This is a genomic window from Mucilaginibacter sp. P4_E8 (genome assembly GCF_056401495.1).
In genome coordinates this window covers 1-56,360 of record NZ_JBFUJG010000020.1, presented here as the reverse complement: position 1 = coordinate 56,360, position 56,360 = coordinate 1, and the positions used below count along the sequence as shown (strand labels likewise).

Here is a 56,360-nt window from a genome sequence, read left to right as displayed (position 1 = left end):
AACTATTACAGAGTCTTTAGCGGTGGCAAAATCCAGCTGATCGGGTACGGTAAATTTACTTTTTACCATTTTACAGCTTAAGCCGGGTTTGTTTGCGTTATAATTTACCGCGGGCATTAACGCTCTGTTACACATCAGTGTGCGGGTGGCAATACTCCTGCGGCCCGATGGGGTGATCACCCTGGTTTTAAACTCTCTTTTTTCGTTAGCCGGAACATAGATGGTAATAGGCGACACATATTCCAGGTCGGTATCCAGCGGATCGCGGCCATTAAGCGTGTAGTAAATTTTAGCGCCCGGCACAACAGATTTTGGCGCGAAGGTAAACTTGTCGCCAAAAAACACGGTATCAATAATAGGTAAGGCAGTTGGTACGCGGTAGTTATAGTGTATAGCATCAAGTCTGGCAAAATGTTTAGCCAGCCGCACTTCCGAAAAGTTAGTATAGTCCTTGTTTTCTGGCTTGCTCCAGGCTACTTCTGATAGCGCGAACAGGCGAGGCAGTATCTGGTACTGTAGTTTGGCTACAGTTGGTACATATTCCGTCCACAGGTTGCCCTGGGTGCCTATTACGTATTGCTGCTCTTCGGGTGTCAGCTCTTTCGAAACCGGGTCATAGTTATAGGTTTCATCCAAAGCCGCGTACCTGCCAAATGATACCGGCTCCTGTGGCGAACCGCTTTGATAATGGTCAAAATAGTTACCGGTGGTTTGCGGGGTCATGATCACGTTATGCTTTTGACGTGCAGCGGCAATTCCGCCTTCTTCGCCCGTCCAGCTCATTACGGTGGCATTTGGTGCCAGACCGCCTTCCAGTATCTCGTCCCAGCCAATAATACTGCGACCTTTGGAGTTCAGGAATTTTTCTATCCGTTGTATAAAATAGCTTTGCAGTTCGTGCTCGTCTTTTAAACCTTTTTCCTTGATCAAAGCCTGGCAAAATGCCGATGCTTTCCAGGGTTCTTTATTGGCCTCATCGCCGCCTATGTGAATGAATTTGCTCGGGAAAAGCTCCATTACCTCGGTGAGTACATTCTCCAGAAAAGTAAATGTTTCTTCGGTAGGGCAGTATATGTTGTTTACCTCCCTTGCAGGTACTTTACTATCAGCAGGCAGTTCGCATTTTAATTCGGGATAAGCCCTTAACGCGGCCTCAGAGTGGGCCGGCATTTCAATTTCAGGGATAACATTAATATAACGGGCAGCAGCGAATTTCACCACATCCCTGATCTCATCCTGGGTATAATAACCGTCGTACGACAGGGAGTCGGGCCAGTCGCGGTTATTGCCAAACATGGTTTGCATGCGGTAAGCCCCAACCTGTGTTAGCTTAGGGTATTTTTTGATCTCGATGCGCCATCCCTGGCCATCCACCAAATGCCAGTGAAAGTTGTTTAGCTTATAAGCCGCCATGAGCTCAATAACTTTTTTAACCTGCGGCACGGTGAAAAAATGACGTGAAACGTCCAGCATCATGCCACGGTATCCAAATCTGGGTGAATCCTCAATAGTTATGCAGGATAGTTTTTCGGTGCCTGATGTTTCAACCGGGAACAGTTGCATAAAGGATTGAATACCGTAAAACAAGCCGGCACCCTTTCCAATAATGGTTATCCTGCGCGGGGTTATAGTTAATTTATAGCCTTCTTTTGGCAGTGTGGCTGCTCCTTTTGATGTAATTACAAGCCATGTGCCTTTATTTGATCTGATCCTGGAATTGTATTTTGATAGCTTGTTATTAAAGTGCCTGTTGTTTAACAGGAAATCTTTTAAAAAAGCAATGTTCCTGTCTTTAATATTATCTGCCTTGATCAGCGTTAACTGACTGAATACAAAGGTACCCGTAGCTTTGGTTATGGAAGCAGGGGCGGGGATAATACCCATATGCGGATCATCGACGGGTGTTTGTGCTTTAACCTGGAATGCAAATGCGAGGAAACAAGTGATAATTAACAGGGACTTTAATCGGGAGCTATAGTTTTGATTCATGATTAAGGAAAAGAAGATGAATAAACCGGATTGTTCCCTGCTAAAATACTTTATAATAATTTAACGTTCACAATAATGGTTTATGTAACAAATAATTGACAATAGAGGTTTGGTGAGTCGCCCCGATACGCCAATCAAAAAAATCTTGATTAACGCCTTCGGAATATGTAACTAAAGATTAACAAATGTTAATCTAAATTTAAAATACCTCGCTTGTGATATTGATTTATTTATCAATAACTTTATCATAACGAACCACCAATTAAAAACTATAAATTATGAACACACAAGAGGTAGCCGACAAATTGATACAGCTTTGTCGTGAAGGTAAAAATGTAGAAGCTATCAACGAGCTTTATGCAGATCATATAGTAAGTCATGAGCCTAAAGGCTCACCTATGGAATTTACAGAAGGTAAGGATGCTGTATTAGATAAAACAAACCAGTGGTATGCTATGGTTGAAGAGGTGCACAGCGGCTCTGTTTCAGATCCTATTGTAACCGGCGAATTTTTTACCTGTGCCATGGATATGGATGTGACCTATAAAGGAATGGGCAGAAGCATGATGAACGAGATATGCGTTTACCAGGTTAAAGACGGAAAAATTGTTTCTGAGCGGTTCCATTATGACATACCCCAGGCAAACTGATAAGTTGCACAAAATCTCCCCATTATAAACTTAAAAATCCCCGCGACGCCTGTCAGGGGATTTTTTTATTTGAATCTGGTATTCCGCTATTTTATTAGGTTTGGGCCAAGCCATTGCCCTGTAAGTTAAACAAGCCGATTGATATGCTGTTAAGGCATATTTATAAAACTAAAGCCGTTTTGTTATTGGCTAAAATGGAGAGGCGTAAGATAATATATACTTTTTTTATTTTTATAATATTTAATTAATTGATAATTAAATAAATATAGTCTATTTTTATAAGAATTTTAGTCGATCCCTTTCATTTTTATTAGCCGATAGCCCCTTATGATTTATGTTCCCATAGATATAAAATTCCGTGATGGATACGGAATTTTTAGTATACCTTTTCCTCCTTCAAAACAAAAATCCAACAAATTAATATTAGAATTTATAAATGCCCAGGCTTGTCTTAATTATCAACTTGAACTGCTTGATTTAATGGCTGAAATGAAAGCTGATGAATCACTTTCCAGTAATATTGGGTTGCAAAATAGGGTTAGATTTTGCGAAAATTTAATGTTGGAGTTAATCAGTTGTAAACTATCTGATTTTATAAATCATCAATAACCGAACGTTCCAGTTAAGAATTACACAATATTTAATCAATAGTTATTTTTTAGTTTTCTAATAAATAATATTAATTACCTTAGAAATATATACCTCACATATCACATATTAAATAATACAATACACATTTTTGGTTATGCTAACCTGGCATAAGTGATTTGCTTTTTTTTAATAATATTTAACTCAAATAACATTTGAGTTTTTCTAAAACTATTCCTGATCTGTTAAAGACTATTCTTGCTATTCCTGATCTATCTTTTTAGCCGATACTTAATTTTTAGCCTATATGATTAATGTCCCAATTGATTTTAAATTCCTCAGTGGGTTTAAATTTTTTAATGTGATCATGCCATTATCCAAGAAAAATGATGATAAATTATTTTTGAAGTTTACAGGTAAAGCAACCCTATTTGCTTACGAAAAGTTGTTAATCAACTTATTAAACGATATGCGGGTTGATAAAAAGCTCTCTGCGAGTATTTTAATGCAAAATAAAATCAAATTTTTAGAAGATTTAGTTATTGAACTTATCCGGTATAATGTTCGGGCGCGGAATGGTTAAATGATCTATAGCTTCAAAATTGACCGATTGACATATGATAGCTGTTAAGGATAAAAATGTGCTTTTAAAAGCCTTCGGGGTTAAACCTTTGAAGGCTTTTTTTATCATAGCTTTAGCTAAAAAAATACTTATGAAAAAACTGATTCTTTCGCTCATTTTAATAGCTGGTATGATTACACTGGTGTCTGCCCAAACCAGTTCACCAGTGCTTAACCGGTACAAGGATACCGTAACTTACCTTGGCCATAAAATTTATGTTAATATGGAAGTAAAATTGTTATATGGTTCAAAGCCGGATAAGGGTTTCGTATTTACTTATTCTAACCTGGTAATCAACCAACTATCTGCAGGTTATTCCAACGAGGTGGTGATCATTAAAGAGTTGAAAGAAATGAATGGTAAATGTTACGCCAGCGGAACATTCAAAACAGTTACCGGACTTTTAAACAGTAAAAATTGTTTGATCGATGTTCAGGGAGCTATTGATTGGAAAGAAATACAGGTTGAGTTATAGAACTTATCAATCGCCGGTGGTAACTGATTCATATTTACCGTCTTTCCAATAATAGGTTTGGGCTAAGCAGCAAGTTAACCCCGTTTTTACAAACTCCTGTTCTGTTTTATCAGTGCTTTTTAACATCTTTACACCTATAAAGTTTATATAATTCAGATTAACTTATGCAGCATTGGCTTGTAAAATCAGAACCCGTAAAGTATAGTTGGGAAAAGTTTAATAAAGATGGGCGTACCTTTTGGGATGGTGTGCGCAATTACCAGGCCCGCAATAATTTAAGGCTGATGAAAGAGGGCGACCTGGTACTGTTTTATCACAGTAATGATGGTAAAGCCGTGGTGGGTATTGCCAAAGTGGTAAAAGAGGCCTATCAGGATCCTACCACCAGCGATCCGAACTGGGTAGTGGTCGACCTGTCGCCGGTTGAAACCCTTAAAAACCCGGTAACATTAGAAGTAATCAAGGCTGATGAACAATTAAAAGATGTAGGCCTGGTTAGGCAGGGACGCTTATCAGTAATGGGTTTAAAACGCGAAGAATTTGACCGTATATTAGAATTAGGCAGTTAATGAGCACATTATCCTTTCCGCAAAATTTTAAATTAAAAAGCCTGTCTTTAATCAAGACAGGCTTAATTGTATCCGTGTTTTTTACTTCAGGTGCGGCAAAAGCACAGGATGCCTTTAAAGGATTAGAAAACTTATTTACCGTTCCTGAAAACTACGTGGTAAAGCATATAGCCACTGCGCCGGTAATTGATGGTGATATTGATGAGGCTATATGGCAACAGGCTAAATGGACAAGCGACTTTGTGGATATTGAGGGTGACCTGAAGCCTAAACCATCTATGCAAACCAACATCAAAATGCTTTGGGACGATAGCTGTTTGTATGTGGCCGCCCGGATATATGATCCGCAGGTGTGGGCCACGCTAAAAAAACATGATGATATAGTTTTCAGGGATAATGATTTTGAATTGTTTATTGATCCGGTAAATACTACCCATGGTTATTATGAAATTGAGGTTAATGCTATAAATACCATTTTTGATCTGTATTTAAATAAGCCTTACCGTAACCAGGGTGGTGCGGTACCAGGCTGGGATGCACATGGTTTGCGTACCGCGGTTAAAATACAGGGCACACTGAATAATCCTGCTGATACCGACAAAGGGTGGACGGTTGAAATGGCTATTCCGTTCAAATCTGTTAATCCCGGTTTTAAAGCTGCCATTCCGCAGCATGGTACTTTGTGGCGTATCAATTTTTCGAGGGTAGAGTATGATACACAGGTACAAAACGGACAAAATATAAAATTAAAGGATGCTGCTTCGGGGCGCGATCTGCCTGAGCATAACTGGGTATGGTCATCGCAGGGGGTAATTAATATGCACTACCCAGAGCGTTGGGGTTATCTGCTGTTCAGTAACCATACAGCCGATGATGTAGTGTTTGAGATGCCTTATGCCGAGCAGCAAAAAAAATATTTATGGCTTATTTATTACCGGCAAAAAGAGTGGTACAGGAAAAACCAGCAGTACGCGTCATCATTAAAAGAATTAGGTATTGAAAGTGGTTATAACATTTTAAAAAAATTTAATAACTTACGGCTTGAAGCCACTAAACATCAGTTTATGGTTTTAATTAACGATGAGGAAAATAAAATAACCTATACCATAAATCAGGATGGGCTTGTTGAGCCTTTAACTACTAATCATTAAAAAAGCCATGAATAAGCGCGAATTTTTAAAAGCGGGTCTGTTAGCCACTGTTGCATCGCAATTACCAATAAAAGGCCAGGCTTCGCCAGTTGTTGTAAGCAATAAAAAGAAGGTTATAAAAAACTGGATCTGGATAAATCCTAATTTAAAGGATACTGACGATGATCTTAAAACCAATTACACGGCTTATAAAGCAGCTGGCATTACCGGAATATTTTTTGAGAACGATAGTGAAAGGCATTTCCGCGCTGCAAAGGCTCATGGAATTGAAGCACATCGCTGGATATGGACCTTTAACCGGGCCGAAATGGTTACCGAGCACCCGGAATGGTACAGCAAAAATCGTAACGGCGATTCATGCGCCGATAAGCCGCCTTATGTAAAGTATTACCGCTGGCTTTGTCCGTCTCGTCCTGAAGTGGAGCAATACTTGACGGATACGGTTGATAAAATTTTGGCTAAAGATTATGTGGATGGTATTCACCTGGATTACGTACGTTATTGCGACGTGGTGCTGCCTGTAAACCTTTGGGATAAATACAAAATTGAACAAACCAAAGAACTGCCCGAGTATGATTATTGCTATTGCGAAGTTTGCCAGGCCAAGTTTAAGGAGCAGTATAACCAGGACGTTAAAGCAATTCAATACCCGGATGCAAGCCTTTCATGGCGCTTGTTCAGGTATGGTAATATTATCCGCGTGGTAAACAGCATATCGGCTGTAGCGCATCAGCATAAAAAACCAATTACGGCGGCAGTATTCCCAACTCCAGAAGTTGCGCGCCGCAATGTGCGCCAGGACTGGACAAACTTTAAGCTGGATGGCGTATGCCCCATGATATACCACGGTTTTTATAAAGAAGGTGTAAGCTGGATAGGCGATGCTGTTGCAGAAGGAATTCATTTTTTGGCTGGCAAATTCCCACTGTATGCAGGCCTTTATCTTTCCGATTTTAACAATGACGAAGAAGTACGTTCAGGTATACAGTATGCTTTAAAGAACGGCGCCTCGGGTATATCTTTCTTTGGCAGGGTTACACCATCTGTTCTGGATATTTTAAAACAGGAAACGAGTGGATTTAAAGCCTGAGTGGGTATAAGGTGCTTACTTTCAACAAAGCCATTTTGATTATCAAAACGGCTTTGTACTTTTACCACAGCAACAACCGCTACAAAAACTATGAACTACAGGGATTTTAAAGGCACCGCAATAGCCGAAGTTGGATTGGGTACCTGGCAATTGGGCAGCGCCGATTGGGGCAATGTGAATGAGGGTGATGCCATAAACATTTTAAGAGCCTATACAGACGCCGGTGGTAATTTTTTAGATACCGCCGATGTATACGGCATGGGTGTGAGTGAAACGGTTATAGGCAAATTTTTAAAAACGGTTGATCACACTATTTATGTAGCTACAAAGCTCGGCAGGCGTGGCGATGCCCCAAACGGATGGCCGCAGAATTTTACCTATGATGCCATGAAGCGCCAAACCGAAGACTCTTTGAAACACCTGGGTATCCCGCGTTTGTTTTTAGAACAGCTGCACTGTATCCCTACGGATGAAATGCGCTCGGGCAAAGTATTTGATCATTTACGCAGCTTACAGCAGCAAAAGCTCATTACGCATTTTGGGGCCAGTGTTGAAACTTCTGAAGAAGCATTGATTTGCCTGGAGCAGGAAGGTTTGGCTTCGTTACAGATCATATTTAACCTGTTCAGGCAGCACGTAGCCGATGAAGTGTTTACCAAAGCCGCGGATAGGGGAGTGGCTATTATTGTACGCGTACCTTTAGCCAGCGGGTTGCTATCCGGCAAGTTTAATTCACAAACCCAATTTGCTCAAAACGACCATCGTAACTATAATGCAAATGGCGATGCATTCAACGCCGGCGAAACATTTTCGGGCATGGAGTTTAATGAGGGGGTAAAACTATCAGATAAAATAAAGGGACTATTGCCTGATAACCGTATGCCGCAATGGGCTATCAGATGGATACTTGATCATCCCGAAGTTACCACTGTAATACCAGGTGCATCAAAAGTGGCACAGGTTAACAGTAATGTAGAGGCTTCAAAATTGCCGCATTTATCACCAGCTGTTCATCAGCAGTTAAAGGATTTGTATGATGCGGAGATTTACGATAAAATAAGGGGGCATTTTTAGAATGTTGATCAAAAAATAAAGGCTGTCATCCTGAGCCTGCCGAAGCATGGCGGGAGGCATCTCCGCTCGATCCTTCGACAGGCTCAGGATGACAGTCCCGTTTTTATATAGATTAGTCCCTTGTCCTAAAGAGATTGCTTCCTCAATGACGTGTTTTTTTATTATTACAAGAAACCTTTGGCCTTTAACCTTTGCCCTTTTACCTCAAAACTCCTCAAAAAACTATCCCCTCAACTTATCAAGCAGGTCACTTAGTGCGGCGGCTTCTTCTTCACTCATGTTGTTTTTCAGAAAGTCTTTGGTCCTAAATTCTTCATCCATTTTTGAGAGGATCTGCAGGCCCTGCTCGCTGATGCGTATATCAACCGCTCGCCTGTCTTTATTATTGGTGCAGCGCGAAACCAGTTCTTTTTGGATAAGGCGGTCAACAATACGCGACGCGTCAGACATTTTATCAACCATACGTTCTTTTAATAGATTGATGGTGGCTGGGTTGGGGTATTGTCCCCTTAATATCCGCAGAATATTAAATTGCTGTTGAGTAAGATTAAATTTATCAAAGTGACATTTAAAGAAATTACTTAACCAGCCGGCGGTATATGCAATGTTAATTGCCGCTTTATGGTAGTTATCTTCAAAATTTGTGCTTTGTATTTCGTCGTCAATCCGCATAGTATGTAACAATCAATAAGATGCAAATATGTTCAATTATTTTTAATTTGCACTAACCGTAATGTGCACACTTTGAACGATTAATTATACAATATTGTTTTTATCAGGAGAGTCCTGATCTGCTGATTGGTCAGTTTTTCCATAATCCCAGGGGCAATGCAGGCATTTGTTTTTACAACAATAACCACGTTTTAAATGGTACTCCTTTGTAAATACAAAGTTGCCATCCTCATTTATATAATAGTCAACACCTTCCTGTAGCATTTAATTAAGCAGTTTTACAAAAATATCATTATTAAAATGACTTTTTAAATGCCTGCCATCGCCATGTAATGTCCACACTTGTTTGGGTTGGGTGCGGGTTATGGTTTGTAAAATATCATTCCAATCGGCATGGTCTGATATAAACAGGGTATCCTTTTGGTTAACCTGCAGGTTTTTCCAGCCCGAAGCAAACAAGCGTGTAACACCGGTAGCCCTTATATAACTATCAAATGTAAACGGCGGAACGATGTACACAAATTCATCCTGCACTTTCATGAGCTTACGGCCATAAATTTGGTGGGTACCCAATGCAAAACCCATCTTTTCATAAATGGCATTAATAGGCATAATGCGATGGTGTACCAGGATCTTTTTTTGCGGGGCATAAGTACTTATCAGGTTTATGAGGCGCTGGCTTTTGCCCAGGCCATAAGCCCCTAACAGGATATTGGTTTTGATAGCATTGATCTTTTGTATTTCGGCAACCGGATCAGGATGTATAACGGCCGGATCGGCAAAGGTGCTTTCGGTGATCAATACATCCGTGGTAACCCATTCAATAGGTTCGCAGGTGGCATCGGGCTGTAGTTTATAATCGCCGGTATAAAGGTACCGGATGCCCTCATACTCCATTAATACCTGGGCCGAGCCCAGCATGTGGCCGGCAGGGATCAGGGTTATAGTTACCTGGCCAATATTAAACGGCTGGTTATAACCAACTATATTAAAAACCTTAGCCGCTGTTCGGTCATAACGTAGCTGCATAATGGTGGCTGTTGCCCTTGTACAGTACACTTCGTTATTGCCGCTTACGGCATGATCTGCATGCGCGTGTGTAATAACTGCAATTTTTGCAGGCAGCTTAGGATCCAGATGAAAATCGCCGTATTTGCAATACAGGCCCTTATCATCTATCAGAACAAAATCGTCAAGTATCATTAATTTTTTGCAAGTGATAAGTAAAGGTTGTGCAAAGCCAGCACCTGCGGAATTACCAGCTGCCGGTCGTCGTTGATGATGATGTCATCAGCCAGTTGTTTTTTTCTGTCTTCGGAAAATTGGCGTGCTTCACGGCTTTCTACTTCGGCTTGTGAAATTCCGTCGCGCTGCATTACACGAGCAATCCGGTTCTCCAATGGTGCCGAAACCAGTAAACTGCGGTCGCACATTTTGTATGAGCTGCTTTCAAATAACAGGGCAGCCTCTTTAATAACATAAGGAGCCGTTTTTATAGTTAATATCCAGCTGTCAAAGGCCCTAAAAACAGCTGGGTGTACCAGGGCATTCAGTTTTTTAAGTTCAGCTTCGTTGTTAAAAACAATGCCTGCAATATGTTTACGGTTAAGCGTACCATGCTCAAAGTAAGATTGCGCCCCAAAGGCTTGCTTTATGGAATCGATCAATAGCTCATCAGTTACCATTACTTTTTTGGCCTCATCATCGGCATAAAAAACGGGTATGCCCAAAAGCTCAAACACTTTTGCCACTGTAGTTTTGCCGCTGCCTATATTACCTGTTAAACCTATTTTAAGCATTATTTTTTTATGGGTTGAAATTTAGAGCAATGACTCTTAGAGCAAAGATAAAAGATGAGGTATCCTTACTCTTTTATCCAAAAATCCTTATTCCTGCCATGTATTATTTTTTTATGATGAAATCAATATTTGCCGGACTTACCTTTACAATTTTACAAAATGGAGGGACGCGTGTAAGCTTCACCGGGAGTGATTTGTAGTCGTGGTCGCGCCAAAGGTCAAGGTCGGCAGTAGCTTCAAACAGGTCTTCGTTCATATCAGGGTACCTGCTCAGCGCTGTAGTAAATGTCACTTTAACCCGCTGTGGAAATACCTTTACATTATCATAATTATGATTGTTAATTAGCTTAACAGGCAGATCCAAAGTTTTTTCGGTAAACTCATCAACCGGCACAATTACCTGTACAGTTTTAGGATATACATTTAAATTACCTTCCTTTACCGATTGTAAGTTTATCCGGGTATTTATAGTTTCATCAACCTCCTGCATTTGCAGCGAATCTGTTTTCCATAAACTTATTTCCTTTAACCTGCCAGTAGGGCCGCTCACCGTTATATAAGCTGGTTTAATAACTATATTGCCCGATACAGCAAATTGTTTCCGGTATTTAAGACCCAGCATAAGCTGTACCGGAACCTTTTTTACCAGCCTGTTTGTAAAATCAAAATACAGGGTATCAGGATCAATAGATATAATGGGTTGGGTAAGTTCTTTGTTGATGTTAATTTGCTTTAGCTGGGAGCTGAGGACTACATAATTTCGGTTTTCAAGCGTAGCCAGGTCAATAGTAATAGGCTTGCTTTCTTTATTCATACCCGAAAACAGCATTTGCCAGCCTGTGCCCTGTACGGTAGCCTTAACCGTATCGGGCTGTAAAGAATGAAAAGCACGTTTTTGCGGAGCGTTTTTGTAAGTAAGCACCTCCTGCACAGAGTAGCTATATACGTTGGATAGCGTAGTAAACACCCAGGCTAAAACAGCCAGCACCAGGCAGGTGAAAAATGCCGATAAGCGCCTTCGTTCTGTTGCTGATAATTTTACTATTGCCATATTTATTAAGCTTAAGGCTTAAAGCCAAAAGCTGAAAGCAAAAAAAGCGGTTAACTGTTTTCAACTTCCAGCTTTTGGCTGTTATACATGAGCTATTCTTAGCTTTGGGCTTTTAGCCTTATGCTTTTAGCTTTAATTAGCTTTTTACAGGGGCGGCCGGAGCATTTAACGCTTTTGAAGCATCTAAAGCTATAGCCGACTTATCAAAACGGATCTTACCGTTATCAACTTCAACTAAAAAAGTGGTATCGTTAATGTCGATGATTTTACCGTGTATACCAGCGGTTGTAACAACCCTGTCACCTTTTTTTAGTTCCTCTACGTATTTCTTTTGGTCTTTTTGCTTTTTAACCTGCGGGCGGATCATGAAAAAGTAAAACACTACGATAATTAATACCATAGGAATTAACATGCCGTAACCTCCAGATGCTGGTGCTGCTTGTAATAAAATAGTTGCTATCATTTTTTAAATTAATTGTTATTTCGTTAAAACTTCGCCAATTAAATGCACCATGTTTTGGGCGGGTACCGTATTGGCGGTAATGGTTATTTGTTTATCCTGCAAACCTGTTTTGCCCGCACTGTTAAATACAACTTTGATCAAACCGCTTTCACCTGGTTTAACCGGGGTTTTAGGCCATTCAGGTGTGGTACAGCCGCAGCTTGCAACCGCGTCAGTAATGATCAACGGCGATTTGCCATTGTTTATGAATTTAAAATCGTAGCTAACTTTATCGCCTTGTTTAATTTTACCAAAGTCATGACTTTCTTTTTCAAACTTCATTACGGGCGCAATTGCTGCATTAGCGGTAGTTGCAGCAGTTTTATTCGCTGTGCTGTCGCCTGTGGTTGCAGCTGTTGAGGCATTGCCCGGAGTTTGATTACAGGCCGATAATAGTACGCCTGCGGTTACTAAGCTTAAAAACAATTTCTTCATTAGTTCAATTATTATTCTATTAATCCTCTGCCTATTTTTTTGATCTTATTCTCTGCTTTAAGGTCAATTAAAATCTTGTCTAAGATACCGTTTATAAATGAATTACTTTTAGGCGTGCTAAACTCTTTGGAGATCTCCAGGTATTCATTAATGGTTACTTTAACCGGGATGGATGTGAAATTAACAAACTCTGTAATAGCCATTTTCATTAATAAGGTATCCATCATGGCAATACGCTCAGGCTCCCAGTTTTGGGTTTTGGCAGCAATCAATTCCTGGTAAGGTGCATCAAATCTTACGGTTTTCTGAAACAGGTCTACCACAAACTCGCGATCCTCGGCCCAGTTGCCTGTAATTTCGGCCAGGTGATTCAGTTTGGCATCCTCGTAAGCAAAGTTTTTAAATGTTTTTGCTATTAATGCCTGCAGCACATCGCGGTCAACGGGCCAAAAAATAAATTTATCTTCAAAAACCTGCTCGGCCAGTGATGATTTTAGAATTACTTTTTTGAAAATAAATTTAATAATGTCTTTATCCGTTTGTATGGTATCACCGGTTTTTGCAAGATATTCGGCATACTCGGGCGCATTTTTAAGGATAGTGAATAGTGACTTGGCCAATTCGGGCTCAAAATGCCACTCCACTTTATATTTTTTTAAAGCGATCAGGTAGTCGCGGTTATCATTCAGGGTAAGAATAAACCTGTTACTTAGTATTTTGCGGTCGGCATTCAGGTCTTCGGCGGTAGGCAGGTGTTTGTTGGCTCTTTCTTCGGCGTCATTTGCCGCATAATTAGCCACTTCCGAAATTAATGACAGCATCCAGATGTACATTTCAAATACCTCGTCAATGCCGCTCAGCATATTTTTTTCGTGTTGCCTAACGTCTTTAGTGTCCGATTGATGGTATGCGTATAGCGCTTGTAATACCTTTACCCTTAGGTGCCTTCTGTTTAACATGTGTAAGAACGATTTGATTCGCCAGGGGGCGAATGGTTAAAATTATGATATTGTTAATAGGATGATTTCACTTTTTTAATGTCTGCTATTCTTTTCTCCGCAATTTTATTTGCAGCTGTAATAGTAGAAATGTTTTCTGTTTTAGAAAGTTTTAAAATATTACGCGTTACTTCATAAATATTTTCGGTAAGCTGCATGGTGCGTTTTTTGCTAAAGCTCATCAGTTCCGAATAGCAGTTGATGATACCGCCTGCATTGATCACATAATCGGGTGCAAACAATATCCCCTTATCTAAAAGCAGGGCGCCATGCTCAGCCTCATCAAGTAGCTGGTTATTGGCCGAACCTGCTATAATACCGCATTTAAGCTTATTAATGGTTTGTGTATTAATGGTGCCGCCTAAAGCACATGGCGCATAAATATCGGCATCAATATCAAAAATATTGTTGTTTGATACCGCTTCGGCACCATATTTTTTAGCTATCTGGCCAATACGATCTTCCTGGATATCGCTGATGTAAACCTTCACATTCTCATCTCGCAGCAAACGTACCAGATGTTCGCCAACATGACCCACACCTTGTACTATGACTGATTTACCGGTAAGACTATCACTGCCAAATTGTTCTTTTACGCAAGCCTTTATTCCCATAAAAACACCCTGTGCAGCTACGGGCGATGGGTCGCCGCTGCCACCAATGCTTTCTGGTACGCCGGTAACATGCTGGGTTTCCATACGGATGTATTCCATATCGCGCGGATTGGTGCCTACATCTTCGGAAGTAATAAATTCTCCGTTAAGGTTTTTAATAAAGCGGCCAAACTTGCGCATTTTCGCTTCGGTTTTATCCCGGTGCGAATCGCCAATAATTACCGAGTAACCACCACCCATGTTAAGGCCGGCAACGGCACATTTATAGGTCATGCTTTTTGAAAGGCGCAATACATCATTCAACGCATCGGCTTCTGATTTGTAGTTCCACATACGTGTGCTGCCAAAAGCGGGGCCCAGTGTAGTATCATGAATGGCTATAATGGCTTTTAAACCTGTATCAGGATCGCTGCAAAATACAACTTTTTTGTGTCCGAAGGCATCGAGCTGACTGAATATGGATTCTGGTTGTTGAACAGGCATTAGTATACGGTAGTAAAATGTTTTAAGGCTCGACAAAAGTATAGGTTTTTTTTATTCTCACCAAGTTTATTAGTATACAGTCTCGGGCGATTTATGTAAAGGCGAAAAGCTTTAGGCAGAAAACCCGGAATTTGTTATTACTGACCACATGCTAAGGACTTTAGACTTTTCCCTGACTTTTAACTTATCTTACTCTCCCAACTTTTTAATACTTTTGATCATTCGGACATCCCAACCTTCGGACATCCCGACTTAAGACTTCGGACTCCTTACTTTTGGTTTGCCGGACTTTCTGACTTATGAAAGACCTCGCTTATCTTAATAAATTCTTTTACAAATACCGCTGGCGCTTAATTCCGGGTGTGCTGTTTGTAATTATATCCAATATTTTTGGTGTGTTGCCCGCGCAGGTAATACGTGTAGCCTTTGACCTGGTTACCGAAAATATTGGTGCTTACCAGCTTTTTGCCGGCTTTAACAGGCAAAGTATGATATATGATATTTTTGGCAGCAGTCTGATGCTTTTTGGCGCACTGGTATTGGTACTGGCCTTATTGCGCGGGTTGTTCCTGTTTTTTATGCGGCAAACCATTATCCTCATGTCGCGGCATATTGAGTACGACCTGAAGAATGAAATATATCACCATTACCAGAAACTATCATTAGCATTTTACCGCCGCCACAATACCGGCGATCTGATGAACCGTGTTACCGAGGATGTGAGCCGTGTGCGCATGTACCTGGGGCCTGGCATTATGTACACCATTAATACGGTAGTGTTGTTTATGTTGGTGATATATGCCATGCTTACTGTAAATGTAAGGCTGGCTATCCTTTCTGTACTGCCACTACCCATACTGGCGGGCATCATTTACTATGTAAATAACGTGATCAATTTCCGCAGCGAGCAGATCCAGGAGCGTTTATCTACCTTGTCGAGCTTTGTGCAGGAGAACTTTTCAGGTATCAGGGTCATCAAATCATACGTGAGGGAGGGTTTTGTACGAAAGAGTTTTGCTGCCGAAAGCGAGAATTATAAATCACATTCCATGGCCCTGGTTAAAGTGCAGGCCCTGTTTTATCCTATTATGCTGTTACTGGTAGGCCTGAGCAATGTGATCACGATGTACGTGGGTGGGGTAGAGGTAATGAAGGGCAACATCACATCGGGCAATATTGCTGAGTTTATTGTATACCTAAACATGCTTAGCTTCCCGGTTATATCATTAGGTTGGGTAACCTCGCTCATTCAGCGGGCGGCGGCTTCGCAAAAACGTATTAATGAGTTTTTGCATGAAAAACCCGAGATCATATCGCCCGAAGGGGAAATACATACAGTTAAAGGGGCTATTGAATTTAATAAGGTTTCGTTCACTTATCCGGATACAGGCATTCATGCCCTTAAAAATGTATCATTTACTGTGGAACCCGGGCAAATGGTAGCTATTATTGGTCGTACAGGTTCGGGAAAATCCACTATAGCCAATTTGGTAATGCGTATGTATGATACTACGGGCGGCCAAATATTCATTGACCATATACCTGTACAACAGCTTAATCTGGAAAGCTACCGTTCGCAAGTTGGCTTTGTACCACAGGAAGTTTTCCTTTTTTCTGATACCATTGCCAATAATATTGCCTTTAGTGCCGATGTACTTGATATGCCAGTTGTAGAGCAAGCAGCCAGAGATGCCGCGGTGTATAGTAATATTATGGAGTTGGAAAAAGGTTTTGAAACGCTGATAGGAGAGCGGGGCGTAACATTATCAGGTGGACAAAAGCAGCGGGTATCAATCGCGCGTGCTATTTTTAAACATCCGCAGATATTGATCTTTGATGATTGCCTTTCGGCAGTTGATACCCGTACCGAGGAGGAAATACTGAACAACCTGGGACGGGTGATGCAAAATAAGACCAGCATTATTATATCCCACCGCATATCGACCATAAAAAATGCCGACAAAATATTGGTAATGGATAATGGCGAAATTGTTGAACATGGCACCCATGATTACCTGATGCAATTGAAGGGTACTTACTTTGAGTTATACGAAAAACAATTGCTTGAAGAGGAGCAAGACGCCTGATTTTTTCTTTTTAACACAAAAAAATGGCATAAATGTTTCAAAAAGCTCAATAAAATCGAATAAAATACTTGCGCTTTCATTTTTTGATTTATATTTATGCCAACCAAAACTAATTACAGGTATATTCATTATGGGAGATTTTGACAATAGAGAGCGTGAAGAGGTTTTTTCAAAGAAGGTGAGAGCCGGGAAGAGGACTTATTTTTTTGATGTGAAAGCAACCCGTTCAAACGATTACTATGTTACAATAACAGAAAGTAAAAAACGGTTGGAGGATGGTGTTTTTATTAAGCACAAAATATTTTTGTATAAAGAAGACTTCGAAAAGTTTGCTGAAGGTTTAAAAGAAACCGTAGAGTACATTAAGGCAAATCAGGACGTAGTTGAAAAACGCTACGAGTACAACGAAAACCCTGAAGTAGCAAAAGCATCTGCCGATGAAGATTTCTCATTCGAGATTTAAAAAAGAACAAAACTAAACTAATACCATAAGGAAAAACCTGCTCTTGAGCAGGTTTTTCTGTTTGACAAGAATTTAATACAATTTGTCATTCTGAGCGTAGCGAAGAATCTAATCGCCGATATGCACAGTTCACGAATAGATCCTTCGCTACGCTCAGGATGACAAAGAGTGAGAATGTTTATCCTAAAGCAGTGTGCCCCGCATTAATATTACGGCGATGGTAAAGTAAATGATAAGTCCGGTTACATCAACCAGGGTGGCCACAAACGGGGCTGAGGATGTAGCAGGGTCGGCGCCAAGCTTTTTCAGGATCAGGGGTAACATGGAGCCGGCTAATGATCCCCATAATACTACACCTACAAGGGCACAGCCTACGGTTAAGCCTACCAATATCCAGTGCGGCCCGTAAATGGGCGAAAACATAGTCCAGATATAGATCCGCATAAAACCTATTAATCCCAATGTTAAGCCCAGCATTAAGCCCGACATCAGCTCGCGGCGCATAACCCGCCACCAATCAGCAACGGTAACCTCACCCAAAGCCATAGCCTGTATAATTAGGGTGGAAGCCTGCGAGCCGCTGTTACCCCCGCTTGATATGATGAGCGGAATAAATAAGGCCAGCACAACCGCCTTTTCAATAGCTTTTTCAAAAAAGCCCATGGCCGTGGCGGTAAGCATTTCGCCTAAGAATAATATGATAAGCCAGCCTACGCGTTTTTTTACCAGCCTGAACAGGTTAATGTCAAGGTAAGGCTCATCCAGCGCTTCGGTACCCCCAATTTTTTGAATATCCTCGGTGTACTCTTCGTTGGCTATCCATAAAATATCATCAACGGTTACAATGCCCAGTAATATGTTCTCATTATCAACCACGGGTAGGGCCGTGCGGTTATTCATCCTGAAAATATTGATGGCCTCTTCCTGTGGATCACTCGCGCTCAGGGCTATCAACCGGCCGTCCATCAGGTCGCTTACCTTTGTTTCGGGTTTAACCAATAGTATCTCGCGGATCCTGATATCATCCAGTAACTGACCGGTTTCGTCAATTACATATATTACATCAATGGTTTCAGAGTTTTTACCATACCGGCGTATATGAGATAATACCCGGGTTACATCCCATGTTTTTTTAACGGCAATATAATCAGGTGTCATCAAGCGGCCAACGCTGTCTTCCTCGTATCCTAAAAGAGATAATGCTTCCTTACGATCTTCGGGCGACAGGTGCTGGATCAGTTTTTGAACGGCATCACCATGCAATTCACTAAATAGGGCGGTACGGTCATCAGGAGGCAGCTCATTAATCAGATCGGCAACTTTTTGACCGGATAGTTTTTTAATGATACGCTCCTGGGTGGGCGAATCTAATATGCGGAAAACGTTAACGGCGCGGTTTAACGACAGGGTTTCAATAAATCGGGGGCCATGTTCAGGGAGCTCATCTATTAGCTCTTCAACATCCGATATATTTAGGTTGTTCAAATATTCCTGTAATTGGCTATCATCATTCTGTTCCAGTAACAATTCTATTTGCTCAACCATTTCTTTCATAAGCGGATCCCCCTTGTTTTTTACATCTTATTATTAACCTGTTTGCCTTATTTTGACGATGGCAAAAGTCGTTTATTTTTTCAAATTATAAGGCAAAATTTTCTGTTATCTTTGCGCAAATTTTGTCGGTAGTCTGAATCATAATTTTCAGAATTAAAGAATTGACAGAATTAGGCTTTTAGGGTTTCGAGTTTAGAAATTAAGATTTAGAATTTACCGTTATAATATGGGTTTACAATGTGGGATAGTGGGTTTACCAAATGTGGGCAAATCAACACTTTTTAATTGCTTATCAAATGCCAAGGCACAGGCGGCCAACTTTCCGTTTTGTACCATTGAGCCAAATGTGGGCGTAATTACTGTGCCGGATGAGCGTTTAACCAAGCTTACCGAAATAGTACAACCAAAGGCCGTAGTGCCAAACGTTATTGAAATTGTTGATATAGCCGGCCTTGTTAAAGGCGCCAGTAAAGGCGAAGGTTTGGGTAACCAGTTTTTGGCTAACATACGTGCTACAAACGCCATTATACATGTGCTGCGTTGCTTTGATAATGACAATGTGATACATGTTGACGGCTCGGTTGACCCGATACGTGATAAAGAGATCATTGATACCGAATTGCAGCTGAAGGATCTGGATTCGATAGAAAAAAAGATCCAGAAGGTTGAAAAAATGGCTAAAACCGGCGGCGACAAAGAAGCTAAAAAAACCTTTGATGTTTTAACCGTTTACAAAAACCATCTGCTTTCGGGTAAATCGGCCCGTACGGCCCCGGTTGCTGAAGAGGATAAGGAATACATTGCTGATATATGGCTGCTTACCGCCAAGCCGGTAATGTACGTTTGTAATGTTGACGAGGGTTCTGTAAGTACCGGTAACGCGTATGTGGAGCGGGTAAAGGCGGCTGTGAAAGAAGAAAACGCCGAAGTGCTGATCATATCGGCACAAATAGAGGCGGAGATAGCTGAACTGGAATCATACGAGGAACGCCAGATGTTTTTGAATGACCTTGGTCTTACAGAATCAGGTGTGAACAAACTGATCAAAGCTGCTTACCGTTTGCTTAACCTGGCTACCTATTTTACTGCCGGTGTGCAGGAAGTACGTGCCTGGACCATTACGCAGGGCTTTACCGCGCCGCAAGCCGCAGGTGTGATCCATACCGATTTTGAAAAAGGGTTTATTCGTGCCGAAGTAATTAAATATGAAGATTTTGTTAAATTTAACGGCTCAGAAGCTATAATAAAAGAAAATGGCAAGCTGGGTGTCGAAGGAAAAACCTATATTGTGCAGGATGGCGACATTATGCATTTCAGGTTTAACGTATAGTATAACCATTCAGAAACCTAAATTTGAAAAACCGTTATGAAAAGACCTGCTTTATTAAAAACCTTAGCCTGCTTATTTATAGCGCTTGTAATTAACATACAAAAGCCCTTTGCTCAAAATTCCAAATCAATGACTGAAATAACAACCGCGGTTGAGCAATTACGTAAAGCGATGGTAGATGCCGATGGCGCTACCCTTGACAAACTAACCTCAAGCGAACTAAGCTACGGCCATTCAAGTGGCAAGGTACAAACCAAAAAAGAGTTTATAGATGATCTTGTGACAGCTACATCAGATTTTGTATCTATCGACATTACCGATCTAACTATTAAGGTGGTAGGCAACACAGCAATTGTGCGCCACGTCCTTTCGGCAGCGAGTAACGATAAAGGCAAGGGCCCTGGTACTGTAAAACTTGGTATATTGCTGGTATGGGTTAAAAACAATGACCAATGGCAACTGCTGGCCCGCCAGGCAGTAAAAATTCCGTAAGTAAATAAGGGGATATAGTAATGTCCCGAGCGATATGAAAAGAGGGGTTACTTATTTCAAGTAAACCCTCTTTTTTTGATATTAACATTGTTGACTTTTGTACTTTAAACCATCGTTTTTTTCCATTTTCCACCCTTAAACAATATGTAAGCCGCTATGCTTAATCCAACTTCGGCAACTGGGATGGAAATAAAAACACCCGTTGGCCCCATTGCAAAATACTTGGCTAATAAATAAGCGAAAGGAATTTGGAATAACCAAAATGTAAAAACGTTAATTTTAGTTGGTGTCCAGGTATCGCCGGCACCATTAAAAGCACTGGTTAAAACCATGCCTACACCGTAAATAACAAAACCGCCGCTTAAAATTTGTAAAGACCGGGTGGCTACTTTTTTAACCGCCTCATCATCTGTAAAAAATGAGGCAAATAAATGTCCGCAGGTTAAAAACAGGATGCTCACAATGCCTAAAAACACAACCGTGTATCTTATAGTTTGAAATACCGATTGTTCTGCCCTGTCCAAGTGCCCGGCACCCAAATTTTGTCCAACCAGTGTTGCTGCTGCGTTGCTCAGTCCCCAGGCCGGCAACAGGAAAAACATCATTAGCCGCAGTGATGTTTGGTAGCCTGCCGAACCATGGTCGCCGCCGGTTGTGGCAACCAATTGCGCCAAAAATATCCAGCTGCAACTGGCTATCACAAATTGTAAAATACCGGGTGCGGCAATTTTAATAATCGCTTTGATCTGCTGCCAGTCGGGTATGAAATAGCTTATGCGTATTTTTAAAGCATTTTTGCCATTAAATAAATTGTAGATCTGGTAACTAACACCCAGGCCCCGGCCAATGCTGGTGGCTATGGCCGCGCCTGTTAAACCAAACGCCGGGATAGGGCCTATGCCCCTGATAAAAATAGGGCATAAAATAATGTTCGCGATATTGGCTATCCACAAACTACGCATGGCGATGGCGGCATTACCTGCCCCCCTGAAAATACCATTTATTAAAAACAACAAAACGATAATGAGACTACCGCCCATCATGATGCGAACGAATGGAGTTCCATGATCTGCAGTTTCTGTCGAAGCGCCCATAATTAAAAGTAGGTCGCGGGCATGCAGAAATCCAAAAATGCTGATGGCCAGGTTAATAAATACAGCAATTAAGATAGTTTGCATTCCTGCTTTTGATGCCGCTTCGGGGTTTTTCTCGCCAATACGGCGGGCAACAACTGCGGTTGCGGCCATACTTAAACCGATAGCCAATGAGTATATTACGGTTAATACAGATTCGGTTAAACCTACTGTTTGAATGGCGTGACTGCTGTTTTCTAAATGACCTACAAAATAAAGGTCGACCAGCGCAAAAACAGATTCCATTGCCATTTCCAACATCATGGGGATAGCTAACAAAACAATTGCTCTTTTAATGCTGATAGCGGTCAGATCAACTTCCTGGCCTTTTATCGCTTGCTTTAAAACAGAGAAAAAAGAAGATACCTTACTCTTTGTAGTAATTGACTGTGACATAAATATAAGCTTGTATTATTTTAGGTAGTTGCGTTGTATCCGGGCTGCAAATATAATGAAACCTTTTGGTTACGCAAGTTCGGAAATAAATATCTTCTATAGATACACTTATGTCTCAATTGTTACCGGGAATTTTAAAAAATACTATTAGTGGTAATAACACGCCAAACAATGAAAACGACAATAAAATGATTTAATTAAAAAACTACCTTTTTTTTATGTGAAAAGCAGGTAAACAGCGATATTTTTATCAACTTTTATATAAATAATATCAAAGAAAATCGTTAAATTAACAACACCAATTAATTCCTGATTTGTCTTTATTATATGGAGACGCTGATCACATACATGTTCCAGCTTACATTGGCCTTTATGGTAATACAGGTCTGTATACCCCTTGTGATTATTTTTAAAGAGAGGAATAAGCCCAAAACTTATAGTGATTACGCCGACTTAAACCAGATAAAGTTTGACAAAACAGAACACCAGCATTTTCTCCAGGAAATAGATTCTATTTTAAATATTAATCATATATCACATTGTGATGATTAAGAAACTTATTTAGATAATAAAAAAGCCTCTCAGATAAAATCTGAGAGGTTTTTGTGCTCCCGACGAGATTCGAACTCATATCGATGGTACCGGAAACCATAATTCTATCCGTTGAACTACGGGAGCGTTTGCTGCAAAGATATACATTCAATTGTTTATCCGGTTATGGAATGTTCAAAAATTGATCGGGTTATGATCTCTTTTATTTGAGCGTAGCTACGCCTCATCACCTAATTTTTATCACTCCGGTTTTATACAGGTCAATAGCCTGTTTTAAAATAGCCTGGATAGCTTCAATAGGCAGGTCCTGATCGGCTTCAAAGAGCATGATCTTCATCCGCGAGCGTTTTTCGATGATCAGGTTGGGGTGATCAAATCTTTTTCCTTCAACAATGCCTATATAGGGTTGATGGAATTTTTTATGCACCCATAAATAGCAGAACATTTTGCCCTTGTAACAAAAAAACGGCATCCCGTATTTCCATGCTGCCGAAATATCCTTGTCATGCTTTAAAATAATCTCCCGTAAGGCTAACAGGCAACCCTTAACCGGTTCTGCTTTTTGCAGGTAAAAATTATCAAGTTGCGTAAGCATGAGCGAAACAAACGGTTAATCCTGAAAGGGAATAGCCCTGTTTTTTACAATTTTTGAAGCAATAAAGGCAAACAGCCCTTGTACCAATCCCGAAACTATACCTATTACAACGCCAATGATGGTTAAGGCAACCCGGGGCGAAAGATGAAGGAGATTATTGTTATACATATCGGCTTCTTTGGCATGGCTGGCCATGTAAGGTTCGAAAAAAATGAGGTGGGCAGCTATGATCCATACACAGTTTAACAGGCTTAAACAAAACCCATTGGCAAAATACATATAGGTACAATTTTTAGCAATAAAGTATGCGCTGATAATGAAAATAGCCAGCCAAAAAATTCCCTCAATGTTACTGGGAATAATAAAGGCGGTAGCAATGCCCATTGCCAAACCAAATAGGGAAAGTTTGAGTATCAGGTTCCAGTTCATGCGGTTTTTAGGTTTTAAATGTATTAGCAGTATGCTTGTATAAATTTATCTAAAACAAACTGAAAAACAAACTTCTATCTTAATAGAATTGAATGGTATACTATGCAAAATTATAAGCTATACCTTTGAAGGCACAACTCCAAAGGCTTTTTTAAACGTATATGAAAAATGCGACAAGTTTTCGAACCCTACGTCAAGGTACACTTCAGATGGTTTCTGGCCTTTTTCCCTGATCAGATAATAAGCCTCTGAAAGCCGTTTTTGCTGTAGCCATTGCCCCGGCGAAGTGCGGAACACCTTTTCAAAATCCCGTTTAAAGCTGGCCAGGCTGCGACCGGTAAGCTTGGCAAACTGGGCCGCGGGTACATTAAACATATAGTTCTGGTTCATGTAAGCCTCCAGGTCAATTTTGTAAGGTTCGCTGAAATCAAAGAGGAAATCGTAAAATGCCGGGTTCAATCTTAGTAGCAACTCAACGGCCTCTTTTGTTTTCAGATCGGCCATGGTATTGCTGGATTGTTCGGGATGATTAAAATAGGGTAGTAAAGAGTCAAAATATCCTTTGATGAATGGGTCGGGAGGGAGCAGGTGCACTGAGTCGCCCGTGTAGGGTTTGGCCGGGGCAAGTTTATGCTCTGCACTGTATCTACGTAAAAAAGCCTGGTCAAAAAATATATTGATCGATTTAAATTCGCCTTCCGGACCGGGAACTTTCTCTGATTTGATCAGCTGGTTCCTGCGGATGAGCCCTACTGTACCCGCTTTAAAAACCCTGATGCCTTCATTCGTTTTTTGATGGGTTTCGCCCGATATAATGTACCCGAAAGCATGCTCAGGTACAAAGGATTCATTACCGCGCTGTTTTTTATCAACACAGGAGTACAGCAGGTTGTTGAACAGAATGTGGCTTTTATCTTTCATTTTGATCGGCGTTTTTAAATATACCCATTACTTTAATTGGCTCAACAACATTTTATCAAATGTACGGTCGGGCAGTATTTTTCTCATGAACAGCGCAGGTCCAGCCATGTAACCCCCGTGGTAGCGGGTTTTAGGGTTTTTGGCTGCTATGGCCTTTCTGATAAGGTTTACAATAACTATCGGATCGGCATTTTTTGCATTAGCTTTTACAGCAATGCCGGCAAATTGTTTGGCTAAAGACCGGTACTCCGTATTGCCCGAGATTTTCATCAAACTATCCATTGCTATCTCGCTCCATTCAGATTTTACACCGCCCGGTTCAATTACAACTACATCAATACCAAATTGCTTTACCTCGTTACGCAGACTGTCGCTTAAGGCCTCCAGCGCAAACTTGCTGGCATGATACCAACCGCCAAGTGCAGCTGCAAACTTACCGCCGATGGATGATATATTGATGATTTTCCCGTAATGCTGCTCCCGCATATGTGGTAAAACCAATTGTATTAACCGGGCAGCGCCAAATACATTTACCTCCAGCTGGTAACGGGCATCACTGATGGGTACGTCCTCAATGGCGCCGTATGAGCCAAAGCCGGCATTGTTTATTAATACATCAATGCGGCCTTCGGCTTTAATAATGGTTTCAACAGCTGAAGCCGTTGATGCCTCGTTAGTTACATCCATAGCCAAAACCTTTACGCCAAGTTGTTGAATATCGTCCATTTTATCAACCCTGCGTGCCGCACCATAAACAATATGGCCGTCCTTTAATAAATGTATGGCCATTTCCTTACCCATGCCGGCAGAGGCGCCGGTTATTAATATGATCTTTTTCATTTTTTCTGTTTTGTTTATTACAAAACAAAAGTGTGGGTAAAAGCAGGTGCAGAGGTTTGCTGAGTAGCTCAACTTTACTTTGGTGAGAAGCTCAGGGAATGAGTGGTAAAAAAACAAAGCTGTCACCCTGAACATGTCGAAGGGCGTGTACAAAAAGCTTATGCACTATGTTTCGACAGGTTCAGTATAACAGCCTGTTAAATAATTTAATTATTTAAAAATCACAATCGGCATGTTCAACACCATCGCCTGCTTTTAAAAAGCAACTTTTTATGGCATTGCTTATGTCCGAAAGATTAAATGGCTTTGCTATAAAGGCATCGGATCCGTAATTGCCCAATGATTCAAGTACCCTTGGATAAGCAGATACCATGATCACCGGGATGTGCGCCGTCGCGGGCGTGGTTTTTAGTATGTGGCAAAGTTCGCCGCCATTTATTCCAAATAATATGTAGTCCAATATTACCATGTCGGCATTGTAACTGATAGCTGCCTTACATATATCATCGGTAAAATTGAGCACCTGAACCTCGTAACCCTCCATCTCGAGAGCGTCTTTCATCATTTCGAGTATATCCTCGCTATCATCAAGGACTAAAATTTTTTTAGGCATATTATTAAATTGGTATTGATAATAACGTTTGGTTGATAACTTTTGTTTTTAACTCAAAACTTATTGCTGTAATAATTAAGTTACAGCTTAAGCCTCAAGTTCCGTTATTATATTATTAACGGTTTTTAGTACCGTATCTAAATTAGCCGGGGTGCTGGTTACTTTAGCTATCATGATGCCCCCTTCAATCAACGCGATAATGGAAAGGGCCGTTTGGGTGGTATCAATATCTTTTCTGAACTCGCCGGTAGTAATGCCGGCTTGTATCAATTCTTCAATGCCTTTTTTCCACCTCAAAATAACCCTGGCGGCTTTTTCTTTTAATACAGGGTTGGTATCATCTGCATCAACAGCGGTATTTAGTATAGGGCAACCGCCTTCAGGAAAGTTTACTGTAGTAAAGCTGTGATAAACTTTGGCATAAACCATTAGTTTTTCATGATAAGTAGGGGCCTTTTGAATAAGCTGCATTATCTGTTTGCGTACTTTGGATGTATTGTATTCAAATGCGGCTACAGCAACTTCTTCTTTATTTTTAAAATTACCATATATGCTGCCCTTGGTAAGCCCGGTAGCTTGGGTTAAATCAGATAACGAAGTGCCTGCATATCCCTTTTTGTTAAATATACCTGCAGTGGTTTCTACAATAAACTGACGGGTTCTATCAGCTTTTGATAATTCATTTTCCATAATGCAAATGTACCAACTGGTATTTTAATATTATAATTTGATAAACGATGATCAGGTATAGGAAGTTATATCGTGCTTTGTCAAAGTTTGCACAAGAGGAACGAAGGAGAAGATTTCTCCTTTGTTCCTCGTCGAAATGACATGAGTTTTTAGCGTTATAATTATGCTTTTCGTTATAATTATGCTTTTAATTATACACAAGCTAATTGCCCGTCAATTAACTGGTGCGGCTATGCAATGCTTTTAAAGCTTCGGCGGGTGATGACAGGTATAGCTGGTACAATTGTTCGGTACCGGCAACCCTGATCTCATAATTATCAGTTTCCAAACCGGCTAAAAACTCATCAGCAACCTGCGATGCAGGGATGCCATTGTGACCGCCTATTTCTGTAGAAAATTCAGTATCAACTAATGGAGGCATCAGTTCAAATACTTTAACAGGTGTTTCTGCCAGGGCAACTCTTAACGCCTGGGTGTAGGAGTGCAGTGCTGCTTTGCTTGCAGAATAAGTTGCGGTTACCTTACCAGGCACAAATGCTACTATTGATGATACATTTACGATAGCTGCTTCACTTTGTTTTTTCAGTGTTGGCAACAGTTTTTCATTAAGCCTGATCACCGACAGGTAATTGGTGTGCATTTCGGCACCTGCTTTTTCAAAAGTATCGGTATTGTTAAGCAAGTCGCTTAAACTGGCCGCACCCGCATTGTTAATTACGATGTTCAGATTGGGGAAATCGCTGATCAGTTTGGCTACCAGGGTTTCTACATCGGCGGCATCTGATATATCGGCATTAATGGCAGTTACATTTTGTAATTGTGCGGCAGCCTTTTGCAGGCGTTCCGGGTTACGGCCAACAATAATTACATGGTTGTTTTTGGCTGATAATTGTTTGGCTAATTCAAAGCCTATGCCGGCGCTTCCGCCTGTAATAAGTACTGTATTTTGTGAGGTTTTCATTTTGTTTAATGTTTTTTATTTTGATAGAACAAAAATATACCAATCGGTATATTTTAACAATAGGTGATATTCATTCCTGTGTCATCATTTTAATAGGCTGATTTTAAGTTTTATTAAAGATATAAAAAAAGAAGCCTGCTATTTTTTAAATAGCAGGCTGATACAAATATATATTTATTAAAAAGGGGCTATGATAATATAAAAACCGACAAACTTCTGGGCCCATGGGCTCCTATCACAAGGGATTGTTCAATATCCGCGGTTTTTGACGGACCGGCTATAAATGCTCCGTAGCCATATTCTGCACTGCCAATTTTAGCATAAGCCTGGCTCATGGTAGGTACCAGGTTATCCTTACTGATCACAACGGCCAAATGCTGGCTTATAAAGGGTAACACCCTCACATTCATCTGGGTTTCGGTTAGCCAAAGTGCGCCATTCTCTGCAACGCCAAGGCGTGCTGGCAGTATGGTTAGCTCTACATCGGCAAAGCTATGCGCCAGTTCATCAATTACATCGCTGGCAAATGTATAATCATCCAGTTCTTTAATGCCCGAAATGATTTTTACTCCCGGTTTAAACTCTTTATGTAATATGGTTTTTATAGCTTCAAAATTAGCCACTTCATAAACAAAACTACCCCCTGCGCTGGCTATGGTAGTATATTGCTGAACCAGATCGCCTTCGGTGGCTGTCAATGTATTTAATATTTCAAGATCGGGTAGTTCAGCATGATCAAATTGGTTTGCTTTAACTGCCGCTAATATTTTTTCCCTGCTCATTAGTTTTTTCCTTCCTTTCTTTTGCTGTACCATTCGCCAAATGATTCCTGAGGTGCCTTAGGCATTTCGCGGTGTTTGTACCATGGATTTAATTGATTATTGACCGCAAAAGGGGCGTATTTAAATGTTAAGCGGGCAACTTTACCTCCCGACCTGTACAATGCAGGCGACGACAAGGTAAATGCCATAGCCTTCATGGCTATGGTTTTTGCAGTAGGACTGTAGCCTTCTTTTACAATAACCTGCCGCCATTTATAAAGCTGGTCATGAATATCAATTTTAACCGGGCACACATTACTGCACGAGCCGCAAAGCGTTGACGCGAAGGGCAGGTCGGCATACTTTTTCATATCCAGGTTGGGTGCCAGTATGGAGCCTATAGGACCTGCAATGGCAGTATGGTAGCTATGGCCTCCACTTTTACGGTAAACCGGGCAAGTGTTCATACAGGCCCCGCAACGGATGCATTTCAATGAATTACGAAAATCCTCCCTGCCTAATTGTATACTACGGCCATTATCTACAATTACGATATGAATTTCGCGACCTTGTTGCGGTTTTTTGAAATGACTTGAATAAGTAGTGATAGGTTGCCCTGTAGCACTACGGGTAAGCAGCCTTAAAAATACGCCCAGGTGTTTCCTTTCCGGGATAATCTTTTCTATCCCCATCGAGGCTATGTGGATCTCGGCCAGATGGGCTCCCATATCGGCATTGCCTTCGTTGGTGCATATTACAAATTCGCCGGTTTCGGCAACAGCAAAGTTTACGCCCGTAAGAGCGGCACGGCGGGTTAAAAATACTTCGCGCAGGTGCTGACGGGCAGTTTCGGTTAGTATTTTGGGATCGGATTCGCCTTTGGCCGAACCTAAATGCTCATGAAAAATATCGCCTATTTCTTCTTTCTTTTTATGGATGCAGGGCAGTACGATATGGCTTGGCGGTTCGCCGGCCAGCTGTACAATGCGCTCTCCCAGGTCAGAGTCTATCACATCAACACCCTGATCTTTCAAATATTCATTTAAATGGCACTCCTCGGTAAGCATTGATTTGCTTTTAACCATGCGGTTGATGCCACGTTCCTGTAGCAGTTGATGTATTATCCTGTTATGTTCAGCGGCATCAGCAGCCCAATGCACTACCACGCCGTTCTTTATCGCGTTAGCTTCAAACTGCTCCAGGTATTCGCTCAGGTTTGATAGTACATTGTTCTTGATCTGCGATGCCGTTTCGCGCAGTAGTTCCCACTCGGGTAATTTATGAGCGGCAATGTCGCGCTTGGCGCGTACCCACCATAGGGTTTCATCATGCCAGTCAACCCTTGGCTCGTCTTTATTAAAGGCTGCCGCTAATTCAGCGTGGCTTTTTTCGCTAACATTGCTCATGGCTGGTAGTGGTTTAAAATTTCGGCAACATGAATTACTTTAACATCGCTTTTTTGCCTGCGTAAAATACCTTCCATATGCATCAGGCACGAAAGATCAGCCGAGGTTATATACTGTGCGCCATGTTCAATATGGTCATCCACGCGGTCTTTTCCCATTTTTGAGGATACAGCTTCTTCGGCAACACAAAATGTTCCGCCAAAACCGCAGCAATCGTCCTGCCGGCTCAGGGGCACCAGCTCCAGGCCCTGCACCATATCCAGTAATTGCGCAGGTTTGCTAAAGGCTGGGGCAACCAGCTCGCTCATTTGCGATATCCGCAGACCACGCAGTCCGTGGCAGCTTTGGTGTAAGCCTACTTTATAGGGGAAACGCGCCTGCAATTGCTCCACCTTTAACACATCAACCAAAAATTCGGTAAGCTCATAAACCCTTTTTCTGATATCCAGGGCCTGATCTTCTTTTTGGGGCGAATGCAGGTGCTCTTTGATATGCAAGGTGCAGCTGCCCGATGGGCATACGATATAGTCATAGCCCGAAAAATTATCGATAAATAAATTATTGCAGCCTGTTGTAAGGTGCTCATAGCCAGAGTTAGCCATAGGCTGCCCGCAGCAGGTTTGATTTTTAGGATACTGAACCTCAACGCCAAGTTTTTCGAGCAGCTCCAATGTGGCAATGGCCGCTTTGGGATAAAACTGATCAACATAGCAGGGGACAAATAAAGCTACCTTCATTTTATTTGTTTGTTTACTTTAATTGGTTAAAGCAATATTAATGGTTATAAATTGTAAAACTGTCCTGAGGCATCTTAAAGTATAGTTTAAACAAGTGCAGCCTTAAGTTTTAAGAAAATGGCTGATTGGTTTTATCCTTTACTTATTAATAAATGTAACTTGTACAGTTGAATACTAAGGAACGAAATTACAGTTATAGTTGACAAGTGTTATCAGCTTTTTTTGCAAAAGATTAACGGTAATTAGCGTAGAGCCTCACCCCAACCCCTCTCCAAAGGAGAGGGACTCTGATTTGCCTGAGAATTAATAAAAACGCGCTACTTATACCTTAATAAATTGAAAGCGGTGACAGTGTTTTGTCAGTAGGGTTAAATATATAAATACTTGATTGTCAGATGTTGATTATTGTTCATGAGCGTTCACGGGTGTACATATGAACACTTACACGTGCCTCGCAACGACGGAATAATGATTTTTCAATCAGCAATATAAGCCAGCTTAACGTTCCTGTAAGCGGGTTTTTGAAGTTGTGCTTTTAGTTTTATAAAGCTTTCTGTTGGGCCCTGAGTAATAAACATATTTAACAGCCAGGCTGGTACGCTGCCGCCTGCATCCAAATGCAGGGTATATTCCACCCTCACCTGCCCGTTATCGGTTGGGGTAATTATCCATTTACCTACGGAGTGTTCAATGCGCACTATTCCATCCTTAACAGGTACCATATCCGCGAGGCAAGGGGCATCAACTGTGATTACTTTGGTTGCAGGGTCCTGTGTTACTTTTATATGGGCAATAAAATCGCGGTTATGTAAGGGCCATGGTATATTCACCTCCGAATAATAGTATAATTCTGATGGAGACACCTGTCTTATCAAATTAACAGATTTGGTATGGTACACCCAATCAATACTGCCTTTTATATCCATTAATACGGCAACCAGTTGTGCCGGCGTTGCATTTAATGAACATTCTACCTTAATGGCTTTTATTTTTGAATTGGGTACGTGGCGTGTATAAACCTTAATACCTTCTTTAGTGGTACTTAATGCCCAGGGTTCGTCGGCATTGGCTGTAGTTAGCGTTATTAAAAGCAGGAGTATTAAGGTTATTTTTTTATACATGATAAGTACATCAATAATAATTATTGATGTAACAAAAGTATATACAAAACAGGCCGGTTAATTAACCGGCCTGTCAAAACAAGGTCATTTGGTGTTAAGTGAATGTAAATATGATATACTTATGTCAATTGAGGTGATAATTATTTCACGTCAAAAACGTAGCTACCCGCGGTCACTTTATATGGTTGTGTGCCTGTTATTGGTTTTCCGCCCTGATAAACTTTACCTTCCGGAAATTTGATGGTCGCAGTTGAGTTAGCGGGTACCGTTACCCTATAGGTAACACCGGTATTGCTCCTTTGCCATGAGGATATTATTTTGCCATAAGGCCCATTATGCGTCGCTGTAAATTCATTGAGTCCGGCTACAAAATGTGGTTGCAACAGTACATTCTTAAAACCCGGATGATCCTGATCAGTATGTATGCCTGCGATGCCTTTGTATAGCCAGGCCCCAATTTCGCCAAACATGATATGGTTCAATGATATGTCAGATTTTGCATCGATCTTCCAGTTTTCATAAAGTGTAGTTGCCCCGTTCACCATCCACCATCCCCATGAAGGGTAAGTTTCCTGCGATGCTATTTTATAGGCTACATCAGGATAACCATTATCACTCAGCGCGCCTAAAATGGCTTTGGCACCCAGTATGCCCACGTCAAGATGGTAATTATCAGCAGCTACACGCTGTGCAAGGTTGGCGGCTACTTTTCCCTTCAGATTTTGCGGTACTACATCCCAATAAAGCGGTACACTCAGTTCCGTTTGCAAACCCTTACCGTACATGCCGGTTTCGGTGTTCAGATATTTGGTGTTGATGGCATTCTTAATTTTATTAGCCAGGGCCGAGTATTTTGTGAAATCGGCCTGTTTACCCAATATTTTGGCTGTTTTGGCCAATATACAGGCATCGGCATAATAATAAACTGATGAAGTAAGCTCAACCGGCGAAACCGATTTTACAGGTACCCAATCGCCAAGACCCCAGCTGGTGCGGCCGGTTGGGTAAAGCTCATCAATGTGGTTTACATATTTTTCAATGCTGGCGTAGCTATCGGCCAGCAGCTTGCTATCGCCATAAAACAGATAAATGTTCCAGGGGATAATGGCTATGGTGCTGGTCCAGTCGGGCCCGTTACCCCATTCGTACCCCCAGCCACCGGTTGGGATAATGGATGGCAATACGCCGTTAGGTTGCTGCTCGTCACGATGGTCGGCAAGCCATTTTTCGTAAATAGTTATCGCATCAAAGCTATAAAGACCGGTTTCGCAGGCTATATGGGCATCGCCTGTCCAGCCGTTTTTTTCGCGCTGCGGGCAATCGGTAGGGTAGCCAAACAAGTTGCTGAGATAGGAGTTATTGGTAGCGGTCCAAATTTGGTTTAGAGTTTGGTTTGAAGATGTTACTGTACCAATTGGCGCAACATCGCTGTGCATAAAATAAGCTTTCAGGCTTTGTTTGGTCAGTTCAACTGGTTTACTGCTGCTTACCTCTACATATTGAAAACCTTTGTAGTTAAATTTAGGCATAAAGGTTTCTTCACCTTTACCGCTTAAGATAAAAATATCAGTCTGAAAAGGGTCTTTATCATCTGTAGGGCGATAGTGCAAGTCGATATTAGATTGATCAACATGGCCGTTCTTGTTCATCCGTTCGGCGTGTTTAAGGCGGATGACTGTGCCCGAATCGCCTTTTACGGTGATCTGGCTTACGCCCGAAATATTACGACCGATATCAAACACCCACAGGTTATTGTCAATTTTGGTGATGCTTTTGGCAGCTATTTCCTCTACATTGCGAATAGGCTGCAGGCTTTGGGCTACTATGTTTTGTGATGGCGCCGCGCGGTTAATGACCGGTTTCCAGGCGCTATCAATAAAATTGGGCGTGTTCCAGCCGGATTGTTCGCGGCGGGCGTCATAATGCTCAGCAGTGTAAATGCTGTTAAATACTACCGGACTAAGCGAGGTTTTCCATTGGGTGTTTGATGATATGGTTTCTTCGGAACCATCGGTATAGGTAATGCGCAGATCCATACAAAACGTAGGGCGACCGCGCCAGGGAGCCTGGTGAAAAAACCAAACCGCGGTGCTCTGGTGGTTATACCAGCCATTGCCTAATAATACGCCAATGGCATTTTTGCCGCTTTGTAGTTGGGTGGTAACATCATAGGCTACATATAAAGTACGCCTGTCAAACCGGGTGTACATGGGATCGAGCCGGTGATTACCGATTTTTTGTCCGTTGATATACATTTCATATAAACCGGCTACCGCAATATAAGCCCTTGCAGAGCGGATGGATTTAGCAATCTTGAACGTGCGGCGAAAATAGGGGGCAGGGTTAACAGCGATACCCTTATTGTCACTAATCCACGAACCTTTCCAGTTACGCATATTCATCATACCGGTTTCAAAACTGGCAATGGCCGACGCGCTTAATTTTTTACCGGCCTGATCCCATAGCTGAACACGCCAATAATACTTAGTAAAAGGTTGTAAAGGTTTACCCTGATAGCTCACCAAATTTGCCGCCGACATAATTTTGGTGGTTAGCCAGCTATCGCCTTTACCTGCACTTACCGAAGCAGAATCTGTACCCACAAAAAGCTGGTAAGCGGTTTGCGCGGCGCCCTGCTGTTCGTCGGTCAGTAACCATGTTAAACGGGGATGCGGGGCATCAATACCTATAGGATTAAGCAGATGTTCACATTGTAAACCGGCAGCTTTACCCGGTACAGCCGCATAAGCCGGAATAATAAAAAGACTATTAAATAATAAAGCGATGTAAAGCTCAAGCTTACATAAGGGTTGTTTCATATAATGCGATAAAACGGGTTATAAATGTAAGCAAATGCTTTTAGCAAATATTTATTCAAAAGGAAAAAGCTTGTTTTGAACATTAAAGTTAATTGGCTTAACAGCAATGTTAAAAGGATATTTTTGCTTATGCAACCCTAACTGTCCTGTACTGTCTGGTGGTTTTTACAACAACCCTCGCAATACCGGCCAAACGTTATCAGCCATGATCCTGTAGCCCTCAGCGGATGGATGCAGCATATCGGGAAGGTTAAGATGGGCTTTCCCGGCTACACCTGCCAGGTAAAAGGGCACAAAAGCCATTTGGTTAGCATCGGCCAGTTTACGGAATATGGATTTAAACTCAACCGCGAAAGGACTGGGGATAAAAATTGGGATCTCCATGCCCATCAAAGCCAGTTTTACATCGGGATATTTGAATTTAACCTTGTCAATAATGGCCTGTAGATTTTTATAGGTGGTTTGGGGCGATACACCCCTGATGATGTCATTAATGCCCAGTTCCAATACAAAAATATGTACTGGCCTGTCTATCCAATACTCCAGGCGAAAAAGACCACCGCCTGATGTGTCGCCACTTAAGCCGCCATTAATAATATGATAAGGTAGGTTTTCGGCGTTTATTTTTTGTTGTATCAGGCCGGGGAGCGATTCGGTTTTAGCATTTTTCAGGCCATAACCCGCCGTTAGGCTATCACCAAAAAAAAGAATGTTGTACATAAAATGATGAGTTTTAAGTAAGAAGTCTATAGTCTTAAGTCAAATCTTTTTTCTTAAATTTTCCAACTTAGGGCTTTCGACTTAGAACTCAATACCTGGTATTATCCCTAAAGTTTTGCGCGCGCGCAGCAATCTGCTCTAAGGTAAGTTCGCCATATTTTTTTGCACGGTCCATCCATTCCGGCCCGTTTTCGGCAAGATCGTCAATGATCGATTTACCATCAGGACCTTTTTTTGTAACATAGTTTATGCCGTAAGCAACTGCTGCACCAACGACAAGAAATTTCAATAAACCCATAATTTTGTTTTTTAATGTTTATATGACAATGATGATGCCAGTTTGTTACATGGCTTATTATAAGACCTTTTGGCTGATGTAAAGTTTAATGTTTTAACTACTTTTACAGCTAAAGCCTGTTGCAATATGTTTTTTATCCTTTCAAAAGTATTGGCGTTTTTACTTTACCCACTGTTATACGTATTTGTTTTGTTATTGGTGGCTATATTTTCAAAAAATGCCAAATGGAGGCGCAGGTGTTTACTTTATGGTGTTTGTCTGCTTTACCTTTTTTCTAATTCGTTTTTGCAAAACCAGTTTGCCAAAGCTTGGGATGTACCTGCTGCCAAACTCGAAAATGGCAAAGTGTACAGTACGGTTATTATATTAGGCGGTTTTGCATCGTATGATAGCAATGCGAAAGGTATGTTTAATGCCGCTGCCGACAGGTTCATACAGGGGGTTCTGTTACAAAAAAGTGGCCGTGTAAAACACATTATGATAACGGGTGGTAATGGAAATTTAAATCCGGGCAGTTTTAGGGAGGGCAGTTGGGCCAAAGGCCAGCTAAAAGCTATGCAAGTGCCGGATAGCTGTGTCCTGATTGAGGATCAATCGCGTAATACGCTTGAAAATGCTTCGCTGACAAAGGAGATACTGCAAAAACATGGGCAGAAGGGACCTTATTTGCTGGTAACATCGGCTTTTCATATGCGGCGATCATTAGGGATATTTAAAAAGAAGGGAATAGATGTAATTCCATATTCCTGTAACTATATTGCCGGAACCGGCGATGCATCATTTTGGGAAATTGTGCCTAATGCAGATACCCTGAGCAAATGGAGCACTTATATTAAAGAGGTTATTGGTTTAACCGTTAATCGCATTTCGGGAAAGGGCTAACAGGATGCTTTCTTCTTTTTGAATTTTAAAAAACTAAATAAAAGTTAATTTCTTTATAATAATTGCGGAGCAACAAAAGCTTATGATCTGCACTTTCAACAAAAAAACATGGGCAAAATATGGGGATATTATTAGTTGAGGATGAACCCAATGTTGTATCGGTAATAAAACGGGGACTTACAGAGTACGGTTTTGAAATAAGCGTTGCCGGCAATGGCGCAACCGGGCTGCAAATGGCGCTTGATAATGATTTTGACCTGGTAATATTAGACGTAATGCTGCCGGTGATGGATGGCATACAGGTATGTAAGCTCATCAGGCAGCAAAAGCAAACCATGCCTATTATTATGCTTACCGCGCTTGACTCTACAGAAAACATTGTGAGCGGTTTAGACAGCGGTGCGGATGATTATTTGGTTAAACCCTTTAAAATAGCCGAACTGGCTGCCCGCCTGCGCACGCTGCTGCGCCGTAAAGGGGGAGAGGCACTGGTTAAAAACAATGTATTTACTATTAATGATCTGGAACTTGATGCCGAATCGAAAATAGCTTATCGTAATAAAGAAGCATTAAAATTGACTGCTACCGAATTCAGACTACTGGAGTATTTTGTTAAAAATCAAAAAAAGGTATTGTCACGTATTCAGATACTGGAAAGTGTATGGGATATTGATTTTAACATGGGTACCAACGTGGTTGATGTGTATGTGAATTACCTGCGCAAAAAGCTGGAGAAAAACGGCGCGCCAAAACTTATCCATACGGTTTTTGGTATGGGCTACATCATGAAAGAGGACGAACGGGATGAAAATACAAAGTAAAATAACCTTACTGTTCCTGTTACTATCAGGTGCCATATTGTTGCTGCTCAATATCACTATCTTTTACCTGGTATACCGCTTTGGCTTTGATGATTTTTTTAAACGACTGGAGGCACGCGTAAATATATCGGCCGAGGTAAATATTTTCCCCAGCGCAAAAAGCAAGGCATATCTGGAGGTTAGGAACAAATACCTTGAAAAACTGGAAGCCGAAAGGGAATATTTTTTTAATACCGATACCATAAACAAGGTTCATATACCCCGTGGCATTAATGTAAAAAGCAATTTTATCCGGAATATATTAAAAGACGGTAACGCGCGATATAAGGTTGATAATACTTTTTATGCAGGTAAGGTATTTACCAAAAGTAATGAAAAGTACATTGTTATAGTTTCAGCGGCAGATCCCTCAGGTTTCCAGGAATTAAAGGACCTGCAGCGGATATTGATATATGGCTTTCTTGCCGCTATGGTATTGGTTTACTTCGTGGGTAAAATATTTTCATTCTATACCTTTCAGCCCGTAAGGCGCATTATTCATAACGTTAAAAATATTACGGCCAATAACCTGCATTTCAGGCTTGATGAGTTGAGCGGCAGCGACGAAATAGCCGAGCTGTCATATACTTTTAACGATATGCTTAACCGGCTCGAAACCGCTTTTGAAACGCAGAATAATTTTGTAAGCAATGCATCGCACGAACTGCGAACTCCCCTAACCATCATCAGTACCGAGGCTGAACTGGCTTTGAACAAACCTGATGTGAGCACAGAACAGCGCGAAATATTCAATACCATTTATTCGGAATCAGAAAAGCTGGGCCAGATATTGAACAGCCTGCTTACGCTGGCACAATCGGGCTTTGATGGTAAAAAGCAACGCTGGGAAAGTATCAGGATAGATGAGCTTTTGATGATAGCATCAGAATCAATTAAAAAGATAAACCCGGATAGCAACATCCAGATTGATCTGGATGATATGCCCAGTGATGAACGCTTGCTTTATGTAAGCGGCAATAATAATTTACTGCGGCTGGCTATCACCAATATCATAAGCAATGCCTGTAAATACTCAGATAACCGTATGGTGAAAATAAGGTTATTGGCCGAAAATAATAAAGTGATCATCTCCATCGCCGATCAGGGTATTGGCATCCCCCAAACCGAACTTCAACATGTATTTGAACCATTTTTCAGGGCCTCTAACGCGCATAATTATGAGGGGCATGGGGTAGGGCTGCCCTTAACGTTAAATATAATACGCCTGCACAAAGGCAGTATAGGTATCCGATCAGAAGTTGGCACTGGTACCGAAATGAAGATTTTTTTGCCGGTGGATAACCTCAACCCAGCCCTTTCCTTTGGAGAGAGTTGGGTGAGATAAAACTCTAATCAAATTCTAATAAGTTTCTTATATCGTCTTAATTATTGGCCGCTACACTTGTATCAAACAAAATGTACAAGTTAAACCATTAAAAAAAGACGACTATGAAAACGCTGCTTATCCCTACCGATTTTACTTATCAATCACTTCAAAGTATTCCTGTAATAGCACAGCAGTATTATCCTCAAAAGCTGGATATAATACTGGTACATATGTTAAAAATAACCGATTCTATAAGCGAGTTGCTTATGCTATCTCGCCGGTCTGCCGAACTCAGGCACATTCCTGATAATTTTTATGTACGGTGCCGCGAGCTTGAAAAAGATTACAGCCACTTAATTAACCGCGTACACATTGACATATTTTATGGCAGCACCATAGCTGTTTTTAATAATTACCTGGATGCCCACCAAGTAGATGGGATTGTGGCTCCGCATGATAATTACCAATTGCTGTTTAAAAATAGTATTGATCCCGAAATACTAATAGCAAGATGCGGAAAAAGGGTAATTGCCATAGCCGAAACACCGGGATCAATGGCAAATATTATTACTGAAGAGTCTGAGCTAATTGAACAACAATAATGGACTATTAATTATTTAAACATTATGCTACTAAAAGAAAACATACCAGCAACCTATGTATTTGGTAAAATAAAGAAAGAACTGATCATGGTGGCCATTTACTCATCGGCTATTTATTTTGTGCATCAGTACTATAATTTTAAAGAGGTATCCATCCCCTTGACGGTACCTACCATATTAGGTACTATAATATCTTTACTATTGGCTTTCCGCTCAAACCAGGCGTATGACCGTTGGTGGGAAGCCCGCATTTTATGGGGAACTATAGTGAACGACTGCCGCACCTATACCCGCCAGATATTAACTTTTGTTGACAGCAGTTATGATGGCGAAGAAAAATGGGCATTAAAAGAGAGGATAGTAAAGCGGCAGATTGCCTGGTGTTACAGTTTAAGCCGTCATCTGCGTAAGCAAAACGCCAAACAAAACCTGGATGCTTATTTGAACGAAGATGACCTCAATACCATCAAAAACAGGGAAAATGTTCCGGTAGCGCTCAACGAGTTACAGGGACATGATCTGAGGACATTATACAAATTAGGCTGGGTTAATGAGTATCAACAGGTTGCCATGGACGAAACATTGACCCGTTTTATAAACTCCATGGGCGGTTGCGAACGTATCAAAAATACAGTGTTCCCGGCTACTTATAGTGTTTATATACACTGGCTGGTATTATTTTTTGTACTGCTGCTGCCCTTTAGCCTTATTGAGTTTTTTGGCATATTGCAAGTGCCGCTGGTAATTGCTATTTCGTCGGCATTTTTCCTCATCGAGAAGATGGCCATCCACTTGCAGGACCCATTTGAAAACATGCCTACCGATACCCCTACCACAGCTATCAGTCGCAAAATTGAGCAGGATCTGAAACAGATGCTGAAAGATGAACTGCCAAAGGATATTGACGCGGTTATCAATAAACAACAAAAAACGCAGGCGGTATTCTATATTTTATAAATATCTGAGCATCATTGCACGGAAGTTCTTTTAATCTCCCCCGGTAGGGGGAGGTTTTTATTTTTAAGTCCTCCCTTCCGGGGAGGGCTGGGTGGGGTTAATTGCTTCTTCCATCGCTAAGACGCGTTAATGGGTTTTCTCCCTTAATCATATAAATCTCCCTTTATTTAATTACTTTGGCCTCAGGGAAATTTAAAACACCTCCCACTTTACAAAAATGACTTATTGCCTGGGAATTAAGGTTAAAGAAGGATTATTGGCCATAGCTGATACCCGTGTTACATCTGGAACTGATACTACTATAAAAAAGAAAATAACAATAGAACAAAAGGATAATTTTTCGCTTTTTATCATGACGAGCGGTTTACGGTCGGTAAGGGATAAAGCCATTACATATTTTACGGAACAACTGGAAACCAAAGAGTTTAATAAATTGTATAAAGCTGTAAATGCTTTTGGCGAACAGGTTAAACGGGCCGCTGAAGAAGATCGGGTTTCACTGGAAAAAGCAGGTTTTAGATTTGACCTGAACACTATAATAGGGGGACAGTTGAAAGACGATGATGAGCATAAGCTCTTTTTACTTTATCCCGAAGGTAACTGGGTTGAACTGGGGCAGGGTGCACCTTACGTAGTAATAGGTAACTCAGGACACGGCAAGGCCATATTAAACAGGATACTTGAAGAGGACTCGAGCTTGAAACTGGCGCTTAAAACAGGCTTTTTATCATTTGATTCTACCCGGGTAAGCTCTAATAATGTTGATTTTCCTATTGATGTGGCACTTTACAAAAAGGATAGCTTTGAAATTGTAGAGCAGCGGTACGAGAAGAAGGATCTGGAATATATATCGGCCGAATGGGCCGAAGAATTAAAAAATGCCCTTGATCACATATCAGAGGATTGGATGGAGGTTGCATTTGATAAGCTAAAAGAAACTAAAACAACGAGCTGACAATATGAAATTCGATGTGTTTACCCAAATGGAATATGTAGTACGGTCGCCGGGCACATTGATATTAAATATACACGCTTTACGCACACCGCATCAAACGGTGCTTAATGAGGAGTTTACGGTTGAGCCATACATTAAGGTTGAAGAACTGATCTCGCCCCAGGGCGAAAACAGGCTGATGCGTTTTGAAGTGGCCGATCCGGGTACTATTAAGGTTACCTATAAAGCCCTGGTTGATAATTATTATGAGCTAACTGATTATACGCAGCAACAGGAAACTATGGTTGCTCAAATGGATGTAGCTGTGCTGCCTTACCTTAACCCAAGCCGATATTGCCAGTCGGATAAATTGTACCGCCTGGCGCATAACCTATTCGGGCATATTACAAACCCTTTTGAACAGGTAGTAACCCTTACCGACTGGATCCATAAAAATGTACAATACCTGAGCGGGTACAGCAATTCACAAACGTCGGCCTTTGATACGGTAACCGAGCAGGTTGGTGTATGTCGTGATTTTGCCCATCTGGGCATCGCTTTGTGTCGTGCTTTAACTATACCTGCACGTTATTTTACCGGCTATGCCTATCACTTAAAACCGGCCGATTTTCATGCTTGTTTTGAAGCTTACCTGGGCGGTAACTGGGTGTTATTTGATGCTACCAAACTTGTGCCGCTTAATGGGCTTATCAAAATAGCAACCGGCCGTGATGCCGCCGATACGGCCATAGCCAATATTTTTGGTGATGTAACCTTCACTACCATGCAGGTGAGCTGTGAACTGGCCCTGGAGGAAGGCTTTGAGCCAATTTATTACGGATCAGAGGATTTTAAAGGGCTGTCGTATTTGTAGGATTAAGAATTAAGCTGCTTTTAATTTTTGTGCTACACACCCGGTTAATGGCCAATACAGCTAATGGATGGCTAAAAAATGTGCAGGAAAATAAAAGGAAATTTGATGCCGCGGGCAGATTCGAACTGCCGTAAAAGGTTTTGCAGACCTTAACCTATCCTCTCGGTCACGCGACTTTGAAAAAAAACTATAAAATCACTTATAAGATGGCAGGGGGTAAGATCTTTGTTATCTTTCTCCTTTACGGAGCAGGAATTAGCACCTTTTACATTATGCGGATGTACAGGTTGCTAAGACGTCTTTGGGCCTTTCCCTCAGTCTTTCTTGATAAGTTAAATAAAGAACTCTTTGTCTGTTGACACTGCAAATATAAAAACTATTTATATAAATCCTATAGGAATAGTGGAATATTTTTAAATAAATTGATTTGTCTGAAAAATTGATGTTTTAGAAAAAGAGCTACTCACCCTAAAATTGCGCACTTTTTGATCCTCCTCTCAACAGCAAAAGAAGTATGGATTTTTGGTTCTTTTCATTTTTCCCAATTTAAATTCCCTCTTTCCACCGCAGGTGAAGAGAGGGTGATCAAGCGTAGCGATGGTCGGGTGAGTCAACTCGTCAGCTTAAATGAAACTCCAAAAGGGGATAAGAACTTTTGCGAACTTATTTCTCATTATTTCACATATTTGCACTATGAGCAAGTTATGGCAAAAAACCACTAATGTAAATGAACTGGTAGAAAACTTTACTGTTGGCCGCGACAGGGAATTTGACGAGCAAATGGCAGCTTTTGATGTTTTAGGATCGCTGGCCCATACCCGTATGCTGCAAAGTATAGGGCTGATGGATGCTGTCGATCTTGACCTTGTTCAACGCGAATTAAAAGCCATTTATGCCGATATTGAAAAAGGTGGTTTTACTATCGACGATGGGGTTGAGGATGTTCACTCGCAGGTAGAAATGCTGCTTACCCAACGTATTGGCGATGCCGGTAAGAAGATACATAGCGGCCGTTCCCGTAATGACCAGGTGCTGGTTGACCTGAAACTGTTTTTTCGCCATCAATTGCAGCAGGTTGTTGAAGAAACTGAAACCTTGTTTCGCCAGCTCATTGAATTAAGTGAAAAATATAAAGACGTTTTATTACCAGGTTATACCCATTTACAGGTGGCTATGCCTTCATCATTCGGACTATGGTTTGGCGCTTATGCCGAAAGTCTGGCTGATGATCTGGAATTGGTTTTGGCGGCCTATCGCATCACCAATAAAAACCCATTGGGTTCGGCAGCGGGTTATGGCTCGTCATTTCCGCTAAACCGTACCTTAACAACCCAATTATTAGGGTTCGATAGTTTAAACTATAATGTAGTATATGCCCAAATGGGCCGCGGTAAAACCGAAAGGATCATAGCGCAGGCTCTATCATCCATTGCCGCTACGCTGGCAAAAATGGCCATGGATCAGGCCCTGTACTTAAGTCAGAACTTTGCTTTTGTAAGCTACCCTGATACTTTAACCACGGGCAGCAGCATTATGCCGCACAAAAAAAACCCGGATGTTTGGGAAATTATGCGCGGCAAATGCAATCGCCTGCAGGCCCTGCCCAATGATGTGGCCATGATGACCACCAATCTGCCATCAGGCTATCACCGGGAGCTGCAGTTGCTGAAAGAGTTATTGTTCCCTGCGTTTACCGATTTGAAAAACTGCCTGCACATGGCCACCTTTATGCTGCAAAACATAAGCGTGAATGCCGATATATTGAAAGATCCCAAATATGCCTATCTGTTTAGTGTGGAGGAAGTGAATAGGATGGTATTAAACGGCACGCCTTTCCGGGATGCTTACAAACAAGTAGGTCTGGCTATTGAACAAGGTGATTTTAATCCTGATAAAACAGTAAACCATACCCACGAAGGCAGTATAGGTAACCTGGGTAACGAGCAAATTACAGCAGCATTTGATAAGTTGCTTACTAATTTTGATTTTGAAAAGGTTGAGGTGGCGATAAAAGGGCTGGTAGGAAAATAGAATGGTCATCCTACTCGATATAGATGGCGTTTTGGTAACTGCACCATCCTGGAAAAAGGTTGAAAGCGGCCCAGATGGTTTTATGTTATTTAATAAACAATCTGCGGAAAATTTAGCTTTTATACTATCAAAAACGAATGCATCTGTAATTTTGACCACTACTCATAGGATTAGTTTTGACTTGAAGAAATGGATTGAAATTTTTGCATCGCGAGGATTAAATATTCAAACGATTTCAAAGATAAATGATAAACAAGTCCTCGATGAAATATCAGATCGGGGAACTGAAATAAAAGAGTGGGTTGATAAAGAGGGCCATCAGCAGAATTATGTTATTATTGATGATGATACATCAATATATGGCTTACCGTCATCAATAAAAGACAGATGGGTTGCTATTAAACCATTTATTGGTATAGATGAAGAAGCAAAACAAAGGGTATTAGCAATTTTATTAGAAAAATGAACGGACAAAACAGAAACGATATTTACCCGGGCCTTGAGGTCGATATTATCCTGAAAAAAGACCAGCGGAGCGGTACCTTAACCCGTGGTTTTGTAAAACGGTTACTGACTAGCTCGGCCTATCACTCGCGTGGTATCAAGGTTCAGTTAGAAGATGGGCAGGTTGGCCGTGTGGCCTGGATAGTTGAAGAAGACTAAATTTAATAATTCATAAATTCTACACAATTCATCGCCATATTTACATCAGTACTTACCATAGTATCAGAACAATATGCCTGCAATCACTAAAACAAAAGCAAAGGTATGGTTTAAGTTAGATGCGCATCACCGTATGCTCATATCATTGATTGCAAGTGCTGTCACCCTGTTTTTTTCCTGGGGCCATTTTAGCACGCCCGCGGTGATATTGTTTACCTGGATAGCTTTTGCACTAATGATCATCATTATGGACTGGATAATCATTTTATCATCCCACCCGATGGAGGTTCGTAAGATTGCCAGGATCGAAGATTCAAGCCGTACATTGATATTTTTATTTGTAATCGTGGCTTCATTGATAAGTATGCTGGCCATTTTTTTCCTGCTGAAATCGTCAAAGGAGCTATCTCCCGAGGCTGTAACCGGGCACGTGTTGCTGGGCATGACTTCGGTTATTATTTCCTGGTGGCTGGTGCATACTATATTTACCCTGCGATACGCCCACATGTTTTATGCTACCGATCCTGACGATGATCAAAAGAAAAAGCCAATAGGCGGGCTTGAATTTCCGGGCGATGAAAAAGAACCCGATTATCTCGACTTTGTTTATTTCTCTTTTGTTGTTGGTATGACGTTCCAGGTTTCAGATGTAGAGATATCCTCCCGTCAGATCCGCCGCCTGGCCTGGATCCATGGTCTGATAGCATTTGCATTTAATACCGCTATTGTGGCATTAAGCATCAATGTAATATCGGGATTGGTAGCTAAATAAGCTTAACTAAACAGGCTGCTAATAAATTGAGGGCGTTTTAATTGCATGCCCAAAGCTTCATTTAGTTTTTCAACAACGTAATCAGCAAGTTTAGGTGAAAACTCTTCTTCGTGCTGGTGCATTAAAAACCATACCGATTGTAAACCCAATTGCTGCCATTGTTTTATCCGCTCCATCCATTCATCAACACGGGCATAGTCGGTAGGGTGCAGGCCATTACCCACAAAGCGGATAAACGCGTGTGGGGTAGGCAGGTTCATGTGCACCACATCACGACGACCGGTAGCATCAGTTATAACCGCGCCAACATTAAGGTCGCGGAGCATGGCAAATACCTTATCACGGTTCTCTTGTACTGCAAACCATTCTTTATGCCGCAGTTCAACAAATACGGGTACGTCTTTCGGGAGTTGTTCCAGGTATGCTTTTAGTTCCGGGAAACTTTTGGGGGTATAGTTATCGCTTAGCTGCAAAAACAACGGGCCAAGCTTATCGCCAAAGGCCATAATGCCCTCGTAATAGCTGGTGGTAATATCTTCCGCGTTTTTTAACCTGCGGATGTGGCTGATGCTTTGCGAAAACTTAGGACAAAATTTAAAATGAGGATTACTCTCGGCCTTGGCTTTCCATTTGGCAATAGTATCCGGACCGTAAACATTGTAAAAAGTAGCATTAAGCTCGATGCAATCAAAATGTTTTACATATTCATCCAAAAAATTAGCTTCTTTGGTTTTAGGCGGATAGATCTGACCTATCCATTCCTTACGTCCCCATTTAGCGCAACCCACGTGTACCTGCAAGGACTGGTTGCTTTTTGCAGCCTTTAGGGTATTGATGGTAAGTTCAGGATCAGGTGGGAGCGTAAAATCTACTGCTGCTAACTCCTCTGGGTTTACACGGCCAAATTCCATAGGTTAGTTGAATTTTTTTGGAAAGATAGGGTTTTGGGTTGAATTGTTAATGAAGCTGAATTGAGGGTAGTGTCTCGGTTTGAAATTTAATTTTCACTCGTAACCTCAACCCCATATCGTATTGCCGCCTCAAGTATATCAATTTTTATATCTTTTAGCGTTTTGAACTTGATGCAATACCCGGTAACGCTCGCCTTGCCTATTTCTTTTCCATACGTTTGGGCTAAGTATGTCTTATCCTTAATACCGAGAATATAAACAGAGATCCCTGTTGTGTTTGCGCTCAAACCAACTTGGAAAAAATCCCTGGTCTTTCCATCAGCATATTTTATGGTGTAAAATCCATAGCCTATGTTAGGGTTACTAACTGTTTTATTTTCACTGTTTTTACCATTGTCGAACCATAATTTACAACCTGGTAAAACTTGAAGTATGTGATTGTGCAACTCTTGAATTTCACTACGTTTTGGTTCGGGTTGGCTGGTAATATACTCTTTGATTTGTTCTTGTACGTCCATATGAAATATTGAATTATGGGGTGTTTACTTTGCCTTTTCAAATCTCGCTTTATTTACCGGAAAAAGGTAATCAACCCAACAAATCAACCTTAAATATAGGCGCCGCCCTTTTTTTAGAAGCCTGTTCATAAGCATAACCCAGTTTAATGATCTCGCCTTCTTTGTAAGCCGTGCTGAAAAAAGATAAACCAACAGGCAGCTCATGCGCTTTACCCATGGGTACCGTAATATGAGGATACCCGGCCATTGCCGCTGGACCCGAAAACGAGAACCCATTATCATAATCGCCGTTCACCAGGTCAATACAGCCTGCTGGGCCGTTGGTGGTACCTATAATGGCATCCAGTTTATTGTCGTTTAGTATTTTATCAATTACTTTTTTGGTGCCATCACTTGTCTTTTTTAAGGCATCCAGGTATTCTTTGCTTTTTAAATCGCCTTTGGCCTGGGCCTGTTCCAGGATTTCCTGTTTAAAAAAAGGCATGGCTTTAGCCTCGTTATTTTTGTTAAAGGCAATTACATCGGCAAGTGTTTTGGTTTTGCTGTTAGCGTTGTTTAAGTACAGGTTCAGCCCGTCTTTAAACTCATACAACAATACGTTAAATTCACCCTTACCTATTTCTTTTAACTCTTTATTCAGTTCAATTTCAACAACAATAGCACCTTTGCTTTTCAGCGTTTTAATGGCATCCTGTAACAAGGCTACCACAGCCGGATTATCATCTAAAGCCGATTTCTCAACACCCAACCGCTTGCCCTGCAATCCATTGATATCTAAAAATTTGGTATAATCGGTTTCTGCTTTTCCTTTACTGGCTAAAGTATAAGTGTCCTGCGCGTCAATACCGGCAAGTGCACCTAAAAGTATAGCGGCATCCTTAACCGTACGCGTCATTGGTCCGGCGGTATCCTGCGTTTTTGATATGGGGATAATGCCCGTGCGGCTCCATAGCCCAACGGTTGGCTTTATACCCACCAACCCATTAACCGATGCCGGCGATACGATAGATCCGTTAGTTTCGGTACCAATGGCTACGGTGCATAAATTAGCCGCCGCCGCCGATCCTGATCCCGCGCTTGAGCCGCTGGGGTTACGATCAAGTATATAAGGACATTTTGTTTGCCCGCCGCGGCTGCTCCACGCGCTGGTTGAGTGGGTGGAACGAAAGTTGGCCCATTCGCTCAAATTTGTTTTACCCAATAGCACGGCTCCAGCTTCGCGCAATTTGTATACAATAAAGGCATCCTGTTTGGCAAAATTATCGCCCAGGGCCAGTGAACCGGCTGTGGTATGCATGTTATCGCCTGTGTTAATATTGTCTTTTATCAGTACGGGTATGCCATGTAATGGTCCGCGTACTTTGCCTTGCGAGCGTTCTTTATCCATGGCGTCGGCCATGTTAAGGGCATCTTTATTTATTTCGATGACCGAGTTAAGTTTAGGGCCGTTCTTATCTATTTCATCAATGCGTTTCAGGTACAATTCTGTAAGCAATCGCGAGGTATATTGCTTGGCCTGCATTTTTTGCTGCAGATCGGTAATGGTTGCTTCCGAAAGTTCAAACAGGTCATCTTTGTCGTCAGTTGCAGCATCTGCTTTTTTTTCTGCGGATGGCTGACTGCAGGAAGCTGCAACCAGGGTTGATATAGTTAAACCTGCTAATGAACCTGTTTTTAGGAAATTTCTTCTGTGCATAAACCGTGAGTTTAAAGGTGTTACAAGTAACAAAATATTTGGCTAATTAAAAATTATCAACCTAATATGTTACACAAATCGCGGTCATATCAGCATAAATAAACTCCTGATTAAAAGCTTCCCAAACAACAATGCATTCTGCAATAAAATAGTGATTATTTTTGAGGGATCAGAGCCTCATCAGCCAGTTTATCCGTACCATCAACTTTGCCGGTATATGTAAGGCCTAATATATTTTTTATCAGGTTAAAAACATCTACATTTTGAAATGATGGAATGGTAGTATGGAGTTTAAATGCAGGTCCCCAGGCCAGGAATGTGGCATGCATATCTTTAACCACGCTGGGGTCATATCCATGCCAGCCTATGTTTATTTTTTTGCTGTATAAATTAAATACTTTAGGATAATGAGGGATCAGTAAAATATCGCCTATGCGGTTGTGCCAGTCGTCGGTTTGGGCATAATGTAATTTGGCGGGCATATCAGCCTTAAGATAAACGTCATAATCTTTAGCCTCCTGCTTTAAGTTGTTATAAGTAGCCTGAACGTCTGCCTGGTTTTTGGCATAAAGCTCAACCAATATCCCATCGCCCGAAACAATAAATTTGGAGGTATCAATAGCCGCGGGGATGCCAATAGCATGGTCTTTGTCAACTTTGGTCATCCCATGATCAGATACAAAAACAAAATTCACATCAAGGCCGGTTGTTTTTACGGCTTTGGTCAGTTCATTAACTGCCGAATCAACAAAATGAACCTCGCGGGCCGTTTCAGGTGCATCGGGGCCATAAACATGCCCGGCGTGGTCAACCTGTGGAAAGTAGAATGTAATGAGATGCGGACGATCTTCGGCGGGCAGGTTTAACCAGTTCACTACTTCGCTGATGCGTTTATGAATGGCTATCTTTTCGTTATAAACGTAATAATATGTAGGGGTTATATTTTGGATGGCAGCCTCAGATGCGACCCAGTAAAAACTGGCAGAAAGGAGGTGCTGCTGCTCGGCAAGCACCCACAAGGGCGAACCATAGTACCAGGAGCCATCGGCTACTTTGGCTTTATTGCCCATATAATAATCATCGTGACGGTCACGGTCATAAAATGTATTATTCACCAGGCCCGAGTGCGAAGGATATAAACCACTTACCAATGCATAGTGATTTGGAAAGGTAACTGATGGATATGATGGGATCATTGATGCTGCTCTCACACCATCGTTACTTAAGGCAAGTAAATTTTTGGCCTGGTATTTTTGTGCATAATCATACCGGAAACCATCCGCCGAAATGAGGATAACATAAGGCTTTTTTTGCTGTTCAATGCTGTTCTTTCGGCCCGGTACAATTTTCTGAACGGTATCAATCTGCCCAAAGGCAACAACAGTTTGTAAAAGGACTATTAAAAATGTGATGTATTTTTTCATGAAAAACGATAATGCGCAAATTTATATAAATAGCATTATGCGTATAATAAGATTGGGTTAAAGTATAAAGATCTTATTTCCTTTTCAGCGCCTCTGCAATTGCTTTTTCGGCAAGAGGCTCCATTACTTTGTAGCCCGCGAGATTTGGGTGAACCCCATCGCCCGATAATGATTTAGGCAGACCTTGCCTGTCATCAGCCATAGCCGAAAAATAATCCAGGTAAACGATATGGTGCTTATGTGCATAATCTTTGATCATGGTATTCAGGCGTACTACTTTTGGTGCAGGCTCCATACCTGGCCGCCACGGAAAATCAAAAGCGGGTAATACTGATGACAGCACCACTTTAATACCCGCGGCCTTTGCCAATATGGCCATTGATTGTATGTTGCCAAAAACAGCTTCCAGTTTAATAGGGCCATTGTTTTCGGCAATATCATTAATACCAGCCAGTATTACTACCACCGCAGGCTTTAAGTTAATTACATCATCGCGGAAACGTACCAGCATTTGAGTAGTGGTTTGCCCGCTAATACCGCGATCATAATAGGGCTTGCCCGCAAAAAATGCTGGATCATTATTTATCCAGAAGTCAGTAATAGAGTCGCCCATGTAAACTACACTTTTGGGGTTTGCTGCCGCTCCGGACACTTTGCTGTTATCGGCTTCATAGCGTTTAATATTGGCCCAGTCTTTATGAAAAGCCTCATCTTGTTTTTTACGGTTGATTTCTGCTTGTTGTTCTTTTTCGCTGGGCGATACGGTTTGCGCCATTGCGCCGGCTGCAAAGAGTACCAGCAACGAAAATGTTAATTTAAGCTTCATATAATTGGTGATTTAAAACTAAAGTAGCGCTTAATTATAATAAATAAAAGCATTTAGCAAATGTCTGTTTAAAACCCGCAAATTCCTTAGTTTAATAATGTCACAATTCTATATATAAATCGTAGAGTTTTAGCTTCCTGAAATGTTTTCATTATATTCATCACTCAGAATTTTAAAGCTATGGTACCGGATAAAATAATCAGCTTATTCTTGTTTGCTATCCTTCCGGTATTGCTACTGTCATGTGGCAAGCAAACTAAAGTTTTTGAGAGCAATTGTAATGAAGGGATAACTTTTAAGAAAGTTGAATTTACCGAACTCGTAAGTCATCTTGAAAAATATGATAAGCAGTATGTGGAGGTTAACGGAAAATATGCCGAAGGCTTTAAGCAATCAGCTTTATTCAATGATAGCCTTTTTGCCGATCATTCCCTAAAAAAGGCTTTGTGGGTTGATTTTAGCCAGGAATGCCCATTGTATTTATCAGGTACCCGGGTTGGTTTATTTGAGTATAATAACGGCACATTTACTCAAATTGATAAAAGATACATTACCATAAAAGGCAAAATTAACATGCATAACACCGGGTATTTAAAACAGTATAAGGGCTCAATAGATAGGGTGAGTTTTATTAAACTATAAATAATTTATTAATTTTTGTTTAAATAACTGATTAATACTCAATGATAAAGTATTTTTTGTTAAGCTATAATTAAAATAAATAGCATTTGCGTAAAACATTGATTAATAATTATCGTTATACTAAATAAATAATAACATATTACGATCATCGACCCGAACAATATGCCAGGTAATGGTTTTTGATGCGTTGACCGATGAATTAATTATTAATAGAAATTATTAAAAAAGTTTAAAATGGTATGATGAAGCCAAAAAAAAAATTGACGAAATCCTGAGCAAAGCTTATGCTTCTAAGCACATTAAGGAACTACAGTATAGCATAGCCGCTTTAAAACGAAATATAAAGTCTGTTGTTTTCGGCAAATATTTTAAGCATGTTAATGGTAATATGATCAGTATTGTCATATACGTTTTGATCAGGAGAGCTAAGAAACCCCTCAATTTCTTGTAAGGTTTCTGGATTCACTGATGCAAAAGCCATTGATGAGTCCGGGAAATTTCTTTTACTTGATATTCCGGATGCCAGTTTAATAATGTTTTTATGCCTTGTATCAAGTTCAATAGCTTTATAGATCCGATCAATGCTATTTTTATCGCCTTCAAGTACCTGCATAAAGGTGCCCTGGCAATATAATAATATGCCTGTAACGTTATACTTCTTATTATTAGTGCGCGAAACCTTAAGTACATCTATTAGTTCCTTTTCACTCAACGGCCTTTGAGCTGTGCTTACATAAACAATATATTCCATCTAATAGGGGGGCTATCCTTGTAGGGTACATTTCATACCTCACAACGGATGCTTGCAAATATTGTTTTTTTTTATGCGAATATTGTTTTGTTTTATGCTTTTTTATTGTAAAATGTTAAACATCAGGGTTGTTTACTATGAATTGTTAAATATTAAGCTTTAAACCGTCATATGCCAATTCAATATTATCGGGCAGCTCTTTTGATATATCAAGGTGTTTGCCTAAGCGGTGGCTGATGTGTGTTAAATAGGTTTTTTCGGCGCCTATATCATTGGCAAAGGCTATTGCTTCGTCAAGTGTAAAGTGTGATATATGTGTTTGTTTTTGCAGCGCATTGATCACCAGGATCTTTGTTCCGCTTATTTTTTCTTTCTCAGTTTCCGATACTGTTTTGGCATCAGTGATATAAGTAAAATCATTTATCCGGAAACCTAATACAGGTAATTTATAATGCAAAACCTCAACGGGGGTAAACTTTACGCTTCCTATATCAAAAGGGTGCAGGTCAATAGGGTGCACAATAACCTGCGGAATACCAGGATACCCGGTGCCATCAAAAATATAAGGAAACTCGCGTACCAGCGCCCTTTGTACACGTGCATCTGCATAAACATCAACCGGGCTGTTTTGCTTGTAATTAAACGCGCGAATATCATCCATCCCTGCAATATGGTCCTTATGCTCATGGGTAAATACAATAGCATCGAGGTGTTTTACTTTTGCCCGCAACATCTGGTACCTAAAATCGGGCCCCGAATCAATAACTATCGTTTTATCTTCGGCCTCAATTAAAATGGAGGTTCGCAGCCGCTTATCGCGGGCATCGGGCGAGGTGCATACCTCGCAGCCACAGGCAATAACAGGTACTCCCTGTGAGGTTCCGGTTCCTAAAAATGTTATGGTCACAGCTGCAGTTTAGTTTGTTTAATTTCCTGCAAAAATGCAACCTGTTTTTCGTCAAGCAGTTTATAGTCTACTTCAAGTTCACGCAAAAGCTCAACTATAGCCAGTATTTTACTTTCCAGGTTTGAGAAACGGTTAACAATAACCATACGACTGTTTAGTAACAGGCATGAGCCGGTTTTAAAATTGCCTTTTTCATACCGCACCCTGTACCCGGCTGATTTAAGCAGCATTTCAAGTTTTTCGAGCGTATGGTTAGTAGCGGGCAGCATTAATTCCAAAATTAACAAAAGTAAGTGTAATTATACCTTGAATTTCCTGAATTTTGAAAAGCTGACATTCGGAAAACTTGAATATATAATGGTTATATACCTATATTTAATCAACCTTTTATCCTAAAAATATCACCCAATGAGAAAGCTGTTATTAGTTACCCTAACTATAGTTATAAGCATTTCTGTTTTTGCACAGCAAACCAAAACCTATGCCGAGCGGCTTGGCTGGCCCAAAGGTGCCCGTGTAATTATTTTGCATGTTGATGATGCAGGTATGTCGCATGATTCAAATGAGGGTGTTGAGAAAGCTATAGATAAGGGTGTGGCAACCTCAACCAGCGTTATGATGCCTTGCCCCTGGGTGCCTGAGTTTAAAAAGTTTTTGGATAAACACCCCAATACAGATGCCGGTTTGCATTTAACCTTAACATCAGAATGGGATAGTTACCGTTGGGGGCCGCTGGCTGGTAAAGCCGCAGTGCCGGGATTAACGGATAAACAAGGTTGCCTGTGGCCATCGGTAGCGGCAGTATATTTTAGGGCCACGGGCGATGAGGTTGAAAAAGAGATAAGAGCCCAGCTTGACCGCGCGCTGAGCATGGGTTTTGTGCCCACGCATATGGATTCGCACATGGGAACATTGTTTGCCAAAGATGCCTTTATGGAGCGCTATATAAAAGTGGGTATTGAAAAACATATCCCTATTATGTTTCCGGGTGGTGATGATCTTTTTTACCGTGCCGAAGCTAAAGCGGCTACCATTGCCGATTTAAAAAAACAAGGCAAATACACCGAAGGTATGCAAATATCTGAACCAGCTGTCTTAGGTAAGGTAAAAGAAATTGGAGCCATGATTTGGAAAGGCGGCCTGCCTGTTTTGGATGATCTGCATAACTCCAGTTACGACTGGCAAATGCCCGATATAGAGAAAAAGACGGATGCGGAGATACAACAATGGTACACTGATCATTATATGGAGAGTATTGGCCGTCTTTCGCCCGGGTTAACTATGGTAATTATGCATTGTACCCAGCCATCAGCTGCATTTAAATATATTTCTGATACCGGCCAAAAGCGCAAAGGCGACCTGCTGGCCATGACAGACCCACGACTAAGGGAGTTTTTAAAACAACAGGGCTTTATTTTAACCACCTGGCGTGAAGTAATGGCGAGGAGGGTTAAAGCCGGTAATACGGATTAAAAGATGTGTGGATATGCAGGTGTGCAGATGTGCAAATTTCAAATGTGCAGATGATTTTAAATTTAGTGCATGCATCTGCATATCTGCACATCTGAAATTTGCACATCTATCTACTAATCACTTCCTGATATTTTTTTTTGCACCAACTTGTATTTGCCCGATTTGATGAGCCTTTGTTGCTCGGGCGAAAATGATTCGCGGCCGCCAAAATCCTGCACCCAGTAATTTTTATATAAGGCTGCGCCAACTTCTTTAAAGTCGGGGTTCATGAGGTTTTTACAGTGGCCCTCACTTTTAAACCAGCCATCCATTACCTCGGCTATGCTTTGCTGTCCAGCTGCAATGTTTTCGCCAACGGCATAGCTTTTAAAACCTTTATAAGCGTACCCGGCTGATAGTATACGGTCGCCCATACTGCGGCCGTCCCTGCTGGTATGGTCAAAATATTCGTGGCGGGCCATATCCCGGGCATGTCCTGCAGCTGCATCTTCAAGATCATTGTTCCAGGTTAAAGGAGCTGCCGGAGGATAATACCTGATGCCGCAGTTACAACCTTTTTGCCTGGTTAAATTTATACGGTATAAAAACTCGTTTCTGAACTGGCGGCTGCTTTGGCCGTAAGCGGTATTAAACGTAATTAAAATGGTAAGCGTAAAAATAATTTTTGCGATCAACTTTCTCATATCCTTTGTAAGACAGTTTTACCAGCAAGTAGTTTAAAACCGGCTGCAGATATAAGAAACGTTAAGGCCGGGGTTTTCTTATCCTTAACCGCCACCTGCCTTGTTTGCGGCGCCTGTAATAAATTATTACTGCTATGGCCATTAAAGCCAGGCTAATGATGAGAACTATTACAAGGCTACGCGTTTGGCTGATTTTGCTTTGTAAAGCTTTTTGTTGCTGGAGGTAAATACTTTTTTTTTGGCGATGGCCGAATCCTGTTTTTTGATCTGGATAGAATCCTGGGTGTTTATTTGAGCTAAGCGGTCTAACTCGGCTTTATGTATACTGTCATCAATCTCTTCATGCCGTTTTATGGCAAGGGAGGCTTTGGTAAACTCCTTCATTTGCCGGTATAAGCCTGCATAGCCTACCTGCACAGCCGATTCATTTTTAGGGTCTTTACTTTTTACAGAAAGCTTCAATGCCTCGTTCAGATCGCGCATACCCAGTTTATAATCTTCCATATCCCCCTTTATAGCCGAAAGCTCAATTAATGAAGTGATGATATTAGGCACATCATGCTTTTGCCGCGATATGGAATTTGATTGCAATATGAACCATTTGGCCTGAATGTATTTATGCTGTAAACGATAAATTTTTGACAAATTATTATAGCAGGTACGTAAACCCAGGGTATCCTCATAGTTTGAGTATACATGTAACGCCAGCATGGTATAATTTAAGGCATCCAGCTGGTTAAGGAATTTCCAGCGCCTGCTGCTTATCGTATCGTTCTTTGATAAATACGCGTTGGCAATGTCAATATATACAGGGCCCTTTAATGAATCTTTAGTGATCTGTAATTTTTGTTTAAGACTATCAAGATCACCCGCATGTGCTGATAATTGAAATACCGCTAAGAGGATAAAAATACAGGTAATAAGTTTCTTCATGTACGGGTTTATCG

61 protein-coding genes, 2 tRNA genes and 1 riboswitch (1 of these 64 running past the window's edge) are annotated in these 56,360 nt (G+C 41.1%); of the genes, 25 read left to right on the top strand and 38 right to left on the bottom strand.

What is annotated here, in order from left to right; all coding sequences use genetic code 11:
• Positions 1-1,989 carry the 5' portion of a family 20 glycosylhydrolase gene (locus AC1DRQ_RS11160; RefSeq protein ID WP_477424384.1) on the bottom strand. The gene continues 336 nt to the left of window position 1, outside the view, so only the first 1,989 of its 2,325 coding nucleotides appear in the window; its start codon is at positions 1,987-1,989; its stop codon lies off the left edge, out of view.
• Between the two features lie 278 nt (positions 1,990-2,267).
• On the opposite strand from AC1DRQ_RS11160, the gene AC1DRQ_RS11155 reads away from it, so the two are divergent.
• From AC1DRQ_RS11155 to AC1DRQ_RS11120, 8 genes are all read left to right on the top strand, one after another.
• The gene (locus AC1DRQ_RS11155) at positions 2,268-2,639 is read left to right on the top strand and encodes a SnoaL-like domain-containing protein (protein ID WP_477424382.1); all 372 of its coding nucleotides are present in this window, start codon (positions 2,268-2,270) and stop codon (positions 2,637-2,639) included.
• A 327-nt stretch (positions 2,640-2,966) separates the two neighbouring features.
• Positions 2,967-3,248, top strand: coding sequence for a hypothetical protein (locus AC1DRQ_RS11150; RefSeq protein ID WP_429397752.1), 282 nt, complete (start codon positions 2,967-2,969; stop codon positions 3,246-3,248).
• Positions 3,249-3,594: 346 nt separating this feature from the next.
• Positions 3,595-3,810 (top strand): hypothetical protein, encoded by a 216-nt coding sequence (locus tag AC1DRQ_RS11145; protein ID WP_429397750.1) that lies wholly within the window; start codon positions 3,595-3,597, stop codon positions 3,808-3,810.
• A gap of 130 nt (positions 3,811-3,940) precedes the next feature.
• Entirely contained in the window at positions 3,941-4,324 is a 384-nt protein-coding gene (locus tag AC1DRQ_RS11140; protein ID WP_429397748.1) for a hypothetical protein, read from the top strand.
• A 164-nt stretch (positions 4,325-4,488) separates the two neighbouring features.
• Positions 4,489-4,893 (top strand): EVE domain-containing protein, encoded by a 405-nt coding sequence (locus AC1DRQ_RS11135; RefSeq protein ID WP_429397746.1) that lies wholly within the window; start codon positions 4,489-4,491, stop codon positions 4,891-4,893.
• On the top strand, positions 4,893-6,044 hold the full coding sequence (locus tag AC1DRQ_RS11130; RefSeq protein WP_477424379.1) for a carbohydrate-binding family 9-like protein: 1,152 nt from the start codon (positions 4,893-4,895) through the stop codon (positions 6,042-6,044). The genes AC1DRQ_RS11135 and AC1DRQ_RS11130 overlap by 1 nt, the downstream gene beginning before the upstream one ends.
• 7 nt (positions 6,045-6,051) lie before the next feature.
• Entirely contained in the window at positions 6,052-7,134 is a 1,083-nt protein-coding gene (locus tag AC1DRQ_RS11125) for a family 10 glycosylhydrolase (protein ID WP_477424377.1), read from the top strand.
• A gap of 90 nt (positions 7,135-7,224) precedes the next feature.
• Positions 7,225-8,208, top strand: a complete 984-nt coding sequence (locus AC1DRQ_RS11120) for an aldo/keto reductase (protein ID WP_477424375.1) — start codon at positions 7,225-7,227, stop codon at positions 8,206-8,208.
• 222 nt (positions 8,209-8,430) lie between these two features.
• On the opposite strand, the gene AC1DRQ_RS11115 is transcribed toward AC1DRQ_RS11120, so the two are convergent.
• The 9 genes from AC1DRQ_RS11115 to AC1DRQ_RS11075 form a co-directional block, all read right to left on the bottom strand.
• Complete coding sequence (locus AC1DRQ_RS11115; RefSeq protein ID WP_429397736.1) at positions 8,431-8,880, bottom strand: MarR family winged helix-turn-helix transcriptional regulator; 450 nt, start codon at positions 8,878-8,880, stop codon at positions 8,431-8,433.
• Positions 8,881-8,964: 84 nt separating this feature from the next.
• Positions 8,965-9,144, bottom strand: coding sequence for a DUF5522 domain-containing protein (locus tag AC1DRQ_RS11110; protein WP_429397734.1), 180 nt, complete (start codon positions 9,142-9,144; stop codon positions 8,965-8,967).
• Positions 9,145-10,083, bottom strand: a complete 939-nt coding sequence (locus tag AC1DRQ_RS11105) for an MBL fold metallo-hydrolase (protein ID WP_477424372.1) — start codon at positions 10,081-10,083, stop codon at positions 9,145-9,147.
• On the bottom strand, positions 10,083-10,679 hold the full coding sequence (gene coaE, locus AC1DRQ_RS11100) for a dephospho-CoA kinase (protein WP_477424370.1): 597 nt from the start codon (positions 10,677-10,679) through the stop codon (positions 10,083-10,085). The genes AC1DRQ_RS11105 and coaE overlap by 1 nt, the downstream gene beginning before the upstream one ends.
• Before the next feature lie 103 nt (positions 10,680-10,782).
• The gene (locus AC1DRQ_RS11095) at positions 10,783-11,730 is read right to left on the bottom strand and encodes a YbbR-like domain-containing protein (protein WP_477424368.1); all 948 of its coding nucleotides are present in this window, start codon (positions 11,728-11,730) and stop codon (positions 10,783-10,785) included.
• Positions 11,731-11,866: 136 nt separating this feature from the next.
• Complete coding sequence (gene yajC, locus AC1DRQ_RS11090; RefSeq protein WP_429397727.1) at positions 11,867-12,193, bottom strand: preprotein translocase subunit YajC; 327 nt, start codon at positions 12,191-12,193, stop codon at positions 11,867-11,869.
• Positions 12,194-12,208: 15 nt separating this feature from the next.
• On the bottom strand, positions 12,209-12,667 hold the full coding sequence (locus AC1DRQ_RS11085; RefSeq protein WP_429397725.1) for a DUF1573 domain-containing protein: 459 nt from the start codon (positions 12,665-12,667) through the stop codon (positions 12,209-12,211).
• 11 nt (positions 12,668-12,678) lie between these two features.
• Positions 12,679-13,626, bottom strand: coding sequence for a transcription antitermination factor NusB (nusB, locus tag AC1DRQ_RS11080; protein ID WP_429397723.1), 948 nt, complete (start codon positions 13,624-13,626; stop codon positions 12,679-12,681).
• 53 nt (positions 13,627-13,679) lie between these two features.
• Positions 13,680-14,762 carry a Glu/Leu/Phe/Val family dehydrogenase gene (locus tag AC1DRQ_RS11075; RefSeq protein ID WP_429397721.1) on the bottom strand — a complete coding sequence of 361 codons (1,083 nt, stop codon included), beginning with the start codon at positions 14,760-14,762 and terminating at the stop codon, positions 13,680-13,682.
• Positions 14,763-15,061: 299 nt separating this feature from the next.
• On the opposite strand from AC1DRQ_RS11075, the gene AC1DRQ_RS11070 reads away from it, so the two are divergent.
• Both AC1DRQ_RS11070 and AC1DRQ_RS11065 read left to right on the top strand, forming a co-directional pair.
• Positions 15,062-16,849, top strand: a complete 1,788-nt coding sequence (locus AC1DRQ_RS11070) for an ABC transporter ATP-binding protein (protein ID WP_477424364.1) — start codon at positions 15,062-15,064, stop codon at positions 16,847-16,849.
• A gap of 130 nt (positions 16,850-16,979) precedes the next feature.
• Complete coding sequence (locus AC1DRQ_RS11065) at positions 16,980-17,312, top strand: DUF3276 family protein (RefSeq protein WP_429398663.1); 333 nt, start codon at positions 16,980-16,982, stop codon at positions 17,310-17,312.
• Positions 17,313-17,495: 183 nt separating this feature from the next.
• Here the strand turns inward: AC1DRQ_RS11065 and mgtE are convergent, their stop codons facing one another.
• A complete protein-coding gene (gene mgtE, locus AC1DRQ_RS11060) occupies positions 17,496-18,866 on the bottom strand; it encodes a magnesium transporter (RefSeq protein WP_429397717.1) in 1,371 nt (456 codons plus the stop codon).
• A gap of 226 nt (positions 18,867-19,092) precedes the next feature.
• On the opposite strand from mgtE, the gene ychF reads away from it, so the two are divergent.
• Positions 19,093-20,196 (top strand): redox-regulated ATPase YchF, encoded by a 1,104-nt coding sequence (ychF, locus tag AC1DRQ_RS11055; RefSeq protein ID WP_429397715.1) that lies wholly within the window; start codon positions 19,093-19,095, stop codon positions 20,194-20,196.
• A gap of 129 nt (positions 20,197-20,325) precedes the next feature.
• Positions 20,326-20,688 (top strand): nuclear transport factor 2 family protein, encoded by a 363-nt coding sequence (locus AC1DRQ_RS11050; protein ID WP_477424363.1) that lies wholly within the window; start codon positions 20,326-20,328, stop codon positions 20,686-20,688.
• A gap of 104 nt (positions 20,689-20,792) precedes the next feature.
• Here the strand turns inward: AC1DRQ_RS11050 and AC1DRQ_RS11045 are convergent, their stop codons facing one another.
• From AC1DRQ_RS11045 to AC1DRQ_RS10970, 16 genes are all read right to left on the bottom strand, one after another.
• Complete coding sequence (locus tag AC1DRQ_RS11045) at positions 20,793-22,217, bottom strand: MATE family efflux transporter (protein ID WP_429397711.1); 1,425 nt, start codon at positions 22,215-22,217, stop codon at positions 20,793-20,795.
• A gap of 606 nt (positions 22,218-22,823) precedes the next feature.
• Positions 22,824-22,895 (bottom strand) — tRNA-Arg (locus AC1DRQ_RS11040).
• Between the two features lie 100 nt (positions 22,896-22,995).
• Positions 22,996-23,364, bottom strand: coding sequence for a DUF1801 domain-containing protein (locus AC1DRQ_RS11035; RefSeq protein WP_477424360.1), 369 nt, complete (start codon positions 23,362-23,364; stop codon positions 22,996-22,998).
• Between the two features lie 15 nt (positions 23,365-23,379).
• Positions 23,380-23,793, bottom strand: coding sequence for a hypothetical protein (locus AC1DRQ_RS11030; protein WP_477424358.1), 414 nt, complete (start codon positions 23,791-23,793; stop codon positions 23,380-23,382).
• Between the two features lie 117 nt (positions 23,794-23,910).
• Complete coding sequence (locus AC1DRQ_RS11025; protein ID WP_477424357.1) at positions 23,911-24,714, bottom strand: helix-turn-helix domain-containing protein; 804 nt, start codon at positions 24,712-24,714, stop codon at positions 23,911-23,913.
• A gap of 27 nt (positions 24,715-24,741) precedes the next feature.
• The gene (locus tag AC1DRQ_RS11020) at positions 24,742-25,554 is read right to left on the bottom strand and encodes an oxidoreductase (RefSeq protein WP_477424355.1); all 813 of its coding nucleotides are present in this window, start codon (positions 25,552-25,554) and stop codon (positions 24,742-24,744) included.
• A gap of 214 nt (positions 25,555-25,768) precedes the next feature.
• Positions 25,769-26,167 (bottom strand): response regulator, encoded by a 399-nt coding sequence (locus AC1DRQ_RS11015; protein ID WP_429397702.1) that lies wholly within the window; start codon positions 26,165-26,167, stop codon positions 25,769-25,771.
• An 87-nt stretch (positions 26,168-26,254) separates the two neighbouring features.
• Positions 26,255-26,857, bottom strand: a complete 603-nt coding sequence (locus tag AC1DRQ_RS11010; RefSeq protein ID WP_429397700.1) for a TetR/AcrR family transcriptional regulator — start codon at positions 26,855-26,857, stop codon at positions 26,255-26,257.
• Between the two features lie 217 nt (positions 26,858-27,074).
• On the bottom strand, positions 27,075-27,818 hold the full coding sequence (locus tag AC1DRQ_RS11005; protein WP_477424353.1) for an SDR family oxidoreductase: 744 nt from the start codon (positions 27,816-27,818) through the stop codon (positions 27,075-27,077).
• 188 nt (positions 27,819-28,006) lie between these two features.
• The gene (locus AC1DRQ_RS11000; RefSeq protein ID WP_477424351.1) at positions 28,007-28,600 is read right to left on the bottom strand and encodes a LutC/YkgG family protein; all 594 of its coding nucleotides are present in this window, start codon (positions 28,598-28,600) and stop codon (positions 28,007-28,009) included.
• Entirely contained in the window at positions 28,600-29,985 is a 1,386-nt protein-coding gene (locus AC1DRQ_RS10995) for a lactate utilization protein B (RefSeq protein ID WP_477424349.1), read from the bottom strand. Before AC1DRQ_RS10995 ends, AC1DRQ_RS11000 begins: the two co-directional genes overlap by 1 nt.
• Positions 29,982-30,722: a (Fe-S)-binding protein gene (locus AC1DRQ_RS10990; RefSeq protein ID WP_477424348.1), complete on the bottom strand. Its 741-nt coding sequence runs from the start codon at positions 30,720-30,722 to the stop codon at positions 29,982-29,984. The genes AC1DRQ_RS10995 and AC1DRQ_RS10990 overlap by 4 nt, the downstream gene beginning before the upstream one ends.
• A 476-nt stretch (positions 30,723-31,198) precedes the next feature.
• Complete coding sequence (locus tag AC1DRQ_RS10985; RefSeq protein ID WP_477424346.1) at positions 31,199-31,843, bottom strand: START domain-containing protein; 645 nt, start codon at positions 31,841-31,843, stop codon at positions 31,199-31,201.
• A 140-nt stretch (positions 31,844-31,983) separates the two neighbouring features.
• Positions 31,984-34,662, bottom strand: coding sequence for an alpha-L-rhamnosidase (locus AC1DRQ_RS10980; RefSeq protein WP_477424344.1), 2,679 nt, complete (start codon positions 34,660-34,662; stop codon positions 31,984-31,986).
• A 165-nt stretch (positions 34,663-34,827) separates the two neighbouring features.
• Positions 34,828-35,382 (bottom strand): arylesterase, encoded by a 555-nt coding sequence (locus AC1DRQ_RS10975; protein WP_477424342.1) that lies wholly within the window; start codon positions 35,380-35,382, stop codon positions 34,828-34,830.
• An 88-nt stretch (positions 35,383-35,470) separates the two neighbouring features.
• The gene (locus tag AC1DRQ_RS10970; protein WP_429397684.1) at positions 35,471-35,680 is read right to left on the bottom strand and encodes a YtxH domain-containing protein; all 210 of its coding nucleotides are present in this window, start codon (positions 35,678-35,680) and stop codon (positions 35,471-35,473) included.
• A gap of 126 nt (positions 35,681-35,806) precedes the next feature.
• On the opposite strand from AC1DRQ_RS10970, the gene AC1DRQ_RS10965 reads away from it, so the two are divergent.
• The 7 genes from AC1DRQ_RS10965 (at position 35,807) to AC1DRQ_RS10935 (ending at position 42,116) form a co-directional block, all read left to right on the top strand.
• The gene (locus AC1DRQ_RS10965) at positions 35,807-36,562 is read left to right on the top strand and encodes a YdcF family protein (protein WP_429397682.1); all 756 of its coding nucleotides are present in this window, start codon (positions 35,807-35,809) and stop codon (positions 36,560-36,562) included.
• Positions 36,563-36,681: 119 nt separating this feature from the next.
• Positions 36,682-37,383 (top strand): response regulator transcription factor, encoded by a 702-nt coding sequence (locus AC1DRQ_RS10960; protein ID WP_477424340.1) that lies wholly within the window; start codon positions 36,682-36,684, stop codon positions 37,381-37,383.
• Entirely contained in the window at positions 37,367-38,767 is a 1,401-nt protein-coding gene (locus AC1DRQ_RS10955; protein WP_477424339.1) for a HAMP domain-containing sensor histidine kinase, read from the top strand. The genes AC1DRQ_RS10960 and AC1DRQ_RS10955 overlap by 17 nt, the downstream gene beginning before the upstream one ends.
• A 104-nt stretch (positions 38,768-38,871) precedes the next feature.
• Positions 38,872-39,351, top strand: a complete 480-nt coding sequence (locus tag AC1DRQ_RS10950; RefSeq protein WP_429397677.1) for a hypothetical protein — start codon at positions 38,872-38,874, stop codon at positions 39,349-39,351.
• Between the two features lie 24 nt (positions 39,352-39,375).
• Positions 39,376-40,308, top strand: coding sequence for a bestrophin family protein (locus AC1DRQ_RS10945; protein WP_477424337.1), 933 nt, complete (start codon positions 39,376-39,378; stop codon positions 40,306-40,308).
• 217 nt (positions 40,309-40,525) lie between these two features.
• Complete coding sequence (locus AC1DRQ_RS10940; RefSeq protein ID WP_477424335.1) at positions 40,526-41,263, top strand: proteasome-type protease; 738 nt, start codon at positions 40,526-40,528, stop codon at positions 41,261-41,263.
• Between the two features lie 4 nt (positions 41,264-41,267).
• A complete protein-coding gene (locus AC1DRQ_RS10935; RefSeq protein ID WP_429397671.1) occupies positions 41,268-42,116 on the top strand; it encodes a transglutaminase-like domain-containing protein in 849 nt (282 codons plus the stop codon).
• 105 nt (positions 42,117-42,221) lie between these two features.
• Here the strand turns inward: AC1DRQ_RS10935 and AC1DRQ_RS10930 are convergent.
• Positions 42,222-42,292, bottom strand: a tRNA-Cys gene (locus AC1DRQ_RS10930).
• Positions 42,293-42,341: 49 nt separating this feature from the next.
• A riboswitch (SAM riboswitch) is annotated at positions 42,342-42,450 on the bottom strand.
• Between the two features lie 359 nt (positions 42,451-42,809).
• On the opposite strand from AC1DRQ_RS10930, the gene argH reads away from it, so the two are divergent.
• The 4 genes from argH (at position 42,810) to AC1DRQ_RS10910 (ending at position 45,582) form a co-directional block, all read left to right on the top strand.
• Positions 42,810-44,147: an argininosuccinate lyase gene (gene argH, locus AC1DRQ_RS10925; RefSeq protein WP_477424333.1), complete on the top strand. Its 1,338-nt coding sequence runs from the start codon at positions 42,810-42,812 to the stop codon at positions 44,145-44,147.
• Position 44,148: 1 nt separating this feature from the next.
• On the top strand, positions 44,149-44,613 hold the full coding sequence (locus AC1DRQ_RS10920) for an HAD domain-containing protein (protein ID WP_477424331.1): 465 nt from the start codon (positions 44,149-44,151) through the stop codon (positions 44,611-44,613).
• On the top strand, positions 44,610-44,810 hold the full coding sequence (locus AC1DRQ_RS10915) for a YwbE family protein (RefSeq protein ID WP_477424329.1): 201 nt from the start codon (positions 44,610-44,612) through the stop codon (positions 44,808-44,810). Before AC1DRQ_RS10920 ends, AC1DRQ_RS10915 begins: the two co-directional genes overlap by 4 nt.
• 73 nt (positions 44,811-44,883) lie before the next feature.
• The gene (locus AC1DRQ_RS10910; RefSeq protein ID WP_477424328.1) at positions 44,884-45,582 is read left to right on the top strand and encodes a DUF1345 domain-containing protein; all 699 of its coding nucleotides are present in this window, start codon (positions 44,884-44,886) and stop codon (positions 45,580-45,582) included.
• Between the two features lie 2 nt (positions 45,583-45,584).
• On the opposite strand, the gene AC1DRQ_RS10905 is transcribed toward AC1DRQ_RS10910, so the two are convergent.
• The 5 genes from AC1DRQ_RS10905 to AC1DRQ_RS10885 form a co-directional block, all read right to left on the bottom strand.
• Positions 45,585-46,493: a DUF72 domain-containing protein gene (locus AC1DRQ_RS10905; protein ID WP_477424326.1), complete on the bottom strand. Its 909-nt coding sequence runs from the start codon at positions 46,491-46,493 to the stop codon at positions 45,585-45,587.
• An 86-nt stretch (positions 46,494-46,579) separates the two neighbouring features.
• On the bottom strand, positions 46,580-47,011 hold the full coding sequence (locus tag AC1DRQ_RS10900; RefSeq protein ID WP_477424324.1) for a hypothetical protein: 432 nt from the start codon (positions 47,009-47,011) through the stop codon (positions 46,580-46,582).
• Between the two features lie 70 nt (positions 47,012-47,081).
• Positions 47,082-48,707, bottom strand: a complete 1,626-nt coding sequence (locus AC1DRQ_RS10895) for an amidase (protein ID WP_477424323.1) — start codon at positions 48,705-48,707, stop codon at positions 47,082-47,084.
• A 155-nt stretch (positions 48,708-48,862) separates the two neighbouring features.
• A complete protein-coding gene (locus AC1DRQ_RS10890; protein ID WP_477424322.1) occupies positions 48,863-50,131 on the bottom strand; it encodes an alkaline phosphatase family protein in 1,269 nt (422 codons plus the stop codon).
• A 73-nt stretch (positions 50,132-50,204) separates the two neighbouring features.
• Complete coding sequence (locus AC1DRQ_RS10885; RefSeq protein WP_477424320.1) at positions 50,205-50,957, bottom strand: SGNH/GDSL hydrolase family protein; 753 nt, start codon at positions 50,955-50,957, stop codon at positions 50,205-50,207.
• Between the two features lie 180 nt (positions 50,958-51,137).
• Here AC1DRQ_RS10885 and AC1DRQ_RS10880 point away from each other — a divergent pair, with 180 nt between their 5' ends.
• Positions 51,138-51,599 (top strand): hypothetical protein, encoded by a 462-nt coding sequence (locus AC1DRQ_RS10880; protein WP_477424318.1) that lies wholly within the window; start codon positions 51,138-51,140, stop codon positions 51,597-51,599.
• Between the two features lie 328 nt (positions 51,600-51,927).
• Here AC1DRQ_RS10880 and AC1DRQ_RS10875 read toward each other — a convergent pair whose 3' ends face one another.
• The 3 genes from AC1DRQ_RS10875 to AC1DRQ_RS10865 all read right to left on the bottom strand — a co-directional run bounded on the left by AC1DRQ_RS10875 (position 51,928) and on the right by AC1DRQ_RS10865 (position 53,544).
• Positions 51,928-52,350, bottom strand: coding sequence for a BLUF domain-containing protein (locus AC1DRQ_RS10875; protein WP_477424317.1), 423 nt, complete (start codon positions 52,348-52,350; stop codon positions 51,928-51,930).
• A 145-nt stretch (positions 52,351-52,495) separates the two neighbouring features.
• On the bottom strand, positions 52,496-53,257 hold the full coding sequence (locus AC1DRQ_RS10870) for an MBL fold metallo-hydrolase (RefSeq protein WP_429397649.1): 762 nt from the start codon (positions 53,255-53,257) through the stop codon (positions 52,496-52,498).
• On the bottom strand, positions 53,254-53,544 hold the full coding sequence (locus tag AC1DRQ_RS10865; RefSeq protein WP_477424314.1) for a hypothetical protein: 291 nt from the start codon (positions 53,542-53,544) through the stop codon (positions 53,254-53,256). Before AC1DRQ_RS10865 ends, AC1DRQ_RS10870 begins: the two co-directional genes overlap by 4 nt.
• A 121-nt stretch (positions 53,545-53,665) precedes the next feature.
• Between AC1DRQ_RS10865 and AC1DRQ_RS10860 the strand changes: the two genes are divergently transcribed.
• A complete protein-coding gene (locus AC1DRQ_RS10860) occupies positions 53,666-54,730 on the top strand; it encodes a polysaccharide deacetylase family protein (RefSeq protein ID WP_477424312.1) in 1,065 nt (354 codons plus the stop codon).
• Positions 54,731-54,843: 113 nt separating this feature from the next.
• Here AC1DRQ_RS10860 and AC1DRQ_RS10855 read toward each other — a convergent pair whose 3' ends face one another.
• Both AC1DRQ_RS10855 and AC1DRQ_RS10850 read right to left on the bottom strand, forming a co-directional pair.
• A complete protein-coding gene (locus AC1DRQ_RS10855) occupies positions 54,844-55,413 on the bottom strand; it encodes a CAP domain-containing protein (RefSeq protein ID WP_477424311.1) in 570 nt (189 codons plus the stop codon).
• A gap of 168 nt (positions 55,414-55,581) precedes the next feature.
• Positions 55,582-56,360 (bottom strand): hypothetical protein (locus tag AC1DRQ_RS10850; protein ID WP_477424310.1); only part of this gene is annotated, 779 nt, incomplete at its 5' end.

What these genes read in the sequence shown, in the direction of transcription:
- AC1DRQ_RS11155 (WP_477424382.1), top strand. Translation starts at nt 2,268, where the DNA reads ATGAACACACAAGAGGTAGCCGACAAATTGATACAGCTTTGTCGTGAA.
- AC1DRQ_RS11150 (WP_429397752.1), top strand. Translation starts at nt 2,967, where the DNA reads ATGATTTATGTTCCCATAGATATAAAATTCCGTGATGGATACGGAATT.
- AC1DRQ_RS11145 (WP_429397750.1), top strand. Translation starts at nt 3,595, where the DNA reads ATGCCATTATCCAAGAAAAATGATGATAAATTATTTTTGAAGTTTACA.
- AC1DRQ_RS11140 (WP_429397748.1), top strand. Translation starts at nt 3,941, where the DNA reads ATGAAAAAACTGATTCTTTCGCTCATTTTAATAGCTGGTATGATTACA.
- AC1DRQ_RS11135 (WP_429397746.1), top strand. Translation starts at nt 4,489, where the DNA reads ATGCAGCATTGGCTTGTAAAATCAGAACCCGTAAAGTATAGTTGGGAA.
- AC1DRQ_RS11130 (WP_477424379.1), top strand. Translation starts at nt 4,893, where the DNA reads ATGAGCACATTATCCTTTCCGCAAAATTTTAAATTAAAAAGCCTGTCT.
- AC1DRQ_RS11125 (WP_477424377.1), top strand. Translation starts at nt 6,052, where the DNA reads ATGAATAAGCGCGAATTTTTAAAAGCGGGTCTGTTAGCCACTGTTGCA.
- AC1DRQ_RS11120 (WP_477424375.1), top strand. Translation starts at nt 7,225, where the DNA reads ATGAACTACAGGGATTTTAAAGGCACCGCAATAGCCGAAGTTGGATTG.
- AC1DRQ_RS11115 (WP_429397736.1), bottom strand. Translation starts at nt 8,880, where the DNA reads ATGCGGATTGACGACGAAATACAAAGCACAAATTTTGAAGATAACTAC.
- AC1DRQ_RS11110 (WP_429397734.1), bottom strand. Translation starts at nt 9,144, where the DNA reads ATGCTACAGGAAGGTGTTGACTATTATATAAATGAGGATGGCAACTTT.
- AC1DRQ_RS11105 (WP_477424372.1), bottom strand. Translation starts at nt 10,083, where the DNA reads ATGATACTTGACGATTTTGTTCTGATAGATGATAAGGGCCTGTATTGC.
- coaE (WP_477424370.1), bottom strand. Translation starts at nt 10,679, where the DNA reads ATGCTTAAAATAGGTTTAACAGGTAATATAGGCAGCGGCAAAACTACA.
- AC1DRQ_RS11095 (WP_477424368.1), bottom strand. Translation starts at nt 11,730, where the DNA reads ATGGCAATAGTAAAATTATCAGCAACAGAACGAAGGCGCTTATCGGCA.
- yajC (WP_429397727.1), bottom strand. Translation starts at nt 12,193, where the DNA reads ATGATAGCAACTATTTTATTACAAGCAGCACCAGCATCTGGAGGTTAC.
- AC1DRQ_RS11085 (WP_429397725.1), bottom strand. Translation starts at nt 12,667, where the DNA reads ATGAAGAAATTGTTTTTAAGCTTAGTAACCGCAGGCGTACTATTATCG.
- nusB (WP_429397723.1), bottom strand. Translation starts at nt 13,626, where the DNA reads ATGTTAAACAGAAGGCACCTAAGGGTAAAGGTATTACAAGCGCTATAC.
- AC1DRQ_RS11075 (WP_429397721.1), bottom strand. Translation starts at nt 14,762, where the DNA reads ATGCCTGTTCAACAACCAGAATCCATATTCAGTCAGCTCGATGCCTTC.
- AC1DRQ_RS11070 (WP_477424364.1), top strand. Translation starts at nt 15,062, where the DNA reads ATGAAAGACCTCGCTTATCTTAATAAATTCTTTTACAAATACCGCTGG.
- AC1DRQ_RS11065 (WP_429398663.1), top strand. Translation starts at nt 16,980, where the DNA reads ATGGGAGATTTTGACAATAGAGAGCGTGAAGAGGTTTTTTCAAAGAAG.
- mgtE (WP_429397717.1), bottom strand. Translation starts at nt 18,866, where the DNA reads ATGAAAGAAATGGTTGAGCAAATAGAATTGTTACTGGAACAGAATGAT.
- ychF (WP_429397715.1), top strand. Translation starts at nt 19,093, where the DNA reads ATGGGTTTACAATGTGGGATAGTGGGTTTACCAAATGTGGGCAAATCA.
- AC1DRQ_RS11050 (WP_477424363.1), top strand. Translation starts at nt 20,326, where the DNA reads ATGACTGAAATAACAACCGCGGTTGAGCAATTACGTAAAGCGATGGTA.
- AC1DRQ_RS11045 (WP_429397711.1), bottom strand. Translation starts at nt 22,217, where the DNA reads ATGTCACAGTCAATTACTACAAAGAGTAAGGTATCTTCTTTTTTCTCT.
- AC1DRQ_RS11035 (WP_477424360.1), bottom strand. Translation starts at nt 23,364, where the DNA reads ATGCTTACGCAACTTGATAATTTTTACCTGCAAAAAGCAGAACCGGTT.
- AC1DRQ_RS11030 (WP_477424358.1), bottom strand. Translation starts at nt 23,793, where the DNA reads ATGAACTGGAACCTGATACTCAAACTTTCCCTATTTGGTTTGGCAATG.
- AC1DRQ_RS11025 (WP_477424357.1), bottom strand. Translation starts at nt 24,714, where the DNA reads ATGAAAGATAAAAGCCACATTCTGTTCAACAACCTGCTGTACTCCTGT.
- AC1DRQ_RS11020 (WP_477424355.1), bottom strand. Translation starts at nt 25,554, where the DNA reads ATGAAAAAGATCATATTAATAACCGGCGCCTCTGCCGGCATGGGTAAG.
- AC1DRQ_RS11015 (WP_429397702.1), bottom strand. Translation starts at nt 26,167, where the DNA reads ATGCCTAAAAAAATTTTAGTCCTTGATGATAGCGAGGATATACTCGAA.
- AC1DRQ_RS11010 (WP_429397700.1), bottom strand. Translation starts at nt 26,857, where the DNA reads ATGGAAAATGAATTATCAAAAGCTGATAGAACCCGTCAGTTTATTGTA.
- AC1DRQ_RS11005 (WP_477424353.1), bottom strand. Translation starts at nt 27,818, where the DNA reads ATGAAAACCTCACAAAATACAGTACTTATTACAGGCGGAAGCGCCGGC.
- AC1DRQ_RS11000 (WP_477424351.1), bottom strand. Translation starts at nt 28,600, where the DNA reads ATGAGCAGGGAAAAAATATTAGCGGCAGTTAAAGCAAACCAATTTGAT.
- AC1DRQ_RS10995 (WP_477424349.1), bottom strand. Translation starts at nt 29,985, where the DNA reads ATGAGCAATGTTAGCGAAAAAAGCCACGCTGAATTAGCGGCAGCCTTT.
- AC1DRQ_RS10990 (WP_477424348.1), bottom strand. Translation starts at nt 30,722, where the DNA reads ATGAAGGTAGCTTTATTTGTCCCCTGCTATGTTGATCAGTTTTATCCC.
- AC1DRQ_RS10985 (WP_477424346.1), bottom strand. Translation starts at nt 31,843, where the DNA reads ATGTATAAAAAAATAACCTTAATACTCCTGCTTTTAATAACGCTAACT.
- AC1DRQ_RS10980 (WP_477424344.1), bottom strand. Translation starts at nt 34,662, where the DNA reads ATGAAACAACCCTTATGTAAGCTTGAGCTTTACATCGCTTTATTATTT.
- AC1DRQ_RS10975 (WP_477424342.1), bottom strand. Translation starts at nt 35,382, where the DNA reads ATGTACAACATTCTTTTTTTTGGTGATAGCCTAACGGCGGGTTATGGC.
- AC1DRQ_RS10970 (WP_429397684.1), bottom strand. Translation starts at nt 35,680, where the DNA reads ATGGGTTTATTGAAATTTCTTGTCGTTGGTGCAGCAGTTGCTTACGGC.
- AC1DRQ_RS10965 (WP_429397682.1), top strand. Translation starts at nt 35,807, where the DNA reads ATGTTTTTTATCCTTTCAAAAGTATTGGCGTTTTTACTTTACCCACTG.
- AC1DRQ_RS10960 (WP_477424340.1), top strand. Translation starts at nt 36,682, where the DNA reads ATGGGGATATTATTAGTTGAGGATGAACCCAATGTTGTATCGGTAATA.
- AC1DRQ_RS10955 (WP_477424339.1), top strand. Translation starts at nt 37,367, where the DNA reads ATGAAAATACAAAGTAAAATAACCTTACTGTTCCTGTTACTATCAGGT.
- AC1DRQ_RS10950 (WP_429397677.1), top strand. Translation starts at nt 38,872, where the DNA reads ATGAAAACGCTGCTTATCCCTACCGATTTTACTTATCAATCACTTCAA.
- AC1DRQ_RS10945 (WP_477424337.1), top strand. Translation starts at nt 39,376, where the DNA reads ATGCTACTAAAAGAAAACATACCAGCAACCTATGTATTTGGTAAAATA.
- AC1DRQ_RS10940 (WP_477424335.1), top strand. Translation starts at nt 40,526, where the DNA reads ATGACTTATTGCCTGGGAATTAAGGTTAAAGAAGGATTATTGGCCATA.
- AC1DRQ_RS10935 (WP_429397671.1), top strand. Translation starts at nt 41,268, where the DNA reads ATGAAATTCGATGTGTTTACCCAAATGGAATATGTAGTACGGTCGCCG.
- argH (WP_477424333.1), top strand. Translation starts at nt 42,810, where the DNA reads ATGAGCAAGTTATGGCAAAAAACCACTAATGTAAATGAACTGGTAGAA.
- AC1DRQ_RS10920 (WP_477424331.1), top strand. Translation starts at nt 44,149, where the DNA reads ATGGTCATCCTACTCGATATAGATGGCGTTTTGGTAACTGCACCATCC.
- AC1DRQ_RS10915 (WP_477424329.1), top strand. Translation starts at nt 44,610, where the DNA reads ATGAACGGACAAAACAGAAACGATATTTACCCGGGCCTTGAGGTCGAT.
- AC1DRQ_RS10910 (WP_477424328.1), top strand. Translation starts at nt 44,884, where the DNA reads ATGCCTGCAATCACTAAAACAAAAGCAAAGGTATGGTTTAAGTTAGAT.
- AC1DRQ_RS10905 (WP_477424326.1), bottom strand. Translation starts at nt 46,493, where the DNA reads ATGGAATTTGGCCGTGTAAACCCAGAGGAGTTAGCAGCAGTAGATTTT.
- AC1DRQ_RS10900 (WP_477424324.1), bottom strand. Translation starts at nt 47,011, where the DNA reads ATGGACGTACAAGAACAAATCAAAGAGTATATTACCAGCCAACCCGAA.
- AC1DRQ_RS10895 (WP_477424323.1), bottom strand. Translation starts at nt 48,707, where the DNA reads ATGCACAGAAGAAATTTCCTAAAAACAGGTTCATTAGCAGGTTTAACT.
- AC1DRQ_RS10890 (WP_477424322.1), bottom strand. Translation starts at nt 50,131, where the DNA reads ATGAAAAAATACATCACATTTTTAATAGTCCTTTTACAAACTGTTGTT.
- AC1DRQ_RS10885 (WP_477424320.1), bottom strand. Translation starts at nt 50,957, where the DNA reads ATGAAGCTTAAATTAACATTTTCGTTGCTGGTACTCTTTGCAGCCGGC.
- AC1DRQ_RS10880 (WP_477424318.1), top strand. Translation starts at nt 51,138, where the DNA reads ATGGTACCGGATAAAATAATCAGCTTATTCTTGTTTGCTATCCTTCCG.
- AC1DRQ_RS10875 (WP_477424317.1), bottom strand. Translation starts at nt 52,350, where the DNA reads ATGGAATATATTGTTTATGTAAGCACAGCTCAAAGGCCGTTGAGTGAA.
- AC1DRQ_RS10860 (WP_477424312.1), top strand. Translation starts at nt 53,666, where the DNA reads ATGAGAAAGCTGTTATTAGTTACCCTAACTATAGTTATAAGCATTTCT.
- AC1DRQ_RS10855 (WP_477424311.1), bottom strand. Translation starts at nt 55,413, where the DNA reads ATGAGAAAGTTGATCGCAAAAATTATTTTTACGCTTACCATTTTAATT.